Origin of the sequence: Pandoraea sp. NPDC087047 (genome assembly GCF_044745225.1) — a bacterium.
Lineage (GTDB): Bacteria > Pseudomonadota > Gammaproteobacteria > Burkholderiales > Burkholderiaceae > Pandoraea.
In genome coordinates, this window is sequence record NZ_JBIUZU010000004.1 from 1 (window position 1) to 57671 (window position 57671).

Below are 57671 nucleotides of genomic sequence, written 5' to 3' on the forward strand. Positions count from 1 at the left end.
GCGGCAGGTTTAGCGCTTGATGGCCGTTACCTCTGTGTTCGATTAGGACGGTTGTGGATCGTGTATCTGCACCGCTGGCTCTTCACGCTCTGGGGTGAAGTTCGGCTCGCTACGCTAGTAGATTGCGGGTCCGAACTGGTTTGATTGGGACGGTTGTGGATTGCGTATCTGCACCATCGGCCTTTCGTACCCTCTGGGTGGACTTGGCGCGTTCGCTGACAGATATGCGTACCTAAATTGATAGCCGTTACCCTCGGCGCATCGCTGAATGCTGGCACCGTGCGCATCTGCATCACTGTTTTTCGTATTCCTGGGAGCAGATTCAGCGCGCTCGCGGAGCAGATGCGTATTTGAGTCGACGGTAGCTCGATCCATGGTATTCGCTCATCTGCCGTTGGTTCAGAAGAAGTGCCTTTAGGGACTCGAAAGCGGGAGCGCAGATCGCAGTGGACGCGATGTGGGGTATCGCTCGTTAATCACTCGGCGTGAATGACTCGCTCGGTGCAAGTTCGCAGTGGGTCGAAAGCGGTAGTGCTGAGGGTTCCAATATCACGCGCTTGGCGATCTGGAGATGCACGATGCTCGATCTAGATGGCGCGACTGTCTGCTTACCTGGCCGGCGTGGGCATAGGCTCACGCAGTTGATGCAGGATAGACGAGACGGTTGCCGGCGACTTTGTATCGCGCAATGTCCTGATCGGGCATACAAGGTGACGGTGACGGGCAGGGAAGAACCGCGGAGGGCCGCTGTGAGCCGACGCACGCCAAATCGGCATCCATCGACTCACAGGGTAATGCGTACAACCTGAACCTAAGACATCATCGGGCTTTCACGCCGCACTTTAGCGCGTCGTGGAGAGCACCCGGCGAACGATAACCACGCAGATGCCTGCGAACACCACCAGGGCGAGCCATTCCGACGTCGGCGCAAAGCTGCTGCCCACAATCGCCAGGGGGGCATCGGAACCGGTGAAGCCGACCATCATCGCCATCGCCACGCCCACCAGACTCTCACCGACGATCAGGCCCGATGCGAGCAACACGCCGCGTCGTTCCGCCGCTTCGGCAAACGGGCCGAAGTCCTTGCCCTGCGCCTTCGCACGCGCCTTGAGTACGCGTTGCGCGATCCACCCTAGCAGTGCACCGATTACCAGCACCGAACCAATCGTCGGCGGCAGGTAGATACCGATACCGACAGCAATCACCGGCACGCGTGCGACACCGCCTCGCTTGGCCAGCGCGGCATCGATAGCGATCAACGCCATACCGAGTACCGCGCCGATGCCGAGCATCGACCAGTCGAGTTTGTGCGTAAAGATGCCCTTGGCAATCGCCGTCATCAGAATTGCCTGTGGCGCCGACAGTGCCTGCGACGGATCCATCCCCGGACGCGGCAACGCATCCGTAAATCCATACGCGTTGTAAAGCAGGTTCAGCACAGGCGGAATCACCGCAGCACCCACGACACACCCGACAAGCAACGCCACCTGCTGACGCCAGGGCGTCGCCCCGACCAGCCAGCCCGTCTTCAGATCCTGAAGGTTGTCGTTCGAGATCGTCGCGATGGCGATGACGGCCGACGTCGTGAAGAGCGCCAACGCAATCGCGAGCTTGCTACCTTCGCTGGTATCGAGCAATCCGCTCGCCTGGCTGACGCTGAGAATCAGCAAGGAGACGAGCACCACGGCAACGATCCCGATGCCCGAGATCGGGCTGGCGGACGAGCCCACCAGTCCCGCCATATAGCCGCAAGCGGCCGCCACCAGAAAGCCGAAGACCACCGCGAACACCACGCTGCAAACCACCAACGTCGCGATGCCGCCGAACGACAACGGTGCGTCCGCAAGGAACACGCCGAACGTCACGACCCACACCGCAACGCACAGGAGCGTGAGACCGATCACCCAGAACGGCGACAGGTCCTGCTCCGTGCGTCCCAACGTCTTGCCGTCCTGGCCGCGCGCGCCACGCGACTTGCCCAATGCGGCGAACGATGTCTTCACGCCGTCGACCATCGGCTTCGCCAGCGTGATCAGCGTCCAGATCGCGGCCACGCCAATGACACCGGCGCCGATAAAGCGAACCTTGTGTTGCCAGAGCCCGTTGGCAAACGCGGCCATCGCCAAGCCATCGGGATTCGGTGTGATGGACGTCAGCACCGGCACGGCGATACCCCACGTGAGCACCACGCCGAGCAGGATCGCCAGACCCGACACAATGCCGATGAGATAGCCGGCACCGATCAACGCGAGCGAGAAACCAGTCGTCAGACGGAAGACGGCGGCGCCCGCGGGAATCCACGCGGTAATGCTCTCGCCGAGCACCTTCAGCCCGGCCGTCGCAAACGCGAACAGGGCGGAGACGATGCCGCCGAAGGCAATCTCGCGCACACCGCTTGCCTCATTGCCGGACGATGCCTTCTCATCCTTCCCATTGGCCGACGATGCCGCATCATCTCCCTCACTGCCGACGCGCAGAATCTCCGCCGCCGCCACGCCTTCGGGATACGGCAGATCGCTGTCGACGACCATCGCGCGCCGCAGCGGAATAGTGAACAGCACGCCGAGAATGCCCCCCGATGCGCAGATCGCGAGCGTCAGGCCGAACGGAAAGCCCTGCCAGTGACCAATCATCAGCAAGCCGGGCAGCACAAAAATGATCGACGAGAGTGTGCCGGCCGCAGACGCCTGCGTCTGCACCATATTGTTCTCGAGGATATTGCCCCCGCGCAGCGCGCGCAGCACCGCCATGGAAATGACGGCGGCCGGGATGGAGGATGAAAACGTCAGTCCGACTTTGAGGCCGAGGTAAACATTGGAGGCGGTGAACACCACAGTGATCAGCGCGCCGAGGATCATGCCGCGCACCGTCAGTTCGGGAAGCGTGACGGCGTCGGGAATTCGGGTCGGATGAGATGCCATGTACGAATCAGGGGGGATTTTTCGCCCAGTGGGAATGTGGCGCAGATTGTATGCGCCCGCGTGGTGCACCGCCAGTCTTGACGGCAGTACTAGAACGACCGTTCGAATCTGACCCTTTGACGCCGTGCAATACCCCAGCGCCTTACTATCCCCGCCCCGCGCACCCAAACCGCGAATGTCCGTCACATCCATCTCGTTACTCGATGGAATCCAACTTTTCTTAATCGATTTACTGATGGGATTATGCGGGTTTTCCCTGAAACAAAGTGAGCGCGCGAACCCGCCAGGGAAACGGGATTCGCGCGCAACAGGAAAGGAGCTTTCCGATGTCCAGTCTGCATACCTCAACACATCCGGTACCTCATGCGAGCAGCGCACGTCGCTGGCTGGTGCTGGCTATCGTGTCGGTGGCGCTGCTGCTCATCGTGATCGACATGACGGTGCTCTATACGGCACTGCCTCGTCTGACCCACGATCTTGCAGCGACGGCCTGCGCCAAGCTGTGGATCGTCAACGCATACGCGCTCGTCGTGTCGGGCCTGCTGCTCGGCATGGGCACGCTCGGCGACCGTCTCGGTCACAAGCAGCTCTTCCTCGCCGGCCTGATGGTCTTCGGTGTGGCGTCGCTTGCCGCAGCGTTCGCGCCGAGCGCCAATGTGCTCATCGTCGCGCGCGGTTTGCTCGGCGTTGGCGCGGCCATGATGATGCCGGCGACGCTCTCGCTGATTCGCCTGACCTTTGCCGACGCCGGCGAGCAGGCGCTCGCGATCGGCATCTGGGCATCGGTCGCGTCGGGCGGTGCGGCGTTCGGGCCGATCGTAGGCGGCGCATTGCTCGAGCATTTCTGGTGGGGATCCGTTTTCCTGATTAACGTGCCGATCGTGCTCGTCGCGCTGCCGATCGCCTGGTGGCTGATTCCGAAGCGTGCTGCGACGTCGACTCAACCCTGGGATTGGCTGGGGTCGCTGCTCTTCATGGTCGGACTGATCGGTGTGACGTATGCGATCAAGAGCGCCGGCAAATCGTCCCCCGACTGGGCGCCGGTCGGCATCGCGATGCTCGTGGGAGGGGTATTCCTGTGGGCGTTCGTGCGACGTCAGCAACGCAGCGCCCATCCGTTGCTCGACTTCGCGCTGTTCCGCAATTCGGTGTTCGCGGGGGCCGTGGCGGCCGCACTGATGGCCGCCGCCGCATTGATCGGCATGCAACTGGTGTTCAGTCAGCGTCTGCAACTGGTGCTGGGCTACTCGCCGCTGGAGGCCGGATTGGCCAGCATGCCGATGTCGCTGGCGGCGTTCGTGGCCGGACCGATCGCCGGGCGCATGTTGCCGCGCATGGGCAGCGCGCGCATGTTGGCGATGGCGTTGACGATGTCGGGGCTCGGCATGGCGGGCTATCTCTTCCTGCGCGACGCGGGGTTCATGGGGTCCGCGCTGGCGCTGGCGACACTCGGCGCTGGCGTCGGTGCGACGATGACCGCCGCATCGAGCACCATCATGCAGAGCGCGCCGCCCGAGCGGGCGGGGATGGCGGCGTCGGTCGAGGAGGTTTCCTATGAACTCGGCGGCGCACTCGGCGTGACGTTCATGGGCAGCTTGCTGACGTTCGTCTACGGCCGCGCGATGGACGTCGCGCAAGTGGCGACGTTGCCGGACGCCGTGCGCGACAGTCTCGACGAAGCGCAACGGGTGGCCGAGCACCTGCCGCCCGCGGCGGCCGACGCGCTCAGGACCTTGTCGAGTGCGGCCTTCAACCACGGCTTCGATGCCGTGATCGGTGCAGGTGCGCTGCTGCTGTTCGCCACGGCGATCTGGGGACGCTGGCACGCGCGTACGCGCTAACCAGCACCCGTTGCTCGCGGCAGCATCGGCGCTGGCCGCCGCGAGTCAGGCGTCGGCGTTGCTCGATCGGATTCGCTGAGGTTCCTGCGCGGGCCCGCATCGTTCTGACGGAGCGGCGCCTGCGGGCATGGCAGGGTGCCTGCCGCGCGCGCCGATACGCCAGTCACTCACTGCAACGAACACGACAGCCAATGCGCGATGCGCACGCCGTCGAGGCGCGAGCCTTCCGGCGTGTCGCTGCCGAGCATCGTCACGATCACGGGACGCTGCTTGTGCACCATCATGCGCATCACCATGTTGTGTCCCGACTCATTGATAAAGCCCGTCTTTTGCACGCTGGCGTCCACTTTGCCGTAGCGCACCAGCCGATTCGTGTTGACGTACTGCAACTGCCCTTTGCCCGTACTCACCAGTTGCTGGCGATCGATGGAGTAGCGGCGAATGAGCGGATAGCGGTTCGATGCGCGCACCAGACGCGCCAGCTCGCGCGCCGTCGACACATTGCGCGGCGAGAGTCCCGTTGCGTTTTCGAAGCGGGTATTGGGCATGTTCAGCAAGCGCGCCTTGGCGTTCATAGCGGAGATGAAAGCCGCGCGTCCTCCCGGATAATCGCGGCTCAACGCCGCCGCGGCGCGATTCTCCGAGGCCATCAGGGAGATGTGCAGCATCTCGGCACTGGAGAGCGTGGAGCCCACGGCCAGACGCGAATGCGTGAACTTGAGCGTATCGAGATCCGCGTTCGTGACGGAGAGCGGCGCCCGCATCGTTGGGGCGCTATCGAGCCAGACGACCGCGGTCATCAGCTTCGAGAGCGACGCGATAGGGCGCACCTGATCCGCGTTGAGCGCGAAGAGCGGCGTGCGGGTTTTCTCGTCGACGATATAGACCGCCTTCGAGAACAGGCGCTTGCGCGACACCGGGGTGAAGCCGCATCGCGCGAGCAATTGGGGCTTGGCGTGCGTGCTGACTTGGCGCGACGTCGCCGCTGGGGCTGTCGCTGCTGCCGCTGCATTCGCGGTAGTCGCGGTTGCGGCCGCAGCCCCGGCGGCGACGCCGGCCTTCGGCACCGCCTTGCGCCTGGCCACCGTCGGGGAACGCTTGGCGGTCGACTTCGCGGCCTTTGCCTGACGCGGTGGCGTCGCCTTATGGCCTGAGCGCGCCGAACGTGCCGGGCGTGCCTTGGTCGCCTGACTCGCCGTTCCTTTGCGCGAACGACTCGCTGCCGTCGACTTGCGCTGCGAGGCCTTCGTCGACGGCTTCGCCACCGGTTTCTTCTTCTTGACGGCGTCGTGACGGCGCTTGCCCGTACTCGCATGATGCGCATTGGCGGCGAGGGCGTCGCTCACCGGCAACCCTGCGATAAGCAGCGTCAGGCCGAAGAGCACCAGACGAGCGAGCGCTATCGCGCGCGGCGACAGGCGGTAGAGACGAGGCAGGGACGGGCTGAGCAGCGGGTACCACAGGGCAGACATCTTCGCGCGGTTCCGTAGTGAGAGGGTTGTGAAAAACCTTGCGGCAGGACGATTCGCCGATTCACGCCAGCGAGTAAAAAACGGCCTCACGCAGCGACAGCGGCTACGCAAGGCACAGGCGCAATACACGGGGAAACCCGTTGGACGGCACGACAGCGAGGAGTTCCTGAGTTTTCGGTGGACGTATTACAAAAAGTTACAAGTGAAGAACCTTCGGTGTGCGAAAGCTCTGCGCCGCACGGCAAATTAGCTTTGCGCAATTGGTTATTGGACGCTGCCGCGCACGGCTTCCTAGACTGTGCGTTCGCCTGAATCGGCGCCACCCATACCAACATCAAGGGGAATTCTTCATGCAACGCCGCCAATTGTTTCGTCTGCTCGGCAGCCTCTCGCTCGCATTGGCCATCGGCTCGCTCGGCACGATGGGGGCGCACGCGGCCGACAAGCCGCTCAAGGTCGGTGTGCGCGGGGGCGTTGACGAAGAGATCTGGGAAGTGGTCACGAAGGTCGCGAAATCGCGCGGCCTGAACGTCGAGCCGGTGGTGGTCAGCGGCACCGCGAGCCCGAACGAGGCGCTTAACAATGGCGACCTCGACGCCAACTCGTTCCAGCACATTCCCTTCCTGCGCGATCAGGTCAAGCAGCGCGGTTACAAGATCGTGCCGGTGGCCGACACGCTGATTTCGCCCATCGCCTTTTACTCGAAGAAATACAAGTCGCTCGAATCGCTGCCGGAAGGCGCGAAGATCGGCTTGCCGAACGATCCGAGCAATCAGACCCGCGCCCTCGTGATTCTGCGCGACCACGGACTGATCAAATTGCGCGACGGCTTCGATCCGTACACGGGCACCGCCACGTTGGCCGATGTGACGGCCAATCCGCGCAAGCTCCAGTTCATCGAGAGCGCTTCGGTCGTGCTGGCGCGCTCGCTGCCGGACGTGGACGCCTCGGCCATCGTCAACAGCTTCGCCTATCAGGCCGGTCTGATCGCCACGCGCGACGGCATTGCCGTGGAGAAGCGCGAGAACAATCCGTACGTCAACATCATCGCCGTGCGTGAGAAGGACAAGAACGCGCCGTGGGTCGCGCCGCTGGTCAAGGCTTATCAGTCCGACGAAGTGCGCAAGTTCATCGAGACGAAGTACCAGGGCTCGGTCGTCCCGGCGTTCTGATCGCGCTCACCTTGCACTTACCCTGCGCCCGCTTCGGCAAGCCACGGCGGGCGCGTCGGCGCAATACGCAACAGGTAATAGGTCATACGCAACACGTCACCAGCGAGGAACCCGCGATGACTATCCGTCACACTTCCACGGCGCCCATCACCCGTTTGCCGACCGCCGCGACGCGCGAAGTCGCGCATATCACGTTCGACGGGCTCGGCAAGATTTACCCCGGGGCATCGAGCGCCGCGCTACAGGACATCTCCTTCGCGGTGCAGCGTGGGGAGAGCTTCGGCATCATCGGCCGCAGCGGCGCGGGCAAGTCCACGCTGCTGCGCACGATCAACGCGCTCGAGTTGCCGAGCACCGGCCATGTGAGGGTGGACGGTGTCGATGTGGCATCGCTCGGCGAAGACGCGCTGGTCGGGCTGCGCCAGCGCGTCGGCATGATCTTCCAGCATTTCAATCTGCTGTCGGCGAAGACCGTCTTCGAGAACGTTGCGCTGCCCCTGCGTGTAGCGGGCGTGCCGAAAGCACAGATCGCGCCGCGCGTGAACGAACTCCTGTCGCTCGTGGGACTGTCGGGCAAGGCCGACGCCTATCCCGCGATGCTCTCGGGTGGTCAGAAGCAGCGCGTGGGCATTGCGCGCGCGCTGGTGCATCGCCCTGAAGTCCTGTTGTGCGACGAAGCCACGTCCGCACTCGATCCCGAGACGACCGATGCCATTCTCGCGCTGCTCGGCGACGTACAACGCGAATTCGGCCTGACGGTCGTGCTCATCACCCACGACATGGGCGTGATTCACCAGGCCTGCGACCGCGTGCTGGTGCTCGATCAGGGACGCATCGCCGAGCTGGGCCCGGTCGACGACGTCTTCGCGAATCCGCAGGCCGAAGCCACGCGCGCGTTGCTGCGGCCGTTGCAACACGCCTGGCAGGGCCGTGTCGAGCAACGCGCATCGCGCAAGCAAGCGCACGCCCATTGAATCCCCCGGACACCCTCAGACACACCTTATGCTCGACAAATATCTGCGCGCGCTCGGCGAAACGTTATTGATGGTCACGAGTGCATGCGCCATCGTCTTCGCGGTGGGCATGCTGCTGGCCGTCGTGCTGGTGATGACCGCGCCGGGCGGCCTGGCCCCGCGACCACGCTTCAACCGGGCACTGTCGATCGTCGTGAACCTGTTTCGCGCCGTGCCGTTCATCATCCTGCTCGTGGCGCTGCTGCCGGTCACGCGCTGGATCGTCGGCACGACGATGGGGACGTGGGCGGCCGTGGTGCCGCTCGCCGTCCATCTGATTCCGTTCTTCGCGCGCGTGACGCAGGTCGGCCTGCGCGAAATCGACCCGGGCCTGATCGAGGCAGCGCGGGCGATGGGCTGCCGCCGCTGGCATATCGTGCGCCATGTGCTGTTGCCTGAAGCGTTGCCCGCGATTCTCGGCGGCGCGACGGTGACGGTGATCGCGATGGTCGGTGCATCGGCCATGGCCGGCGCCGTGGGGGCGGGCGGTCTGGGCGATCTCGCGGTGCGTTATGGGTATGAGCGCTATGAGACGAGCGTCATGTTCAACGTAATCGTGATTCTCGTGGCGCTGGTCACGCTCGTGCAGTTCGGCGGAGAGCGGCTCGCACGCCGTGTCGATCATCGCCGCTGAACCTGCTCGGGAACACGTCACAAAAAAATGGGGCCGCGCGAGCGGCCCCATTTCCTATTCGGACGGACCCGGACATCGTCCGGATCGGATCCTCCGTCAATACCCGAGTGCGAGACCCGTATTGCGACGCGGATCGTTCGCGCCGTAGAAACGGTTCTTGCCGATCGGCTTGCCGCCGAGCGACGGGGCGCCGACGAGAATCGCCGCGATGTGGTTAGCCGGTTGCGGGCCTGCGAACTTCTGGCCCCAGCTTTCCAGGATCTTCTGCGTGTCCGGGCTCAGGGCGAACGGCTCGAGGTTGGTCGCCTCGGGCATCCACTGCTGGTGGAAGCGCGGTGCATCGACAGCTTCCTGCAGGCTCATGCCGTAGTCGATCACATTGAGCATCGTGAGCAGCGTTGCCGTAATGATGCGGCTGCCACCCGGCGTTCCCACGACCATGACCGGCTTGCCATCCTTCGTGACGATGGTCGGGCTCATCGACGACAGCGGACGGCGGCCCGGGCCGATGGCGTTCGCCTCGCCCTGGATCAGACCGTACATGTTCGGCACGCCCACCTTCGCGGTGAAGTCGTCCATTTCGTCGTTGAGCAGCACGCCCGTGCCGTTGGCCATGACCTTCGCGCCGAACCAGTCGTTGAGCGTGTAGGTGACGGATACGGCATTGCCGTCCTTGTCGATGATGGAGTAGTGCGTGGTGTTGCTGCCTTCATGCGGCGGCACCCCCGGCTTGATCTCTTGCGAGATACCGGCCTTTTGCGGGTTGATCGCTGCGCGAATCTTGGCTGCGTAGTTCTTGTCGAGCAACTGGGCGATCGGGTTCTTCACGAAGTCCGGGTCGCCGAGATAGCTGTTGCGGTCGACGTACGCGTGACGCATGGCCTCGATGGTGTAGTGCACGCCCTGTGCCGAGTGATAACCCAGCTCCTTCATCGGGTAGCCTTCGAGGATGTTCATGATCTCGCAGATCACCACGCCGCCCGAGCTCGGGGGCGGGGCCGACACCACGTGATAGCCGCGATAGTCGCACTCGACCGGCGCGAGTTCGCGGGTCTTGTACTGATCGAGGTCGGCCTGCGTGATGATGCCGCCGCCTGCCTTCATCGAGGCCACCAGCTTGTCGGCGACTTCACCCTTATAGAAGCCGTCGGTGCCCTTGGCGCTGATGAGCTTGAGCGTGCGTGCGAGATCCTTCTGCACGAGGCGCTCGCCGGGCTGGAACGGCTGGCCCTTGTTCAGGAAGATGGCGCCCGAGTTGGCGCGATCTTTTTCGAAGTCCTTGGTGGACGTCCACAGCATGTCGACGTCGCCCTGATCGAGCACGAAGCCCTTATCGGCCAGCGTGACGGCCGGGGCGAGCAGTTGCTGACGCGTCTTCGTGCCGTATTTCTCGCGCGCGTACTCCATGCCCGACACGGTGCCCGGCACACCCACGGCCAGATAGCCGGTGGTCGAGGCGCCCTTGATGACGTTGCCGTCCTTGTCGAGATACATGTTGGCCGTGGCGGCGAGCGGGGCCTTTTCGCGGAAGTCGAGGAACGTCTTGCGGCCGTCGGCGAGCTGAATCGTCATGAAGCCGCCGCCGCCGATGTTGCCGGCCGCGGGGTACACAACAGCAAGGGCGTAACCCACGGCAACGGCGGCGTCGATGGCATTACCGCCGGACTTGAGCACGTCGACGCCGACTTTCGACGCGAGATGCTGGGCCGTCACGACCATGCCGTTCTCGGCGCCAACCGGCGCCTGCGATGCCGCGTGAACGTTGAACAGTGCGCAACTCAAGGCGACGGCCAGGAGCGCTTTGGAGGGGGGCAGGTTTTTCATCGTCGATCTGTGGTTCTTGTCGTAAGCGAGATAAAAGGAGGGACTTCAACTGCGCATGACGACGGGCACGCGACGGGCAGCTCGCCCTCGCACGGGTGCCGGCATGGCACCGTTCCGGGGGGATGTCTCCGCTGCTGAATGTCGTTGGGAAAAATCCCGTCGTTGAGCGAACGGTACCGCATAACGGGTAATTGGGGAAAGATGCGCAAAAAGTCCGGCGGACGGGCCACGACACGTGATCGAGTGGCTCTGGACAATTCGCGAAAGTGCTCGCAAGCCTTCGCCGGCGCGCACTTGCTCCTATTTAGGGTCGGATGTGTGGCGAGGTTTGTTCGTCGAAACGAAGGGATCTCGACGCGAAACATCAGGAAAAGTCGAGAATCCGCCGGAGGGTGTTGCGCTGTCACCACGCTGTCATGTGCGCAGTGTTCGGGCGAGCAGGGGGGAGGTCAAACGGAACGCCTCGCGTAAAGCGAGTCATCGCGAAGCGAGTGTTGAGAGAGATTGAACTACGTGTTGAGTATTTTTTCAGCCCCGGCGGGGCCGATGCCGCGACGACACGGCGTCGCTGACGACGCCGTCCAGATCAGACGATCACATCATCAGACAAGCAGGTCTTCGTAGAACGCACCGAACGCGCGCGTGGGGTGCGCGATCTGGATTTCCAGAATCCACAGTCCGCCGCTGGGCGTGTCGGCCAGATCGGCAAGTCTGCCGGCCTTGTAGATGGCGTGCGGGAAGTCGCTCACGCGATGGCCCTTGATGTCCAGGTTGAGCACCCAGCCCAAGGCTTGGGCTTGCGCCTTCGCGAATTCGTACAGCGCCTGACCGCTCACGCCTTCGCGGCGCCAGTGATCCTGAACGATGTCGAACAGACGCTTCGCGTCGTCGGCGCAGCGTTGCATCTCGGGGTCGGCGCCGGTCGTGCGCGTAAAGCCGCAATCGCCTTCGTGCGCACCGAACACCACGCCGATGTCGATGAAGTAGATGTCGTCGTCGCCGAGCACCGGATCGTTCTCGCTGCGTTCGCTGAAGGTGCGCAACGTGTTCTCGCCGAAGCGAATCAGCACCGGGTGCCAGATGCGGTCCATGCCGAGCGTGCCCAGCAGCGCCTTGCTCGCCTCGATGGCTTCGGATTCGCGCATGCCCGGCTTGATGAGGGCGGCGATCTTCTCGGTCGCGTCCCACGTGAGTGCTTGCGCCCGTTGCATGGCCGCGGCGCTGAATTTTGCGCCGACCGCTTCGCGTTGTGCCAACTCCATCGAATCTTCTCCGCTGATTATTTTGACTTTGGGGGGGCGTCTGCCGCGTTCCATCCATTGCAACAGACGTCATGGCGATCGAGTATATGGGCTAACTTGTATAATTCGAAGCGCCATTTGTCGCGGTCGCGATTGGGCCACTTTGCATGGCTCATGTCGTGGCATGCGGTGCAAACGCTCCTCGAAACCTCCTCGCCCAGCCGCCCAATGCGCCGACGTCACCTCAGCCAATCGCTCGAATTGCCGCTTGCGGACCGTCATGAGAAGGAGACGCGTCAGGCGTGGGTCTACCGCTGCGTGCGCGAGCGCATCGTGGCGGGGGAGTTGCAACGCGGCGACCGTCTGCCCTCCACACGCACGCTCGCGGAGCGGTGGGGCGTGTCGCGCGGTATCGTCGAGTTGGCTTTCGAGCAACTGACGCTCGAAGGCTACGTTGTGAGTCGCGTGGGCGCGGGTACGGAAGTGCTCGCGGATCTGTCCGGTACGATGAGCCCGCCCGGCGGGCCTCATCACGTTCTCGCGTCGAACGAACCGCTGCCGGAGAGCGCCGCATCGCTCGCGCTCAAGACCGGTCGCTCGGTCGACGCCGCGCTGTTCTCGCTTCCCGTTTGGCGCAAGCATATGAATCGCGCGCTGCGTGCCGTCACGCCGGAGCTGCTGGCCGACACCGACCCGCGCGGTTATCTGCCGTTGCGAGAGAGCATCGCCCGCTACGTGCGCATGACGCGCGGCATTGCATGCAACGCTGCCGAGATTGTGGTGACGACGGGCATTCGTCACGCGATCGATCTCGTGACGGAAGTGCTGACGCACGAGTCCACCACGTTCTATCTCGAAGATCCCGGCTACAAGAACCTGGCGACGCTGGTGCGCGCGCCGTCCGAGCGCTGTGTGAGCGTGCCGGTCGACGACGAAGGTTTCGACGTGGAAGCGGCCGGGCGCGCCGGGGCGGGACGCGCGGGCATCGCCTACGTCACGCCTGCCCATCAGGCGCCGCTGGGCACCACAATGTCGATCAACCGCCGCATGCAGATGCTGGAGTGGGCGGCGGCGCGCGACGTGTGGATCGTCGAGGACGACTACGACAGCGAGTTCAGCTACGGCAGCGCGCCGTTGCCGGCGCTCAAGGCCATCGACACGCAGGGTCGCGTGATTCATTGCAGCAGCTTCAACAAGTCGCTGTTTCCGTCGTTGCGCATCGGTTATCTGCTGGCGCCCGCCACGTTGCTCGCGCGCATTGCGGGGCAGCGTTCTGCGTCGGGTCGCGCCAATAGCCTCATCGAGCAGATGGCGCTGGCGACCTATATCGACGCGGGCGATTTCGCCCGGCATTTGCGCGCCTCGCGCAGTGTGTATCTGCGACGTCGCAACCTGTTGCTGGAAACGCTGCGCGCCCGGATGACGACGCCATGCCGGATCACCGGCGATCACGCGGGCTTTCACTGCGTGCTCTGGCTGCCCCAACACGTGGACGAGGTGGCGCTCGTCGCAACGCTGCGCGAGCAGGGCGTGTTCGTGGAGGGACTCGGGGAGTTTACCCGGGCGCAGGCGCGGCCCCCCGGGCTGGTGCTCGGCTACGCCGCGCTGGAAGACGCGCGGTTGCCGGAGATCGCGACGCGCATTGCCGCCGCCATCGCCATCGCCATCGCCATCGCCATCGCCATCGCCATCGCCATCGCCGCGGCATAGCTTCGCGTCGGACAGAGCGAAGCTCGGCGGATGCGTCCGAGCGTTGGCGGCGCCTGGTTGTCGCTTGGGCGTCGCTTAATCGTCAGTTAGTCGGAACGCTTGCGCAGTTCGAGCCGGATGACGAACCAGCCGGCCACAGCCGACATGATCGCGAGCGCGTACCACGTCAGCAAGTAGCTCATGTGGTTGTTCGGAAACTGCACCACGGTCAGGCCGCCCACGGGATAGTCGCGATCCTGTGCCTGCGCCTTGCCGGTCACCGCTTCGGCGTCGTTGGTAATCGCATTCGCATTCGCGCTTGCGCCCGGCTTGCCGTCGGCGTCCACGAAATACGGAGCGACATCGGCCTCGTTGAGCCCGCGCGCGGCCGCAATGGCGACAACGTCGCGCGAATACCAGAGGTTCTCCGACGGCACGTTCTTGCGCAGGAAACCGCCGACCGGCTCGGGCATGCGCAGCAGGCCGGTCACCGTGACGTCACCCGCAGGCGCCGGCGGCACCGATTCCTTCCAGCCCGGCGGCACGAAGCCGCGATTGATCAGCACTTCACCGCCGTCTGCCGTGCGTAGCGGCGTGAGCACCCAGTAGCCGCCGCCCAGATCGGTCACGGCTTGCACGAGCGTGTCGCGCTCGAACTGGTACGTGCCGGTAAGCGTTACGTGGCGATACTCGTCACCCTGCGCATTGACGGATGCCCACTGCGCGCGCGTCGGGGCGTCGGACGGCGGTGCATGCACTCGTGAATTCACGCGCTCGATCAGGTCGAGCTTCCACGCGCGGCGATGCAACTGCCACGTGCCGAGAGACGCAAATACGGTAATCAGTACCAGCGTGATGACGCCGAGAATGACCAGCCGGAGGGCGGAAGGGGAGGAAGGGGCGCCGGAAGCGCGCGGGGGACGCTGTGCGTCCCCCGAATCGTGAAGTCGATCGCTACTCAAGGGAGATGCCGTTCAAGGGAGGTTTTTCGTATCCTGCATCATACCCGGCATCATGTTTTGGTTCAGGTGATACATCACCCAGAGCGAGCCCGAGAGCGTGATCACGACCAGTACGATGGTGAAGATCAGCGACAGCATGTTCCAGCCGCCTTCGGACTTCGCGTTCATGTGCAGGAAGTAGATCATGTGCACGACGATCTGAATCGCGGCCAGGAACAGGATCAGGATCGCGGTGGTGCTCGATTTCTCGAACACCCCGCCCATCACGAACCAGAACGGAATCGCGGTGAGAATGACCGACAGGACGAAACCGGTCGCATAGCCGCGGAAGGTGCTGTGCGGGCCTTCGTCGTCATGATCGTGATCGTGGTCATGCCCGTCGGCATCGTGCAGGGTCGAGTCGTGGGTGCTCACGGCAGCACTCCCATCAGGTAGACAAACGTGAAGACGCCGATCCACACCACGTCCAGAAAGTGCCAGAACATCGACAGGCACATCAGACGGCGGCGATTGGGCGCGGTGAGGCCGTGCTTGCCGACCTGCACCATGAGCGTGATGAGCCAGACGATGCCGAACGTGACGTGCAGCCCGTGCGTGCTCACCAGCGTGAAGAACGACGACAGGAACGCGCTGCGCCACGGTCCGGCGCCCTCGTGAATGAGGTTCGCGAATTCGTACAGTTCCAGCGAGAGGAACGCCGCACCGAGCACACCGGTGACGGCAAGCCAACCGAGCACCGCACGCTGGCGGCGCTTCTGCATCTCCAGCATGGCAAAGCCGTAGGTGATCGACGAGAGCAGCAGGAACGTGGTGTTCAGCGCCACGAGCGGCAGCTCGAACAGTTCCGCGCCGGTTGGCCCACCCGCGTAGTTGCGTCCGAGCACGCCATACGCCGCGAAAAGACAGGCGAAGACGAGACAGTCGCTCATCAGATAGATCCAGAAGCCGAGCAACGTCCCATTGGGTGGGTGGTAGTCGCTCGTCATCATGAACTTCAGCTCGCCGTCGCGCGGCGGGGCAGCGCTGTGGGCGCCCGCGCCGAGCGGGGCGCCGCCTGCCGGGAAGGGTGCGGTCGTATCAGACATGCTGGGCGAGCAGTCGCGTGCGCGCTGCCTCCGTGTGTTCGACCTGATCGGCCGGGATGTAGTACTCGCGGTGATAGTTGAACGTGTGGCCGATGGCGACCGCCAGCAGGCTTGCGAACGCCACGATCACCACCAGCCACATATGCCAGATGAGCCCGAAGCCGCACACCATCGCAAGCCCCGCGAGGATGATGCCCGCGCCGGTGTTCTTCGGCATGTGAATCGGGATGAAGCCGTTCTCGGGACGCTGGAAGCCTTCCTGCTTCATTTGCCACCACGCGTCGTTGTCATGGATGAGCGGCGTGAACGCGAAGTTGTAGACCGGCGGCGGCGAGGACGTTGACCATTCCAGCGTGCGGCCGCCCCATGGGTCGCCCGTGTCGTCGCGCAGTTGCTCGCGGCGCATGAAACTCACCACGAGCTGGATGATGAAGCAGCCAATGCCGATGGCGATGAGCAGCGCACCCAAGGCGGCAACCTGGAACCAGATCTGCAGCGACATATCGTCGAAGTGGCTCACGCGCCGCGTCACGCCCATCAGACCGAGCAGATAGAGCGGCATGAAGGCGACGTAGAAGCCGATGAACCAGAACCAGAACGAGCACTTGCCCCAGAACGGATCGAGCTTATAGCCGAAGGCCTTCGGGAACCAGTAGGTGATGGCCGCCATGATCCCGAAGATCACGCCGCCGATAATCACGTTGTGGAAGTGCGCGATCAGGAACAGGCCGTTATGCAGCGAGAAGTCCGCAGGCGGCACGGCGAGCAGCACACCGGTCATGCCGCCGATCACGAACGTCACCATGAAGCCGACCGTCCAGAGCATCGGCACTTCGAAATGGATCCGTCCGCGATACATGGTGAACAGCCAGTTGAACATCTTGGCGCCTGTCGGTATCGAGATGATCATCGTCGTGATACCGAAGAACGAGTTCACACTCGCGCCCGAGCCCATCGTGAAGAAATGATGCAGCCACACGAGGTACGACAGCACCGTGATCACGACCGTGGCGTAGACCATCGACGCATAACCGAACAGCCGCTTGCCGGAGAACGTGGCGACGACTTCCGAGAACACGCCGAACACCGGCAGCACGAGAATGTAGACCTCCGGGTGGCCCCAGATCCAGATCAGGTTCACGTACATCATGGCGTTGCCGCCGAGATCGTTCGTGAAGAAGTTGGTGCCTGCGTAGCGATCCAGCGCCAGCAGGGCGAGCACCGCGGTCAGCACCGGGAAGGCGGCGACGATCAGCACGTTGGTGCAAAGCGACGTCCACGTAAACACCGGCATTCGCATCATCGTCATGCCCGGTGCGCGCATCTTCACGATGGTCACGAGCAGGTTGATCCCCGAGAGCAGTGTGCCCACCCCGGCGATCTGCAGGGCCCAGATGTAGTAATCCACACCCACGTCCGGACTTTGCAGAATGCCCGACAGCGGTGGGTAGGCGAGCCAGCCGGTGCGGGCGAATTCGCCGACGAACAGCGACATCATCACGAGCACGGCGCCGGCGGTGGTCATCCAGAAACTGAAGTTGTTCAGGAACGGAAAGGCCACGTCGCGCGCGCCGATCTGCAACGGCACCACGAAGTTCATAAGGCCGGTCACGAGCGGCATCGCCACGAAGAAGATCATGATCACGCCGTGCGCGGTGAAGATCTGGTCGTAGTGATGTGGCGGCAGATAGCCCATGTTGTCGCCGAACGAGACCGCCTGCTGCATGCGCATCATTGCGGCGTCGGCGAAGCCGCGCAGCAGCATGATGATGCCGAGGATCACATACATGATGCCGATCTTCTTGTGGTCGATGCTCGTGAACCACTCTCGCCAGAGGTAGCCCCACCATTTGAAGTAAGTGATGGCGCCCACCACGACGACGCCGCCGATCGCCACCCCCGCGAAGGTCGCAAGGAGGATCGGTTCGTGGTACGGAATCGCCTCGAGCGTGAGGCGACCGAAGATCAGCTTGACGATGTCCATAAGCTCGAACCTGGGATCATTCGCGCACTAGGCGCATCGTTGTCGAGGGTTGGGCGCAGTGTGCGTCACCGGGGATATCACTGCGCAAGCGCTGTGCCGGGTGCGCGCTGCGCCTCCGATGCGAATTGCACCGTGTTCTTCGCGGTACACATCGCGTCGGAAAGCAGCGCGTCGGTGTTACCCGAGCGCGCCCGGCTGGCATGCGAGTGATTGGGTTGATCCATCATGTCCTTCAGACACGTCTGCCCGGGCTGCACACAGCGGTTCAGAATCGCGTCGTAGAGATCGGGAGGCACGTCGGCGTAGTACTTCACGGGCACCCACTCGCTGGGCTTCGCGAGCGCCTCGTACTTGTCGCGCGAGAGGTTCTCGCCGCGACTCTTGACCTGCTTCACCCACGCGTCGAATTCGTCTGCCGTCATGCCGTGGAATTTGAAGCGCATGCCGGAGAAGCCCGCGCCGCTGTAGTTCGCGGAGAAGCCGTCATACACGCCGGGCTTGTTGATGACCGCGTGCAGCTTCGTCTCCATGCCCGGCATGGCGTAGATCTGTCCGGCGAGCGCGGGGACGAAGAACGAATTCATCATCGTCGTCGATGTGATTTCGAAGCGGATCGGCCTGTCGACAGGCGCGGCCAGTTCGTTGACCGTTGCGATACCCTGGTCGGGGTAGAAGAACAGCCACTTCCAGTCCATGGCGACGACCTGCACCGTGAGCGGACGGGTGTCGGGCGGTATCTCGCGTTTGGCGTCGATACGTTCGAGCGGCCGGTACGGATCGAGCTTGTGGGTGCTCACCCAGGTGAGGGCGCCCAGCGCGATGATGATCAGCAGGGGCGCTGCCCAGATCAACAGTTCGAGCAGCGTCGAATGATCCCATTCGGGGGTGTAGACGGCGTTCTTGTTCGATGCCCGGTATCGCCAGGCGAACAGCAATGTCAGCACGATCACCGGCACGATGATCAGCAACATCAGAACGGTGGAAACGATGATGATGTCCCGCTGCCTTACCGCGAGATCCCCCGAAGGCGACATCAAGACGGTATTGCAGCCGGACAGCAGCGCGAAGGCGGGGAGTAAAAGTACCCCGTGGCGGAACTTGGGGGAAGTCATGCTGCGATCGATGGAACCGTAGCCGTAGACCGGGTCCATCATGGACCGCACTCTCTGATGCATCAATTTAGGGTAAACCCTATGGCGGCAACTCGCGATACCTGCGATGCTTTTCTGGCACGAGTGTCATCGTCATCCCGATCCGCGAGGGGGTCCGATAATGTCAAGCAGTGCTCATCAATCGCCGACGCCACCCGGCGTGCCCGCCGCGCCGACAGCGCACGATCACGGGAGTAAGTCCCGCATCGCGCCCGAGGAAATCGCGGTCGGCGTGGTCGTCGGACGCGCCTCCGAGTACTTCGACTTCTTTGTGTTCGGCATCGCTGCGGTTCTCGTTTTTCCCCACGTCTTTTTCCCATTTGCAGATGGCCTGCATGGGTTGCTGTACTCGTTCACGATTTTCTCGTTCGCCTTCATCTCGCGTCCGTTCGGCACCACGTTGTTCATGAGCGTGCAGCGCCGCTGGGGGCGCAGCGTGAAGCTCACGGCGGCGCTGTTCGTGCTTGGCACGGCAACTGCCGGCATGGCGTTCCTGCCGGGTTACGCGGTGCTGGGCGATCGCGCCATCTGGCTGCTCGCCTTCTTCCGTCTGGTGCAGGGGATCGGCTTTGGCGGCTCGTGGGACGGCCTGCCTTCGCTGCTCGCCATGAACGCGCCACCGCAGCGACGCGGCTGGTATTCGATGATGGGGCAGTTGGGCGCACCGATCGGGTTCATCATCGCGGCGTCGCTGTTCCTGTTCCTGCACTGGAGCCTTGAGTCGGACGACTTCCTCACGTGGGGCTGGCGGTATCCGTTCTATGTCGCGTTCGCGGTGAACGTGGTGGCGCTGTTCGCGCGGCTGCGTCTGGTCGTGACGCACGAATACACGGCCATGCTCGAAGAGGGCCAACTGGAGCCGATCAGCACGCGAGAGATGGTGCGCTCGCAGGGTTACAACATCTTTCTCGGCGCGTTCGCGGCGCTCGCAAGCTACGCGCTCTTTCACCTGGTGACGGTGTTCCCGCTGTCATGGATTTCTCTGCAAAACACGCAGGATCTGGATAGTGTGTTGATCGTGCAACTGTGCGGTGCTGTGATCGCGATCATTTGCACGATCATCTCGGGACGCATTGCCGACCGGATCGGCCGACGGACCAGTTTGGGACTTTTCGCGATCTTCATCGGCATTTTTGCCCTGTTTGCCCCCTTCCTGATGGGCGGCGGTTCGACGCGGCAGGACATCTTCATTCTGGTCGGCTTCGGGCTGCTCGGTCTGTCGTATGGGCAAGCGGCGGGCACCGTGACGTCGAACTTCGAGCAGCGCTTTCGCTACACCGGGGCGGCGCTCACGACCGACTTCGCATGGCTGTTCGGCGCGGCATTCGCACCGCTCGTCGCGCTCGGCCTGTCGGCAGAGTTCGGGCTGATTGCGGTGAGCGGCTACCTGCTCTCGGGCACCGTCTGCACGCTGGTGGCCCTGCGCATCAACAAGGCACTCGAGACACGCGACTGACACCCCCGACGAACACGCGCGATTGACCGCATCCGATTTTTCATCCGATCGCACGCATCATGTTGTTTCCTCCCAACGGCGCGACACAGTTTGCGCCGTTGTCATTTCCGTGACGCGCATCGCGGCATGACCTCACGCGTGTCAAACCTCATGCAGCATGTCGACGATGGCGGCCGTGATGTTGTGTGTGCGCGAATCGTGTTCGCGATGAATCATTCCCACCGTGCGCAGCAAGGGCGGCTGTGCGATCGGCACGATGCGCAGGAGCGGGTCCGACTGCCAGTCGCCACGATGCAGCAGCGGCAAGACCGACACGCCGACGTTCTTGCGCACGAGCGCGACAATCGTCTCGATGGAGTTCAACTCCAGATACTCGGTCACGCTCAGCTTGGCTGCGCGCAACGCCTGCTCCACCACGAGGCCGGTGCGAACACGCCGGTCGAAGCGCAAGAACGCGTGCGCTTCGAGAATGCGCTGTGGGTCCGCCTCGGTGATGTCGCGGTTCACGACCATGACCATCGGCTCGGTGTAGAGCGGTGTCCACACCAGACCGTCTACCCGGGCGTCGTCGGCGCGCGCGACCACGGCGGCGATGTCGACTTCGCCCTGTTCGACGAGCTCGGTGAGCTCGTCCGAGCGGGCCGACGTGAGGCGCACATCGAGCCGGGGATGTGCCGTTTTCAGCTCCGCGACCACGAGCGACAGGGCGCCGATGACCGATACCACGGCGCCGATGGTCACGGGGCCCTGCATGGCGTCGACGGACGTGGCGCTCAGCTCCACGGTCAGCGCCAATATCTGTTCGACGCGGGGAATCAGCTCGCGACCCTGCCGCGTGAGCGTGACCTGCCGCCCGCGCCGGTCGAACAGGCGTTGACCGACGGCGTCTTCGAGTCCCCGCATCTGAAGGCTGACCGCCGCCTGCGTGAGCGCCGCGCGTTCGGCGGCCGCCGCAAACGAGCCGGTCTGTGCCACGAGCCGGAAGGTCTTCAACATGCGCAAGGTGAGCATCTGGAAGTTAAAAATAAATTAAGCATGAAAAAGAAATATTAATATTTCCTTTGCATCCGTGGGAGACATAATCGTGTCATGCAACGCCCTCATGACCGGTTCGCCGGGCGCGAGGGCACGACGATCGAGAAGTACCGACCCACACAACGCGCCCCATGACCATGCCCGCAGACGCTGGGCCGGTGCTTGCTGTCACCGGACTGTCGCTGAAATTCTCCAAGGCGCCCGATGCGCCCAACCTGATCGACGGCATCTCGTTTGCCGTGCATCCCGGCAAGACGCTGTGCATCGTCGGGGAATCGGGATGCGGCAAGAGCGTCACGTCGCTGGCCCTCATGGGGCTGTTGCCCAGCCCGCCGGCCAATATCGTGGCCGGCCGCGCCATGTTCGAAGGGCGGGATCTGCTGGCGCTCGATGAGCGCGACTTCGCCGACTTGCGCGGCAATCGTCTCGCGATGATCTTTCAGGAGCCGATGACGTCGCTGAACCCGTCGTTTACCGTCGGGCATCAGATCGAGGAGGGCATTCGGCGTCATCGCGGTCTGGACCGACGTGCCGCGCGCGCCGAGGCGCTCGCCATGCTCAAGCTCGTGCGTATTCCTGCGCCCGAAACCCGGCTGGACAACTATCCGCACGAACTGTCCGGCGGCATGCGTCAGCGCGTCATGATCGCCATGGCGCTCGCCAACCGGCCGGCGCTGCTGATTGCCGACGAACCGACCACCGCGCTCGACGTCACGATCCAGGCGCAGGTGCTCACCCTCATTCAGACGTTGCAACGCGAAACCGGCACTGCCGTCGTGCTCATCACGCACGATCTGGGCGTGGTGGCCGAAGTGGCGGACGACGTCGCCGTGATGTACGCGGGCCGAATCGTCGAATACGGCACGGTCAGCGAGATTTTCGACGACCCGCAACACCCCTACACCATCGGGCTGATGGGCGCGATTCCGTCCATCGGCAAACGCGAGGGCACGCTGGCGACGATTCGCGGCTCGGTGCCGTCGCCGGAGCGCATGCCTGGCGGTTGCCGCTTTGCGCCGCGCTGCCCGTTTGCCGAAGCGCGCTGCACGCGTGACGTCCCGCCGGAGCGCACGTTGTCCGGTGCGCATCGGGTTGCCTGCTGGCTCGCCCCGGTCGAAGCGCTGACGCCGCCGCCCGCGCCCGCGCGTGAAGAGGTCCCCGCATGAACGCTCAATCTTCGCTGTCTCCCCTGCTGGAGGCGCGCGACCTCACCAAGCACTTCGGCGGGCATCGCGTGGGCTTCTCGCGCGCGCCCACGGTCTATGCCGTGAACGGTGTGTCGTTCTCCGTGCAGGCGGGGGAGACGTTCGCCATCGTGGGCGAATCCGGTTGCGGCAAGTCCACGCTGGGCCGGCTGCTGCTGCGGCTGCTCGACGCGACGCGCGGCGAAGTGCGCTATCAGGGCCAGGACATCATGACGCTGGGGGCTACGGCGATGCGGCGTCTTCGGCGCGAGCTCCAGATCATCTTTCAAGACCCGTTTGCGTCGCTCAACCCGAGCATGACCGTGGGCGGACTGATCGGCGAGCCCATTGCGCTGCATGGCCTCGCGCACGGACGCGCCCGCGACGAGCGCGTGGCCGAACTGCTGCGCACCGTTGGCCTGCAACCCGATTACGCGCAACGCTATGCACACGAGTTTTCCGGCGGACAGCGTCAACGCATCGGCATTGCGCGTGCGCTGGCCGGCGAGCCGCGCGTGATCGTCGGCGACGAACCGGTCTCGGCACTCGACGTCTCCGTGCAGGCGCAGGTCATCAATCTGCTGGAGCAGCTCAAGCATGACTTCGGCCTCACGCTCATCATGGTCGCGCACGATCTGGCGGTGATTCGCCACATGAGCGACCGCGTGGCCGTGATGTATCTCGGAGAGATCGTCGAACTGGCGAGCGTCGACGCGCTCTTCGACAACCCGCTGCATCCGTACACGCAGGCGCTGCTGCAAGCGATTCCGGCGAGCCGTCCGGACCTGCGCCGCGAGCGCGCACCGCTTGGCGGCGAACTGCCGAGCCCGACTGCGCCGCCGCCCGGCTGTCGTTTTCATCCGCGGTGTCCGCATGCTCGCGCGACGTGTCGTGAACAGGAGCCTGTCCACGAAGTGCTGCCGGATGGCCGGCAGGTCGCTTGCCATTTCTGGCGAGAGATTCAGAGCGCCGGGGCCAGTCCTGCGCGGGCCGCGGCGCCGAGCGACAAGCTGGGCGAACGTCTCGCGCTGTATCGCGCGCGACAAGCACAGGCCGACGCAGCCGTCGGCACCGCCGCCGCATGACCACACCTTCATCACACACCCTCACACACAAGGGATCACACGCATGCGCAACGTTCTGCTCGATCTTGTACTGGCGACGGCTCTCGCGACCGGCGCGGCCTCGGCCATGGCGCAGTCGACCATTCGCATTGGGTTGCAGGAAGACATCGGTTCGCTCGATCCTGCGCGCAGTTCGCAGGTCGTCGACCGCATGGTGCTGCGCTCGCTGTGCAGCTCGCTGGTGGATATCGGCACGGATCTGAAGTTCGTGCCGATGCTCGCGACCTCGTGGAGTGTGAGCGCCGACGGCAAGACCTGGACGTTCAAGCTGCGCCGCGGGGTGAAATTCCACGACGACGAGCCGTTCAACGCGAGCGCCGTGAAGGCCAACCTCGACCGCGCGCGCAGCCTGCCGGCGAGCAACCGCAAGAGCGAGCTGTCTTCCATCGATCATGTCGACGTCGTGGACGACTCGAGCGTCAATATCGTGCTCAAGGCGCCTGACTCGGCGCTGCTCGCCACGCTCTCCGACCGTGCGGGCATGATGCTCGCGCCCAAGACACTGACGGATGACGCCGGCGTGCAGTCGCACCCCGTATGTTCCGGCCCGTACAAGTTCGTGCAGCGCGTGCAGAACGATCGCGTGGTGCTGGAGAAATTCCCGGGCTTCTGGGACGCCGACAAGTATCCGATCCAGAAAGTCATCTTCCTGCCGATTCCTGACACCACCGTGCGTCTGGCCAATGTGCGCTCGGGCTCGCTCGACATGCTGGAGCGTTTGTCGCCGTCGGATGTGAAGTCGGTCAAGCGCGACGCCAACCTCAACTTCGTCTCCATCGACGGGCTGGGCTACTACGGCCTGACCTTCAACGTCGCGCCCAATGCGAACAAGGCGCTGCGCGACAAGCGCGTGCGTCAGGCCTTCGATCTGGCGATCGATCGCGACGCCATCAATCAGGTGATCGGTGGCGGCATCTTCACTCCGGCCAATCAGGCGCTGCCGCACTCGGGACAGTATTTCGACGCATCGATCAAGACGACCAGGCGCGACGTTGCCAAAGCGAAGGCGCTGCTGAAATCGGCGGGTTTCGAGAAGGTCGATGTGACGCTGAGCTTCGGCAACAACACGGTCTCGAATCAGATGGCGCAGATGTTGCAGGCAATGCTCTCGGAGGCGGGCATACAGTTGAAGCTGCGTCCGATGGACTATGCGGCGGCGCTCGACGCGGCGCATCGCGGTGACTTCGATGTGCTCTACAACGGCTGGTCGGGACGTGTGGACCCCGACGGCAACCTGCACCAGTTCGTCTCCTGCAAGGGCAATCTGAATTACGGCCAGTACTGTAATGCCGAAGTCGACAAGCTGCTTAACGAAGCGCGCGTGAAGTCCAGCGTGGCCGAGCGCAAGCCGCTCTACGACGCCGCGAACAAGATCCTGGCCGACGAAGATCCGATCCTCTATCTGTACGTGCAGCCGTGGCCGTACGTGCTCACGAAGAAGGTGCAGGGCTTTGTCGCGTATCCGGACGGCCTGATCCGTCTGCGCGGCGTGAGCCTCAAGGGCTAAGGGGACTGACGCCATGCTGCGCCTCGTCGTTCATCGTGCGCTGGTTGCGATTCCCACGCTCATCATCGTCTCGATGATGATCTTCGGGCTTCAGAAGATGCTGCCCGGCGATCCCGTGCTTGCGATGGCCGGCGAGGACCAGAACCCGCAGGTCATTGCCGCGCTGCGCGAGAAGTATCACCTGGACAAGCCGCTGCCCACGCAGTACGCGCTGTGGATCGGCAACGTGCTGCGCGGCGACCTCGGCAATTCGCTGCGCACCGGCGAGCCGGTGACCACACTCATCGCGCAGAAGTTGCCCGTCACACTGCAACTGGCGATGTTTGGGCTGGTGATCGCGATCGGCATCGGGATTCCGCTGGGCATTCTGTCGGCGGCCAATCGCGGTAAAGCCATCGATTACGGCTCGAACGTGCTGGCGCTCTCGGGCATGTCCATTCCGAACTTCTGGCTCGGCATTCTGCTGATCTTTCTCGTCTCGGTGCGCTGGCAGTTGCTGCCGTCGTCGGGCTACGTGCCGCCGGGCGAAGACCTGTGGATGAGCCTCAAGACAATGGTGATGCCGGCGTTCGTGCTCGGGGCGGCGCTCGGTGCGCAACTGATGCGTCACACGCGCAGTGCGATGCTCGGGGTGTTGCGCACCGATTACATCCGCACGGCGCGCGCCAAGGGGCTGCTGCGCGGCACGGTGGTGCTCAAGCATGCGTTTCGCAATGCCCTGATTCCCATCGTGACGGTATTGGCGCTGCTGTTCGGCGAACTGCTCGCCGGGGCGGTGCTGACGGAACAGGTCTTCACGATTCCGGGCTTCGGCAAGCTGGTCGTCGACGCCGTGTTCAACCGCGATTACGCAGTGGTGCAGGGCGTGGTGCTGGTAACTGCCGTGAGCTTCATCGTGCTCAACCTTCTGGCCGACGTGCTTTACGTCTTGCTCAACCCGCGCCTGCGTCGCGCCTGAGACTTCTTCGAACATGGCTGCCTTGCAAACGTCATCGACTTCATCCACTGCGTCGCAGGCTTCCGAAGGGAGCCCTGCCGGCGCAACGGCCGCGCCTGCTGTGAGTGTCACGAGTGCGGAGCGTCTACCGCGTCGCCGCCATCGCGGGCTGCGCAAATTCGCGCGCAACAAAGCGGCCGTCGCCGGCGCGATCATTGTGACGTTTGCGGTACTCGTGGCGCTTCTCGCGCCGTGGTTGTCGCCGTACGATCCGATTGCCACGAGTTTCATGACGGTGCGTCAGGCGCCGAGCGCACTGCACTGGTTCGGCACCGACGAGTTGGGCCGCGACATCCTCGCCCGCATGATCTTCGGCGCACGCGCGTCGCTGGCGGCGGGCGTGGTGTCGGTCGGTATCGCGGTCATCGTGGGTGTGCCGCTCGGCTTGCTCGCGGGATACTTCGGCCGCTGGGTCGACGCCATCGTGTCGCGACTGGCCGACGCGCTGCTCTCCATCCCGTTCCTGATTCTTGCGATTGCGATGGCAGCGTTTCTGGGCGCGAGCCTCACCAACGCGATGATCGCCATCGGGGTGTCGGCCATGCCGCGTTTCGTGCGGCTCGCGCGTGCGCAGGCGCTCACCGTCAAGGCGGAGGAGTATGTCGAAGGCGCGCGCGCCATCGGCCTCACGGATTCGCGCATCATCGTGCGCTACATTCTGCCGAACGTGCTGCCGCCGATCATCGTGCAGGCGAGCCTGACGGTCGCGACCGCGATCATTGCGGAGGCGAGTCTGTCGTTTCTCGGGCTGGGGCAATTGCCGCCGTTGCCGTCGTGGGGCTCGATGCTCAACACGGCCAAGGACTTCGTCGAACAAGCGCCCTGGATGTCCATTTTCCCCGGTATCGCCATCTTTCTGACGGTACTCGGCTTCAACCTGCTGGGTGACGGGCTGCGCGACGCGCTCGATCCTCGCGAGCAATAATCGTCACTATCCGGCAACCTTATTCCAACCATTCGAGACAGAGGTCGAAAGCGATTCCCATGACGCAATTCAACTGGCAAAACCCGTACCCGACGCCGCGCCTGCCGGTGTTCGCCCGCAACATCGTATCGACGTCGCATCCGCTCGCCGCGCAAGCCGGCTTGCGCATTCTGTGGCAGGGCGGCAATGCGGTGGACGCCGCGATTGCCGCCGCCGCGTGCATGACCATTGTCGAGCCGGTATCCAACGGTTTGGGCGGAGATTGCTTCGCGCTGGTGTGGGACGGCAAGCAGGTGCACGGCCTGAACGCCTCGGGCACCGCCCCCGCCGCCTGGAGCGTCGACTATTTCCGCAAGAAGTACGGCGAGCAGAACGGCATCGCCAGGCAACCGGTGCGCGGTCTCGACACCGTGACCGTGCCCGGCGTGATCGCCGGCTGGGAGGCACTGCACGCCAAGTTCGGCAAGCTGCCGTTCGCGGACCTGATGGCCCCGGCCATCGAGATCGCCGAGCGCGGGCATGCCGTGGCGCATATCGTCTCGCGCAAGTGGGCGGCGGCGGTGCCCGAGCTGAAGGACCAGCCCGGCTACGCGCAGACGTTCATGCCGAACGGGCGCGCGCCGACCACCAGCGAGATGATGCGCATGCCGGGCCACGCGCGCACGCTGCGCCTGCTGGCCAAGGAAGGCCCGCGCGCGTACTACGAAGGCGAGATTGCCGAGCGCATCGCCGCGTGGTCGGCCGAGCATGGCGGCGCGATGACGACGGACGATCTGCGCAACTACCGCGCCGATTGGGTCAAACCTATCGAGAAGGACTATCGCGGCTACACCGTGCATGAGATTCCGCCGAACGGGCAGGGCATTGCCGCGCTGATCGCGCTGGGCATTCTCGACAAGTTCGACGTCTCCAGCCTCGCCGTCGACCGCGTGCATTCGCAACACTTGCAGATCGAAGCGATGAAGCTCGCTTTCGCCGATCTGTACAAGTACGTCGCCGATCCGCGTTCGATGGAAGTCACGCCGGAGCAGATGCTCGACGACGCTTACCTCACCGAGCGCGCCAAGCTGATCGATCAGGACAAGGCCACGCACTTCGACTTCGGCATGCCGAAGTCCGGCGGCACCATCTATCTGACGGCCGCCGACGAGCAGGGCATGATGGTGAGCTTCATTCAGTCGAACTACATGGGCTTCGGTTCCGGTGTCGTGGTGCCGGACTTCGGCATCGCGCTGCAAAACCGTGGCTGCGGTTTCTCGATGGATCCGAAGTCGGTCAACGTGGTCGAGGGCGGCAAGCGTCCGTTCCACACGATCATTCCGGCATTCCTCACGCAGAAGGTCGACGGCAAGCACGAAGCCGTGATGAGCTTCGGCGTGATGGGTGGCGACATGCAGCCGCAAGGCCATTTGCAATCGGTCGTGCGCATGCTCGACTACGGTCAGCAGCCGCAGGCGGCATGCGATGCGCCGCGCTGGAAGGTCAACCGCGACTTTACCGTCGATATCGAGTCGACGATGGACCGCGAAACGGTCGCCGGGCTGGTGGCGCTGGGCCACAAGCTGAAGTCCATCGACGATCCGTATATGGATTTCGGCTCGGGCCAGTACATCTGGCGTCTGGATCGCAACGATCCGGAGCGCGGCTACGTGGCCGCGAGCGACAGCCGTCGTGACGGCCTCGCCGCCGGCTACTGATCTACGGAGCGGAGACTGCCTCGCCGGTAGTCTCCGGCAGGACGACTATGGACTGCACACGCAGTCCATGGCTGGTATGCGCTCACTCATCTCGGATTCCTACACGGCGGTACGGCATCGAGATAACGTGAAGCTTCTGTGGATTCATCGAATCGTCACAGTTCACCCGCAATAATCACGTCGCACGAGGAATCTACAAACTAATTCGGCGGCCGATCTACTGCGTCAAATCACGCGTGGCACCGGGCGCCGGTGCGACCCGGGGAAACGACGCAATGACCATCCGTCATCGAATTACGCTATTGGTGATCCTGACGTTTGTCGCGCTCTCGCTCATTGGCGGCTACGCGGTCTATCAGACACGCGCCAGCGCTCACAAAGTGCGCCAGGTAACGGAAGGTGTGGTGCCCAGCGCGCTTGCCTCCGCCGATCTCGTCTCGCAAGTCAAGGCGGTACAGATCGCTACGATGACGCTGGTCTACGCACCGGACGACACCGTCGTCGACCAGGCGCTCGACAATCTCAGGAAGTTGCGCGGCGAGATCGACCAGTCGCTTGAGCGGCAGGCCGAAGGCGCCGCCAGCGACGCCCAGAAGGGCCTCGTGGCGCAAGCCCGCGAGAGCGTCGACAACTACTTCAACGCCATCAACGACACCGCCAAACTCAAGCAGGCCGGCAAGACCGAGATGGCGCAGGCGTTCCTCTTCGCGATGGTCGCCCAGTACCGCGACGAACTCGAAGGCGTGGTCAACACGCTGCGCGTCGAGAAGAACCGTCAGAAAGACTCGGCCATCGCCACGCTCAACGACACGCTCTCGACCACCACGACGGCCATCGCCATCGTGACCGGCCTGGCTATCGTGCTGCTCGCGGCCATCGGTGCGTTGTTGTATCGCCAGATCACGCGTCCGCTCTCACGCATGCAGGCGATGATGAGCGAGATCGCGAGCAGTCAGGATTTCACCCGCCGCGTGCCGGTGGGCCGCATGGACGAAATCGGGCACTCCATCGTGGCGTTCAACGGCATGATCGAGAAGATTCAGGAGCGCTCCGCACAACTCAAGCAGAAGACGGCCGACATTCAGGCGATGTTGCAGAACATGCAGCAGGGCATTCTGACCGTCGTCGATGGCTCGAAGGTGCACGGCGAGTACTCGGCCTATCTCGAAGCGATCTTCGAGACGCAGGAGATCGCCGGGCGTGGCGTCATGGATCTGGTGTTCGGCGACAGCGATCTGGGCTCGGATGCGACCTCGCAAGTCGAAGCCGCCATCGACGCGTGCATCGGCCAGGACGCCATCAACTTCGCCTTCAACGAGCACCTGCTGGTCGGTGAGATCGGCAAGCGCATGCCGGACGGCCGCATCAAGCAACTCGATCTGACGTGGTCGGCGATCACCGACGAGAGCGACACGATCCTGCGTTTGATGCTGTGTGTGCGCGACGTGACGGAACTGCGCGAGCTCGCCGCCGAAGCCAACGAGCAGAAGCAGCGTCTGGAGATGATCGGGGAGATTCTGGCGGTGAGCCAGGAGAAGTTCCATCACTTCATCGAAAGCTCGTCGGATTTCATTCGCGAGAACGAGCGCATCATTCGCAAGCATTCGCAAGCCGACAGCGCGGCCATTGCCGAGTTGTTCCGCAACATGCACACGATCAAGGGCAACGCGCGCACGTACAACCTTCAGTACCTGACGAACGTCGTGCACGAGACCGAGCAGCGTTATCACGATCTGCGCCAGCCGGACGTTGCGCGTCTGTGGGATCAGGACGGTCTGATGCGCGAACTCGAACGCGTGCGCGAGGCGGTCGACACCTACGCGCACATCAACGAAATGAGCCTCGGCCGCAAGGGCCCGGGCCGCACCGCCGACGAACAGTCGATGGTGGTCGACCGTGCGCACATTCGCGCCAGCCTGCGCATGCTCGAAGCGGCCGATCCGAACGATCCGCATCAACTGGTCGCCATGCGCGACGCCGTGCACCAGACGCTGCGTCTGCTGGGCACCGAAGGCGTGGGCGAAGCGCTGGGCGGCGTACTTGACTCGCTGCCGTCGCTCGCGGGCGAACTCGGCAAGCCGTCGCCGGCGGTGCGTATCGACGACAACGGCTATCGCCTGCGCTCGCCGGCCGTGCGAATTCTGCGCGACGTGTTCATGCATTTGCTGCGCAACTCGATGGATCACGGTCTGGAGGGCGCGGCCGAGCGTCGCGCCAAGGGCAAGCCGGCGGCGGGCACGATCGACATCGAAGTCGGCCTCGATCACAACATGCTGCAAGTCACGCTGACCGACGACGGCCGCGGACTCGCCCTGCACCGGATTCGAAACATCGCCGTGCAGCGCGGCTGGATCACGGCCGAGACGTATGTGACCGACGAGCAGATCGCGCAATTCATCTTCCGTCCCGGCTTCTCGACGGCCTCGCAAGTCACGGAAGTCTCGGGACGTGGCGTCGGCATGGACGCCGTGCAGGACTTCGTGCGCCGCGAACACGGCCGCATTGAGTTGCGCTTCACGGACGATCGCAAGGGTGCGGAGTTCCGTCAGTTCCAGACGGTCGTGTGCCTGCCCGACAACCTCGTGGTCGACGGCTTCGATCTGAACAGTGTCGCAGCCGACGCCATCGACCTGCCCGCATTGGACGCTGCAACGCCGCAGATGAGCGCTGACGCCGACCTCGGCACCTCGCGCGACGACCTGTCCCAAACCGGCAAGGTCTGAAAGGTTTGAGCACGGATGCCTGTCGACTGACGCGGGCCACCTGTGCGGCAATGGGCAACACGATGGGCGAGGCGGCGCAGATCTGACCGGTCTGCGGCCGCCGCGCCGCTTTCGGAGACGAATCGAGTATGGAAGCAGTTCAATGGCTATTGGCAGGCGCGCTTGCCGGTGTCATCGGCATGGGCGTGGTGGGGTTTGTCGCGCATCGCTGGCGTATGGCGCAGGCCACGGCCCACTGGCGCGCTCTGACGAAAACGCACGACGATGCGCTGGCGCAGGCGCTCGAGCGCGAACGTCTGGCCATCCGGGATAAAGACGAATCCGCGCAGTCGCAGGACGCGGCAGTCGCTGCGCTGCAAGCGAGTCTCGCGCAGGCCGGGCAGGACTTGCAGGCTGCGCGCAAGTCGGAAGCGTCGGTGCTCGAAGCCAAAACCATGTGGCAGAGCGAGGCGCAGCGCATTGCCGGCGAAGCTGCGCGTCTGCGCGGGCTGGCGGCTACGTTCGAGCGCTGGCACGAGCAGATGATCTCGCTGATGACGCAGAACCAGGACATGCACGCGAAGAATCAGGAGCTCTCGTCGATTGTTCGTCACGTGCTGATCGTGTCGCTCAATGCGTCGATCGAAGCCGCGCGTGCGGGCGCCGCCGGACGCGGTTTCGGTATCGTCGCCAGCGAAGTGCGTGCGCTCGCCACGCGCTCGGAAGCGTTGTCGAAGAGCTATCGCGACAGCCTGCATCGCAACGATGTGACGACCACGGCGACGTTCCAGGACATTCAGGCGGGCGGCAAGATGATCGCGGCGTCGCTCTCCAGCGTGGAAGCGCTGGCGCAGCAGTTGCACTCCCGTCTTCACTAAGCGTCACTATCAAGCAGGCAGGTTTCGTTGTGATCAGCGCTCATGCACGCGACAGTTTCGAACGCATTCTCCACAAGGCTGCACGCACTCGCCTGGCCCGCTCGGCCGATGCGCCGTGCGAGATCGCACCGCTCAGAGGGCGTCAGGCCGATGCAACGTCGCCCGCGAACGGCATTGACCTGACGGTGCGTCACGCCAATGTGGCGGTGCTCACCATCTCGGGCATCGACTTTCGCATGCTGCTCCTGCTGCATTTCGACGAGGACGACGTCACCCGAACGTATTTCGTGGGAGACGATCAGGACAAGTCGTTTCGCGAAGCCTTCCTCGAAATCAGCAATCTGTGCTGCGGGGCGATCAATCAGGCGTTGCTGAACTACTTCCCCGATCTCGGCATGTCGACGCCCTACGTGCTGAGCGCGCACTGCGTGCCCCATCTCACGCAACTCAAACCGAATCATCTGGCGTCGTGGGACATCACGCTCGATGGTTCGGTCAGTCTGGCGGCCACGCTGTGCGTCTGTGCGCATGCGCCGCTGGACTTCAATGCCGAAGTCAGCGAGACGCAGGATAGCGGTGGCGAACTCGAATTGTTTTGAATCGGCCCTACGTTTTACGTAATAGGAAACTATGACAATGAACCGAAGCACCCCCCGCGAGTCGGTCAGCCAGTTTTTGATCCTCGAAGACAGCGTCGAGCACGAGTACCCCGACGCGCTTGTGCGCGGCATGATCGACATCACCGACGGCGTGTTCCGTGGCCTGTTCGGTGACATCGAAATCCGTTGCGAATCGCCCAGCGTGGTGCGCGATCGCATCATCTTCGGCGAAGTGTTCAGCCTGATTCAGCTCGAAAGCGCCTGGTGCCGCGGCTACATGATGATGCAGGCCGAGCAGGTGCCTTTCATGCAGTTTCTGGAGCACACCGGCCGTTGCGAAGGTCAGGCCGGTTTTCGCGAACTCAACGGCATGCTCGGCGAGTTGACGAACCTCGTGTGGGGGGCGTTCAAGACCCGCTACATGGGCGATCCGCTGAATGCCGACCGCACGCAAGTGCAAGTGCCGCTGCTCATCAACCACAAGCAGAAGTACGTCACGTTCGGCACCGATAACCCGCAGCTGTGTTTCGTCTACCGTCTGACGGACCCCGTCAACGGACAGATCGTCACGCTGCATCAGCATTTCGTCTTCAGTCTGAACTGGTCGCCCGAAGCGTTTCGCGAAGTCGCGCCGGGCGAGGCTGAGCCTGTCGAGACCGGGGCACTGGAACTGTTCTGAGATCCCGGCTCGTCAACCCACTCTCTCTTACACACAAGGACAACACCATGCCTAAGATTCTCGTGGTCGATGATTCGAGCACTGTGCGCGACGAAGTCGCGGGTTTTCTGCGCAAGAACGGCCTGGACGTGGACACGGCCGTCGACGGCAAGGACGGCCTGGCCAAGATCAAGGCCAGCCCGGGCGTGCGTCTCGTCATCAGCGACGTGAACATGCCGAATATGGATGGCCTGACGATGGTCGAGAAGATTCGCGGCGAGCTCGCGAACGCGTCCGTCAACGTGGTGATGCTCACCACCGAAAGCAGCCCGGCCATGAAGGAACGCGGCAAGGCCGCAGGCGTGAAGGGCTGGATCGTCAAGCCGTTCAAGGGCGACGCCGTGCTCGAGACGTTCCGCAAGCTCGCCAGCTAAGGCGGCTAAGGCAGCTTGGCAGGCGGCTGGCGCTGCCCCGGCGCCGAGGAGATCGGGGCCAGCCGGTAGCGCCGCTCATCGTCGGGATGAATCGCCGGCAGACCGTCGCCGCCGTGCGGCGGCGGCGTTACACTGCTCACTTTCCCGCATTACGCGAAAATCTGCGCATTCTCGCTTTCTCACCATGAGCGCCGTCCCCCAGAAAAAGAAGTCTGCCGCTGTGGCGTGCGTCAGTGCGGCGGCTTCGCACGACAATGTCGCGCAGGCGTTCGATGCCGACACGCCGCAGGGGGCGCCGACCGACGCGGCGGGCACGCTCGACGCGCGTCCGCGACGCTCGAAGCCGCGCCTGACCTACGTCATCGCCAGTCTCGACCGCCTGCTGCGTCGCCACATGTCGGAAGCGCTCGCGCCGCTGGGGCTCACGCTCGCACAGTTCACGGCACTCTCGGTGCTCGACGCTCGCGGCCAGCTCTCCAACGCGCAGCTCGCACAACGCTCGTTCATCACCCCACAGTCCGCCAACGAGGTCGTGAGCATCATGGCGTCGCGCCAATGGATCACGCGCCAGCCCGATCCCAATCATGGCCGCATCGTATTGCTGCAATTGACCGACGAAGGCCGCCGGGTACTCGCGCAATGTGAGGCCGTCGCCAAGGAAATCGACACGCGCATGCGTGTCGGTGTGGCCCGCGAAGACGCAGCGGCCGTGCAACGCCATCTCGAAACGTTCGTGCGCAATCTACGCGACTGACTCCCCGTTTGTCCCGACCTGCCGCCCTCAACGCAGCCCCGGCATGCCGTAACGCACGCGTGCGGCCTCGCGCATGGCGCTGATGAGCGTTTGTTCGGGCGGCGTGGGCACCGTGTCGTTGCGCCACAGAATGCCGATGGATTCCTCGGTGCCTTTCGTCGCGAAGGGCAGGGCGCACAGCACGCCCTCGGCGAGGTCGTTCTGCACGGTGATCTCGGAGGCGATCCATACGACGTCGTCGCGCAGGGTCATGGCGCGCGCGAGCGACATCGACAGCAGTTCCGAGTAGTCGTCGAGCGTGCCCACGCCGTGCGTGCGCAGGAAGCTGTCTGCCGTGTGACGCAGGATCGTGCCGTGCGGCGGCAACACGACATGATGGTTCGCAATGTCGGCCATCGATACGCTGCGCTCGCGCACGAGCGGATGCTCGGGACGCACGACCACGCACAGCGGTGTGGCGCACAGATGCTCGAAGGTGAGCCCGGCCATGCCCTCGGGGTCGGACATCCGGCCCAGCGCCACCTTGACCTGCCCGGATTTCAACTGGGTGAGTAACTGCTGATTCGCGCCGGTGTGTACCTGCACGACGATGCCGGGCCACTCGCGCCGGAACGCTTCGAGCACGGCGGGCATCATCGCGGCGGCGAGCGTGGGCAGCACCGCGATCTCGATCACCCCACCGGTCTGCCCGACGGCGCGCGAAAGCACGTCGATACCCTGACGCAACGCACTTACGCTCGCGCCCGCATGCCGCAGGAACAATTCGGCCTGCGCGGTGGGGCGGGCGCCATTGCGTCCGCGGTCGAACAGGCGCACTCCCAGCAGGCCTTCGAGCTCGGCAATCGTCTTGCTGACGGCCGGCTGCGTGATGGACAGCGCTTCGGCCGCGCGCTGCAAGCTGCCGTGCTGTGCGACAGCCAGCAGGCATTGCAGATGGCGCAGCTTGATGCGCCCGTCGAGTAGGTGTCTTTCCATGCCAAAAAGTTATGAAAAACCTAAGAAAATGTCAATAAATATATCCGTTGATTATGGATATAGTGTTGAAAAGAAGCTGGCGACCGGCCAATGTGCCTGCCACATCAGTCAACACAAAATGGAGTGAGACCATGTCGAAAACGACAACCGTCCTGCGCCCGCGCGACTGGGATTCGCATCCCAAGCTCATCGACAGCGGGTACAAGTCCACGTCGCTGCGCGGCCCCAAACAATGGCTCGTGCCCGTGAAGCAGAACCTCGCGGATCTGCGCTCGCCGGTGTATGGCAACGGCATCGTCGGGGCGCTCGACGGCGATCTCACGCGCAACGCCGTTCGCAACGGCGAGCCGCTGGGCGAACGCATGATCGTCACGGGCCGGGTGCTCGACGAAGGCGGACGTCCGGTGCCGAACACGCTCGTGGAGCTGTGGCAAGCCAACGCCTGCGGGCGCTACGTTCACAAGGTCGATCAGCACGATGCGCCGCTCGACCCGAATTTCCTCGGCGCAGGCCGCGCGCTGACCGACGCGCAGGGCCGCTACAAATTCCTGACGATCAAGCCCGGCGCCTATCCGTGGAAGAACCACCACAACGCGTGGCGTCCCCAGCATTTGCACCTCTCGGTGTTCGGCCAGTATTTCGCGACCCGCCTGGTCACGCAGATGTACTTCCCCGGCGATCCGTTGCTCGCTTACGACCCGATCTTTCAGGCGACGCCCGCGCAGGCCCGCGACCGTCTGATCGCGCGCTTCTCGATGGACATCACCGAGCCCGAATACGCGCTGGGTTACGAATTCGACATCGTGTTGCGCGGTGCCGACCAAACGCCGATGGAGTCCTGAGCCATGTCCACCACGTCTGACCTCAAGCAAACGCCGTCGCAGACCGTCGGCCCGTACTTCGCTTATGGCCTGTCGCCGGAGCAGTACCTTTACGACTTCAAGAGCGCATTCACGCCCGTGGTCGCCACTGATCGGGCTGAAGGCGAGCGCATTCGCCTGATCGGGCAAGTGATCGACGGCGCAGGCAATCCGATCAACGACGCCCTGATCGAAGTCGTGCAGGCCGATGCCAACGGCCGGTATGTGCAGACGGCGGAAGATATCGAGCGCACCGGTTTCGCAGGTGCGGGCCGCTGCGGCACCGGCACCGACGCCGAGAACCGTTTCGTCATCGAGACGATCAAGCCGGGCGCGGCCGCGCAGGGCGATGCGCCGCGCATCGACGTCATTCTGACGATGCGGGGCTTGCTCAATCATCTGTTTACGCGTATCTATTTCGACGACGAGGCAGCGGCCAACGCGCTGGACCCCGTGCTGCAACAAGTGCCGGCCGAGCGCCGTCACACGCTGATTGCGCGCCGTGAGGCTAGCGGCGGGCGTGTGTCGTACCGGTTCGACATCCGGATGCAGGGTGACGAGGAGACAGTGTTCCTCGACCTCTGACGTCGCCAGCAGTATCGACGCGGCAACACTGAAACTGGCGCGGCTTCGGGCTGCCGGCATGAAAGTGCCGGTGGCCCGTGGCCGTATCCGCATTTTTGCAACGCACCAAACATCGATCCCCCGATGATGGAACTGCTTGACTCTTTGCTGCGCGGCGGCGCCGTGACGGCGCGTTTTTCTCGCGACGCCACGCTCCAGGGCATGCTCGACTTCGAGGTGGCGCTGGCCGCCGCACAAGCCGAGGCCGGTCTGATTCCGGCCGCTGCCGTCTCTCCGATTACCGCCGCCGCCCGCGCGAGCGAACTCGACTGGCCTGCGCTGCGCGACGACGCGGCCTGTGCGGGCAACCTCGCCATTCCTCTGGTCAAACAACTGACGGCCCGCGTGAAGACGCTCGACGCCGACGCCGCCCGCTTCGTGCATTGGGGCGCCACGAGTCAGGACGCCATCGACACCGGCCTCATCCTGCAAGTGCGTGGCGCGCTCGACGACCTCGGGGCGGATCTCGACGGACTGATCGCCCAACTCACCGAACAGGTCCGGCAGCATCGCGCGAGCGTCATGATCGGCCGCACGTGGCTTCAGCACGCGCTGCCGATCACCTTCGGCCTCAAGCTCGCAGGCACGCTCGACGCGTTGCTGCACGCTCGCACCGATCTCGCGCACGTTCGCGAGCAAGTGCTCTATGTGCAGTTCGGCGGTGCGGCGGGCACCCTGGCGTCGCTCGGCACGCAAGGGCCGGCGGTCGCGGCGGGACTCGCGCGTCACCTCGGTCTGTCGGATGCGGCAACGCCGTGGCACGGCCAGCGCGAGCGTATCGTGCGCGTGGGAAGCTGGGCCGCGTCGCTCACCGGCTCACTTGGTAAGTTCGCGCGCGATACGGCGCTGCTCACGCAGACGGAAGTCGGCGAGATTGCCGAGGCGTCCGGTCCGGGGCGCGGCGGTTCGTCCACGATGCCGCACAAGCGCAATCCCGTCGGCTGCGCGGCGGTGCTTGCCGCCGCGGCACGCACGCCGCAGCTCGTCGCCACGTTGTTCGCTGCCATGCAGCAGGACCACGAGCGCGGGCTGGGCACCTGGCACGCGGAGTGGGAAACGCTGCCCGAACTGCTCATGCTGTGCGGCGGTGCACTGGCGACGGCGCGCAAGCTCGTGTCCGACTGGACCGTCGACACGCAGCGCATGCGCGCCAATCTCGACGTCACGCACGGGCTCATCATGGCCGAAGCCGTAACGATGGCGCTGGGCGAATCGATGGGACGTCTCGAAGCGCATCGCCGCGTCGAAGCACGGTGCCGCGATGCGCTTGCCCAGCAGCGTCATCTGCTCGACGTGCTGCGCGAGGACGCCGACATTACCCGCGTGCTTTGCGCCGAGGCGCTCGAACGCCTCATGAATCCCCAGCATTACCTTGGCGCTGCCGAAACGTTCGTGAGCCGTGTGCTCGCGCTTGCCGATGCGGCAATAACGGCAGTGCCGCCCTCCCAACCCGGCAGGAAATCCAAATGAACGATCAGGAACGCTACGACAACGGCATGCAGGTGCGCCGCAGCGTGCTCGGCGACGCGCACGTGGACCGCACGCTCACCCGCCGCAACGACTTCAACGACGACTTTCAGGACTTCATCACGCGCTTCGCCTGGGGCGATATCTGGACACGTCCGGGCCTCACGCGCCACATGCGCAGCATGATTACGCTCTCGCTGCTCATCGCGCTCAACCGCGGCGACGAGTTTCGCATGCACGTGCGCGCCGCGTTCAACAATGGCGTGACACGCGACGAGATGAAAGAATTGTTCATGCACGCGGCGTTATACGCGGGTCTGCCCGCGGCCAATCAGGCGATTCACGACGCCGAAAAGGTCTTCGCGGAGATGGAAGCCGCCGATCCCGGTTCGACCACGCGCGTGCGTGGCGACGCGCAAGGTTGAGGAGGTCAGGCCAATGACTGTGGAATGTCTTATTGACGTTGGCGACGCCCAACTGCGTGTGGCCCTCGACGGCGACGAACGCGCGCCCGCGCTTGTGTTGTCCAATTCACTGGGCACGACGCTCGACATGTGGGGGCCGCAAGTGAGCGCGCTCGCGCGTGAGTTTCGCGTGATTCGTTACGACACGCGCGGGCATGGCGGCTCGTCCGTCACGCCGGGGCCGTACGTCATCGACCAGCTTGGGCGCGATGTCGTCGCGTTGCTCGACGCGCTGGATATCGAGTGCGCGAGTCTCGCGGGTGTGTCGATGGGCGCGATGACGGGCATGTGGTTGGGCATTCACGTGCCGCAGCGTCTGAATCGTCTCGCCATCGTTTGCTCGTCGGCGCATATCGGCGCGCAGGACGTCTGGAACGCGCGCATTCGCGCCGTGCAGGCCGAGGGCATGAACGCCGTGACCGATGCTGTCGTGTCGCGCTGGTTCACGCCCGAGTTCGCCGAGCGGGAGCCCGTGACGATCGAGCGTATGAAGGCGATGTTTCGCTCGCTCTGCCCGACGGGTTATGCGGCCGCATGCGCTGCCGTGCGCGATATGAATCAGTTGGACGAGATCGCGGCGATCAGGGCGCCGACGCTGGTCGTTACCGGCTCGGGCGATCTGGCGACGCCGCCCGTCATGTCGACGGCGATGGTCGAACGCATTCCCGGGGCGAAGCAGGTCGTCGTGCCGGGCGCGCATCTGTCGAACATCGAGTGCGCGCCTGCCGTGACCGAGGCGCTGCTGACTTTTCTACGCGCCTGATCCGGCGCGCAGCGCGAGTCAGGACTCGTCGCCCAGATGGGCGTGTTGCGCCGTTCGCCGGAAGGCTGACGGCGTGACGCCCACGTGCTGCTTGAAGACGCGGCAGAAGTACGCCGGGTCCTGAAAACCGAGTTCGTAGGCGACGTGAGACACCGGCGCGGGAATGTAGATGAGCTTGCGTCGCGCTTCGAGCATCAGTCGATCCTGCACCAGATCGAAGGCCGATTTCCCCGCGATGCGGCGGCACAGGCGATTGAGCTTGCTCTGCGTCACGTGCAGACGTCCCGCATACGCCGGGACGGCCCACGCTTCGGTGTAGTGCGTCTCGACCAGCGCGCGAAATCGTGCGAACAGGTCCAGTTCCGTGCGCCCGGTGCGCGTGGCCGAATCGTGATGCGCGTGCAGTCGCGCGAGCAACAGCAGCACGCTGCGCGTGAGCCATCCGACCATTTCCGAATGCCCCAGTTGCGGGCGCGAAAACTCGTCCATGATGAGGCCGAGCAGCGTGTAGAGACGGTCGCGCGTTTGCGGTACTTCGGCCAGCGGGAACAGCCAAGGTTTGCGCAGCAGCGACGCCATGTCGGCATCCGCGCCGATGGCCGCATCGAACGGCACGCTCTGTGCCATCGTGAGCACGAAGCCGTGCGCACCGCACGAGAAACGGAAGTTGTGCACCGCGGACGGATGCACCGTGATGACGGCCGGCCCTTCGACTTCCCACGTCGCGTCGTCGACGTTCGCTTCGACCTTTCCCTCGAAAATCGCGAGCACCTGAAACAGTCCCAGATGCCGGTGGGTATCGATATGCCAGTCGTAAAGGCGGCTGCGCGTCTCGATCCATTCGATATGGACGAAATCGCCGCTGTCGGTTTGCGTCAACTCGCCGTACAACGAGAATTCCGGAATCGTCTCGCGCGCCGCGCGCAGCCGGGGTGACGCGCCTGACATACTGGTTTTCCCTTGATCGAAGTTGTCGGAAAAGTACAAGAAAGTCGTCAATTCATCCATTCAACGCGACGCGCGCGCTCCATAAGATATGACGCATTCGCCCTTCGTGACAAGGCGTCGGAACGGCTTTCGACATGCTCGTTTACACGCAGTCCTAAGTTGGTGCAGCGCGCGTGAAGCCGCCAAGAAATGCAATCCGCGCGCATGCCGTTTCGCTGTCGCGAAATGTCCGGTACGGGTGTGCCGGACGAGGGGGCAATGACAGGAGACAACCTATGCGCACGCATTACCCCGTTGTTATCGTCGGCGCCGGTCCCGCCGGCCTGCTGCTCTCCCATCTGCTGCATTTGCAAGGCATCGAATCGATCGTGCTCGAATCGCGCTCGCGCGCGGCAGTCGAATCGACCATTCGTGCCGGTGTGCTGGAGCAGGGCACGATGGATATCCTCAACGATACGGGCGTGGGCGAGCGCATGCGTCGCGAAGGCGCAGTGCACCACGGGATCGAGCTGGCATTCGGCGGCCAGCGTCATCGCATCGCGCTCACCGAATTGACGGGCCGCGCCATTACCGTCTACGCGCAGCACGAAGTCATCAAGGATCTGATTGCGGCGCGCGAGGCGGCACAGGGCGAAATTCTGTTCGACGTGTCGAACGTCTCGGTGCACGACATCGATAGCGCGCAACCGAGCGTGCAATTCACGGTGGGTGGCGAGGCGCGGCGTTTGACGTGCGATTTCATTGCGGGCTGCGACGGCTTTCACGGCGTGTGCCGTTCGGCCATGCCCGCATCGGTGCGCAAGGAATACCAGCGTGTCTATCCGTTCGGCTGGTTCGGCGTGCTGGTGGAGGCGCCGCCGTCGTCGGACGAACTGATCTACGCGGCGCACGAGCGCGGCTTCGCATTGATCAGCACACGCTCGCCCACGGTGCAGCGCATGTACTTCCAGTGCGATCCGAACGAGCGCGCCGAGCCATGGAGCGACGAACGTATTTGGGAAGAGCTGCATACGCGCACGCAAAGCGATGACGGCTGGCGTCTCAAGGAAGGGCCGATCTTCCAGAAGAACGTGGTCGCCATGCGCAGCTTCGTGGCCACGCCGATGCAGTACGACCGTCTGTTCCTCGCAGGCGACGCTGCACACATCGTGCCGCCGACCGGTGCCAAGGGGATGAATCTCGCGGTGGCCGACGTGTGGCGTCTGGCACGTGCGCTCGACGAGTACTTCCATCGCGACAGTGAAGCCGGGCTGCAAGGCTACTCGGAGGCGGCGCTCAAGCGCATCTGGCGTGCGGAGCACTTCTCGTACTGGATGACGCGCATGTTGCATCGTCTGGACGACGCTACGCCGTTCGAGCAGCAGATGCAGCGCTCGGAGCTGGAGTATGTGGTGAGCTCGCGCGCGGCGTCGCTCATGCTGGCGGAGAATTACGTCGGTTTGCCGCTGGCCTGAGCGGCACACCTGAACGACGTCTATGGCCGGTCATCAGGAGGCCGCCACCGGTGTGCTATAACCGCCACCGGTGGCCTCACGCATAACCGTCCGTTATGGAAGGCCTCACGAAAGATCATTTCGGCAGGCGAGTGAAAGACGTACAGTAGCGGCAGAAATCGATGCCGCTGCACCGCAATAACGTCTCACCCAAGCCGCAGCAAGACGGCCATGACGGACAGCCCGCGCGCCGCCCCCGATATACGGCCGCGCGCCGGCGGCGAGGATTCCAAAAAAATAATGGGATGACCAATGGGACTGGGGGGCACCCCCGCCCGAGGAGACAGCTTCATGAATCAGCCACGCACGGTGGACGTGCCCGCCTATATCAACGCACAACGGTTTTCCGGCTATCAATGGCTGGTGCTGATCCTGTGTTTCTTCATCGTGGCCATCGACGGTTTCGATACTGCGGCCATCGGTTACATTGCGCCGGCGCTCGTGCAGCAGTGGCACATCGACAAGGGCTCGCTCGGTCCGGTGCTCTCGGCGGCGTTGTTCGGTCTGGCGGGCGGGGCGATTTTCGCCGGGCCGCTTGCTGACAAAGCCGGTCGCAAGATGGTGCTGGTGCTCTCCGTCGTGTTCTTCGGCGTGGCGAGCCTCGCGACGGCTTTCGCACAAGATCTTCAGACACTGACCGTGCTGCGCTTCCTGACGGGGCTGGGACTGGGCGCGGCGATGCCCAACGCGGTGACGCTGATCTCCGAGTACGCTCCCGAAGCGCGTCGCGCGGTGATCGTCAACACGATGTTCTGCGGTTTTCCGCTCGGCGCATCGCTCGGCGGTTTCGTGGCCTCGTGGCTGATTCCGCACTTCGGCTGGCATAGCGTGCTGGTGCTCGGCGGCGTGCTGCCGCTCGTGCTGTCGGTGCTGCTGATCGCCTGCCTGCCGGAGTCGGTGAAGTTCCTCGTCGTGCAGAAGAAGCCGGTGGAGCGCGTGCGGCGCATTCTGTCGCGTATCTCGGGCGAATCGCTCGACGACGTGGGTGCGTTCACCGTCAATGAAGCAGTACCGAAGCGCGCCGGCTCGGCCATCGGTGTGGTGCTCTCGAAGCAATACGGCTTCGGTTCGCTGATGCTGTGGGTGACGTACTTCATGGGGCTCGTGATCTTCTATCTGCTCACGAGCTGGATGCCGATTCTGTTCAAGGACGCGGGCTTCACCATCGAGCGGGCGGCCCTCATCACGGCACTGTTCCCGCTCGGCGGCGGCATCGGCACGATTCTGTCGGGCTGGCTGATGGACAAATTCAACGCGCAGAAAGTGGTCGCCGCGGGCTACGCGCTCACCGCGGCGCTGGTGTACGCCGTTGGTCAGGCGATCGGCAACATCGGCATGCTGGTCACGTTGATTTTCCTCGCAGGCACGGCGATGAACGGTGCGCAGTCGTCGATGCCGTCGCTCGCGGCGATGTTCTACCCGACGACCGGCCGCGCCACAGGCGTGGCATGGATGCTCGGTATCGGACGTTTCGGCGGTATCGCCGGTGCGCTGCTCGGAGCCGAGCTGGTGCGCCGGCACCTGGGCTTCTCCGCGACGTTCTCGCTGCTGGCGATTCCGGCGGTGGTTGCGACCGCAGCGCTGCTTGCCAAGAACGCGTGGGAGCGCGCCAGCGGCAATCTTTCGGCGCAAAACGCCAGCGAGGCGCGCAATTCGGCCGCCACGCACTGACAGGCAGTCAATCGATTGACCGTAGCAGTCGTTGTACCTGACGCGGCGCCTTGTGCGCCGCTTTTTTTGGCGCGCGCGATATCGGCCGCGTTGTTCAGCGCTTCGCGAGCGCGTCGATCATCGCCATCGCGGCGGCCGGATTGCGCTCCTTGAAGCCGCTGATGACATAGAGAAACACATCGCGATGTTTCGCCTTGGGCGGCGCTTTGGCGATCGTGTCGAGATCGCCCGGCACGCCGCCATGCGCAAAGGTCTGCGCGCGTGCCAGCCACTGCGTCATGACTTTGGGCGCGTAGCCGAGCTTGTAGCGTGCTTCCGTGCCCATGAGACGCGCATAAACGAATGGCGCGGTGACGTCGGCGATGCAAGGGAATTTGGCGTCTCCGGCAAGCACGATCGCCATCTTGTACTTGCGCGCGAGCGCGACGAATTCGGGCACCGCAAAGCTCTCATGCCGGACTTCGAGCGCGTGACGAATGGCATGCCCGCCTGCGGTACTCGGCAGCAGTGTCAGGAAGTGCTCGAAGTCCTCGGCATCGAAGACTTTCGTCGGTGCGAATTGCCAGTTCACGGGGCCGAGCTTCTTGCCCAGTTCCAACACACCGCTGTCGAAGAAGCGCGCGACGGACTCACCCGCGTCGCCCAGCACGCGCCGGTTCGTGGCGTAGCGCGACGCCTTGACCGAGAACACGAAGTCGTCAGGCGTCTCCTCGAACCAGTGGCGAAACGTTGCAGGCTTTTGCGAGCCGTAGAACGTGCTGTTGATTTCGATGGACGTGAGGTGCCGGCTGGCGTACTCGAGTTCGCGGCGCTTGGGCCACTTCTCGGGATAGAAGGTGCCTTGCCAAGGGGCGAAATTCCAGCCGCCGACGCCAATGCGAATGCGCTTGTCGGACGCTGCGACGGCTGAGCCGGAGGCTTTGGGGGAGCGGGTCGTCGCCATCGGGGAGTCGCGCACGCGGCGGTGCGCTTTCGGTGGGATGAAGTCCCCGATGGTGGATCAACGAGGTCGCGCGCGTCAATGGTGCCGACGGCGCACCCGTGTCTGTCAGCGTTGCTGCGACGCTTCAGGACCGCTTGCGTCCCAGGTGCAGCATGCGCTCGCGCACCTCTTCTTCCGAGCGCCAATGCTCCGCCGGTTTGACCAGATCGCTGCGACTGATGATGCCGATGAGCTTGCGCGAGGCGGCGTCGCTTACCACGGGCAGACGCTCCAGGTGATGGGCCGCGAAGCGCGCCGAGACGACGCGTCCCGTCTCCGACGCCAGCGCGACGAGCGGCGGATTGACGCCATACAACTGCCCCAGGGTTTGCAGCCCTTGTTCATGCGCGCGGGTAAGCGCATGACGATCCACCATGCCGAGCACCGCACGCGAGGCATCGACGACGGGATAAGCGCGATGACGCTGCCCTGCGCCGAAAGCCTGTTGCGCCGCGTCGTCGATCGACATATCGGCGGCAAGCGCCTGCGCGTCGCGCGTCATCAATTCGCCTACGTGCAGGCGCTCGAGCGGATCGACGCCGTATTCGCGATGGATGTGACGCCCGCGACGCGCGATCTTCTCCGTCATGATCGAGCGCGGCATGATCCAGATCGTGATGCCGTACGAGATGCCGCAGGTGAGCAGCAGCGGCAGCAGCGCATTCACGTCGTGGGTGAGACCAAGCGCGAAGACGATGGCGGTGAGCGGCGCGCCGAGCACACCGGCGAGCGTGGCGGCCATGCACACGAGCGCCCACAGCGTGATGTCGCCACCCGGCAGCACCGGCGCAAGCAGCGTGCCAAGTCCCGCACCGATCATGAGCAGCGGCGCGAGTACGCCGCCGGACGTGCACGAACCCAATGCAATCGCCCAGATGAGCGCCTTGACGACCAGGAGGGCGAGCGCGGCGTGCAGCGTGAAGTGTCCCGCGAGCAGATCGGCGATCACGTCGTAGCCGACACCGAGGGCGCGGGGCTGGAGATAACCGCCAATGCCGACCGCGAGGCCGCCAATGGCGGGCCACCACATCCAGTGCACCGGCAGCTTGTGAAAGGCGTCTTCGATGGCATACAGCGCGCGCGACATCCCGGCGCAAAGCAGCCCGGCGCACACGCCGGCGATCAGGCACGACACCAGCGCAATCGGCGCGACGGCGGGTGTCGCCATGGGGAAAAGCGGACCGGCTTCGAGCAGCAGCGGTCGAGCAAATCCGGCGACGGCACACGCCACGATCACCGGCAGCAGGCTGCGCGGCCGCCATTCGAACAGCAGCAATTCGACCGCGAGCAGCACGGCGGCGACCGGCGTGCCGAACACGGCCGTCATGCCTGCGGTGGCGCCAGCGACGAGCAGCGTCTTGCGCTCCGCCGAACTCAAATGAAAATACTGCGCGATGAGCGAGCCAATGGCCCCGCCCGTCATGATGATCGGACCTTCCGCGCCGAAAGGGCCGCCGCTGCCGATCACAACGCCCGACGAGAGCGGCTTGAGCACCGCCACGCGCGGCGACATCTTGCTCTTGCCGAACAGGATCGCCTCGATGGCCTCGGGAATGCCGTGGCCGCGAATCTTGTCGCTGCCGAAGCGCGCCATCGCCCCGACGATCAGACCGCCGATGACCGGTAACGCGATGACTGCCGCGCCGAGCGTGTTGCCGGCGGGAGAGCGGGGCGCGAACGAGAGTGTCTGATAGAAGAAGAGGTTGGTGAAGCCCTGAATCAGGTTGAGCAGCAGCCACGCCGCGGGCACGCCGCAAAAGCCGATGACGGCGGCCAGCACAAGGAGACGCGGTAGCCCCGGCGCGCGTGCAAAGTCGCGCGTATGAGCGGGCGCGGCCATCGGGGGCTGTGTCGACGGCGTCGGTGTGTGGTGAGGAACGGAAGCCATGACAGTCCCGGGATTACAGATGAACGCCACGAATGTGGAAGATATCCGCGAAGGTGCTCAGCTCGTTGCGGTGTTGCGCGGCGAGACTGGCGAGACACGCTTCGCCCGCCGGGGAGAGATGCACCTCGACCACGCGCCGGTCGCTCTCGTTCTGACTTCGGGTCACGAGGCCGGCCTTCTCACAACGCGCCACGAGCGCCACCACGCTGTGATGCACGGCTTGCAGGCGCTCCGCCAATTCACTGATGGACGCCCAATCGCGACCGGGGATACCTTTCACATGCAGCAGCAACAGATATTGCTGCGGCGTGATGCCTCCCTCGCGCGCCGCGGTCTCGCTGAAATTAAGGAAGCGGCGCAGGCGGTAGCGGAATTCCGAGAGCGCTTCGAAATCGCTCTTTGTCAGCGCGCCACCGGTGATCGGCTTGTCCGATGCGGGGGACGGAGGCGCAGAGGATTGGGGCGTTGACGGCGTTGAGGCAGACATAAATCGGCGGCCAAAGAAATGGGAAAGGTCTGAAAGCGAAAAAATATATCACATCACGATATATTTGGACGGGCTTAGGGATAGTCGGGGTGACAAATCGGGGCTGGCGCGTGCAGAATCCCGAAAAAACGAGACTCAGTAGAGACTGGAACTCGATCCCCGCCGAGACGTAGCGATACGGTGTGCCGGTTGACGCATGCCGGCGCCAAGCGTCCCCCGAGCGGGCCGACCTCTGACAGGGAGGAGACATGGCTTCCACGGTCCGACGCCGTTGGCGTACGGGAACGTTGTTGTTGCTGTCGGTGGCACTCGGTTCTACCGTTGCCGCCTATCACTACGCCACGGGCTTCGAAATCGGTGGCGGCGTCTTTCAGCAGATCGGATTCGGACGTCAGGCCACGTCGTCCGGCCCGGCCGCGCGTGCGCGCGGTGCGCCGTCTCCCTGTTCGGGGAGCGATTGTCCCGACGAAGACGAGTCTCCACCACGCTGAACGATAGCCGCACCCCATTGCCGGGTGCGGCATTTCCACATTCCCGCTTGAAACACCTCACGCAGACCGACGCTCATGCGTGATGGGTCACGTCGCCTGCCGCATGATTCATTGTGGTTCGACCTTACCTGAACACCATGAGATGGCGCCCTCGAAATCAGACTCGTCCAATTGAAAAAAAACCGGGATCGAATCAGGATGCATGCTCTGAATTCCGCGGAACATTCCATGAATCGGAAGGGGAGTTGAGTCATGAGGGTTTCGAGCGCACATGGATAAATTTTCATGTGCATGAGAAATTCCTCTGCTATGAAGCGGGGGATTTAAAAGATGTCATTGGGCGGAATATTTTAATCTTGAAGAAGTAAATCAACCTCCAGGTCGGAATTTGATCGACTTCGGCGACATTTGCCGTATTGCGTGAGAGCGAAGACGCCTATCGCACATCAAGGCGATTTTACGCGCAATACGCGACCAGCCCTGCGACCCCCCGCGCAGGGCCCCCCATGGCAGGAAAGCGCGCATTTCGCGAAAGGGACTCCCATTCGCGGTCATGGGGCATCGATAGAGAGATGAATCGGCTTCGTTAGCTGACAGACGTCATTTTGCCGTCTGTTCGGTGGCGCGTGGCGTATTCGCCGATGGCGTGATTTTTACGTACGAATAAGTTAATCGAAAATTCCATATAGTCAGGGCACACAGCATGACCACTATTCAATCCTCCGGAAATTCTGCTTACTATCCTCAGTATGACGATCAGGGTGGCGACGCCGCCAGCTCATCGAATAATCCGCAGCAAAATCCGGCTGGCGCCAACAACCCTGCTTCCGAGCATACGAATGCGGCCTCGTCGGCCCCGGCAGCTCCCGCGGCGCCGACGGAAAGCGGCAGCCCGCTCGCAACACAGGACACCCCCGGAGCACCTTCGGCACCCCCAGCACCTTCGGCGCCTCCCGCGCCCTCGACCGCATCGACTCCCTCGACGTTGTCGCGCCTCATCAATGGCGATTCGAATTCGAACGGAACAACGGAGCAGCCTTCGAAAGAGGGGGCGGCATCCGATAATTTTTCCGTAAGCGACGCGCAGGTCGACTGGGACAATAAAGGTCGAATGCTGAAGGAATTGGGAAAGGCCGACGGGCAGCCCACCTTCAATATCTTTTCATCGAGAGTGACGCCGCATCCGGAATCTGAACTCGGCCGTGATCTGAATCGTGGCATTGCGGATTTCAAAGAGGCAGAGAGCGACTTATTTGCCAATAAAGATTTCGTGAGCCAGGCGAAAAAGAAGAATGCAGACATTGTTAATTTCAGGACAAATGCCACGGCTGGCTCAATAGATGGCCTGGATAGTCGCGGAATCCCTGTTGCGACCGTGTATCGCAAGGGGATGCCGGGAGAACAATCCAGCGAATGGAAACCGAAGGTCGATAGCATTTTCAATAAGTATTCCCAGCTCGAAGAAAAGTTCAGTTGGAATGGAAAGGATGATTCCGTCTCGCTCACCAAGATGCTGACGCATTATGGCAATGAGAAAAAGTTCGTGAAAAGAGGCGAGCATGCCGGCGCCTATAACTATTCGTCGGCCATGACGCCGGATCAAATCAAAAGAATCGAACACGGTATCAGGCAAGATCAGAAGGAAATCGGTAACAAGCTGTTTGACCACTATCAGAACAACGCGCAGGTCAATGGCCTTCTGAACGATGACGACAGAAGCGTATTGAACGAGTCGGTTTCCAGGCTCGAAGACAATCTCGGGAAGCCGGTACTCGATCACTTGCAGGAGAAACATCCCTTCAATGCTGGCGAAAGCGCGAAGGAATGGCTGACGCGCGCGCTGGCGTCACCCGAAATGAAGGAGTTCGGAACCTCGCTGCTATCCGATCTCAATTGGGTGGGTGGCGCACCGGGAGAGGAAACCGCACCGGGAACTCGCGAGAGTCTGGTGCTGAATGCACTGGCAGAAAAGCTCGATCCGTCAGCCGAGCACAAGGATGGTCATGTCGGTGGTTATCACATCGATCAACCGGACAATCTGGGACGCAGCTACAAAGACATCAAGTCGGACTTCGTCAAGCACTTCGATGCATCCCCCTCCCGAACACCGTCGCAATCCGCACAGGTGAAGGCGGAAATATTGAGCCCGCGTTTGCCGCCCGATTTTGCCGTCAAGGACACCCCGGCAGGTCTCCGATATGGAAGTTCGATGGAGTGGGTGAATTTCAAGCATGGTGTCAGTCTTGCCGAAGCCGCAGAACCGGGGGCATCAAAAGAGATGTCCGCGGCGGATCTGATTGCGCTTCCGGCCAAGGTGGCCTCGGAAATCGATCTGGCGCCGGAGGCAGACAAGAAGTCATTGAGCGACGTGCTGACCGAAACGCGAATGTATCCGGCGGCGCAATGGGCGGCGACGCACGGGATTCTGCCGCAAAAGGAGGTCTCGGAATACACGGACGCCGAACTTCAAACGGCAGCCGAGGCGCTGGATGCGCACGTAGACGAACACGTCAAAGCACTCGACACCATGGTTTCGCCTCCGACGCGCGCGAGCATCGCGGACGCAGAGTTCAAGCAATGGAAGGCAAACTACCCGAAGCTGACCGGCGACCTCGATCCCAAGACATTCATGATGCAGCGCATGCACACGAATGGCGATATCGGTGGCAATGGCCTGAAGTACTCGCTCTACGATCTCGCCATGTCCGGCGCGTTGAAAAAGCCTCTCAACGGTGCAACGTGGCAGCCCGTCAAGGAGAAGGGCGAAAGCCTTTCCCAAAAGATGACGCGGCAATCCATGGCAAAGGCCATTGAACATCTGGGCAACATCAACGACAAGTTCAACAGCGCCTTTGAGAAGCACATCGAAAAGGAAAAGAGTGCTTACGCGTTCCAGGTCAACAGCCTGATATCGACGCTTCCGGAGAAAGACCGTCAGATCATCGAGCGTGGCGAAGTGAGTCTGTATTCGGTACGCGACGGAAGAGCCTTCGAAGTGGGCCAGCCGGGCAAATCGTTCCTGGAAGAAAACAAATACCGTGACGGGTTCATTCTGCGTTCGAACCACGAGGGCACGGTCGACTATTACCAGATCTTCCCCGGGAAGAATTCCGTGCAAAAGGTCGAGCACGGCGCATGGCCCGACGAACTGCCCTGGCGCGAGGCGAAGCCGACAGGATTCAAGGAAGGCGCAACGCATACCCCGACACGCGTCTATTACCAGAGCGGCGAGCGCCGTGACCCGGCGACGATTCCGCTCACCGAGAGCGATTATGGGAATGCGCCAGAGGGAAAAAGCCAGGATGCCCGCGTCTATTTCAATAAGATGGGGGCCGTTTATCCGAAACACGAGGCTTCCGGAGCCGACGACACTGCGCAACCCTCAACGCGGATAAGCGACATCTCCAACTTCATCGGTCAGGAGCATTTCCTTAGCAGCGACAAGCAGCGCAAAGCGGGCTTGGCCGATGTCACGAAGAATGAGGCGGACACCAAGGCGGGGAACGAGAAGTGGGAAGCGATCACCAAAGCGGTCGTTCCGCTCTGGGGACCCATTACCGATCTTGCCTCCGGAGATCCGCGCAAGCGCGCTAATGCCGGATTGGAACTGGCCACCACTGCGGCTTCCCTTGCGGTGCCCGGGGCGAAATTTGCGGCCGGTAGTTTCAAGGTCGCAAGTACGGTCGGACAGGTTGGAATTAAGTCGGCTCTCCCGAAATTCGGTGAGTTGACGGCCAAATTGATTGCCTCGACCGCCGCCACATTGAATCCGATCGACGGTATTCCGCAGTTGATTTCCGGTGGCGTGAAGAAGCTCGGGAAAATTACCGGATCCTTGGCGTCGGAAGGGAGCGGAAACGGCGAAGTGGCGTCGCAACTCGTACGCAATGCAGGATCGAAAGAATCACCCGAGTATTTCAATTTTGACGCCGCATCGGGAAAGCCGGTAGGGCCAAAGCTGGATGTATTGCCCGCCCGGAGCGTGAATCTTCAGGGGTATCCGGCACTGGACAAGCTGCCGGACGGTGCGACACGCAAGCCCGGTAACAGTGGCATTTACGACCACCAGGGCAAAGAGTATGTGCGCACGGACGACGGGAAATGGCGGGAAACGAATTTCGCGCAGGGTGAAAGGTATATCAAGCACGCCTCGAGAATCGGCGAGAAATATCAGGTCGTCCCGTCGACTGAAGGAAGCTGGAAAGTTCTGGATCGCCCCGGCTTGAATGGTGGCGGCAAGCTTGGCGGCCGCTCAAGTGCCAGCGCAGCAAGCGGGATTGAAAAATATCATGTTGAAAAGCCGGGCAGCCTGGCAGCTTCCGCAGACCCGTACGGTGTGTACGGTTCAAATGGCCGCTCGTACGTCAACATGAAAAACGACAAATGGGTCGAGGTGCAAAAGCTTGAAGATAATCCGCCCATGTTCCAGGCCGTACGCGGCGACGGAAAGGCCGAGCACGGCCCGGTGCTGGTGAACGACGGGAAGGACAAGTTCAAGGTGATGGACAGGGACGGTGGCGTGACGTATCACAAAGCCACAGCGGAAGACTTTGGCACCTATCGTGTCGCGCAGAATCAGGTCAGCCAGATGGACGTGCCGCCATTGCACAATCCGAATGACCCGAATGCAAAGTTCTTCCTGGCTTCTTTCGACGGCACCGGAAACGATGGCGATGCGATTACCGCCGGGCGTACCAATGTCGCGGAACTTACCGAGCAGTATGGCTATGCGGCGATGAAGGATAAAAACATTCACGCCGCCTATGTTGAGGGGCCAGGCACGCAAAAGAGCAAACTGGCCGCCGGCGTCGATGCGCTGACAGGGCGCACATTCTCCGATCGCCTCGATCAGATGTATGGGCAATTGAAGACACAGGCGCAGAAATGGTATGCAGAGAATCCGAATATCAAGCTGAGCGTGATGAACGTCGGTTTCAGTCGCGGTGCTGAAGAAGCCGCCGGATTTTCTCGTCTGCTGCACGACCGCGGCCTGACGGTGACGGGGAGCGACGGCAAGGTGATCGATCTGCTCAAGAGCGATCGCCTCGATCAGGGGGTCATGCTGTTCGATCCGGTCGGCACGGGGGCGCCGTATGTTCACGACCGGAGTCTGCCGAGTTCCGTGAAAACCGGTCTTCAGATTAACGCGATCGATGAAAAGCGAGATCAATTCAGAAACACGCAGATCATCGTCAACAAGGAGCCGGCGAAGCCATTTCTGGCGGTTTCCGTCAGTGGCAGCCATTCGGATATCGGGGGCAGCTACCATTTGAACGGACTGTCTCGCATGAACGGCGGCATGGCTGTGGATTATATGAGCAAGGCCACGGGCGTGGAGTTGAAGAAGCTGTCTGTCCCGCCGCAGGGAAGTCCTCTCTATACGATTCACCATTCCGAAGAGATGGGGCCGGCTTTCCTGAAGAAAATGATCACGCGCAAATTCGATGAGGGGGGCTTCCGGGTCGGTGTGCCGAACGATGTCATTTCGCACCGCAGGTCAGCGCTGTATTACGGATACCTGCGCAAGTAAGCCGTTGGGGCGGGGCGGACGATCTCTTGGGGGATGTCGGTGGCGCGGTAATATCGCGCGATGGACTCCCTCATCGCCGCTTCCGCCCGCGCGTTGGCCGCCGGCGATCCGCTCGGGGCGCTGCGCCGCGTCGCCCTTCGTGACGATCCGCCAGCGCTTGCGGTGCGTGGTATCGCGATGGCGCAGCTTGGCGATTTTCCGCGCGCGCGCGATTTGCTCAAGCGGGCCGCTCGCGGGTTCGGCGCACACGAGGCGCTGGCGCGCGCAAGGTGTGTCGTCGCAGACGCCGAGGTCGCCCTCGCCATGCGCGATCTGGGCGGCTCTCCGCGCTCGCTGCAAGCGGCCGCTGCGTTGCTCGCGGGGCATGGCGACACCTCCAACGCCATGCTCGCGCGGCTGATTGCCGCTCGGCGTCTGTTGCTGCTGGGCAAGCTCGACGCCGCGGCGCAAGCGCTTCACGAAGCCGCGCTGCCGGACGTGCCGGCACGTCATGTCGCGGTGCATGCCCTGAGCGTGGCGGAGCTCGCGTTGCGCACCCTGCGCATTGCCGACGCCCGCAACGCGATTGCGCGTGCGCAAACCGCCGCCGCCGCTGCCGATGTGCCCGCGCTCAGTGCCGAGATCGACACGCTTCGCGAGGCGTTGGCGCGTCCCGCGGCGAGGCTGCGGCAACACGGCCGTGAGCACACGCTGTGTCTGGAGGACGTGGCGGTGCTGCTGCATTCGGACACGCTGGTCGTCGACGCCTGTCGTCGCGGTGTCGGCACGGGCAACATCTGGCGTCCGCTGGCCCGGCGGCCCGTGTTGTTCGCGCTCGCGTTGCAATTGGCGAGCGCGTGGCCGGGCGACGTGGACCGGGAGACGCTGATCGCCGACGCGTTCCGACTGCATCGCCCCGACGAGACGCACCGCGCACGTCTGCGTGTCGAACTCGGCCGCCTGCGCGCCGTGCTCAAGGGTGTGGCCGAGATCAATGCGACGCCGCGCGGCTTCGCGCTGCGAAATACCGGCACGAATGCCGTCGCCATGCTTCTGCCGCCCATCGACGGGGAACGCGCATCGCTGCTCGCCTTGCTTGCCGATGGCGCCGCGTGGTCGACGTCTGCCCTCGCGCTCGCGCTGGGCGCCAGTCAACGCACCGTCCAGCGCGCCCTCGGGGAACTGGAAGCGCAGGGCCGCGTGCGCGCCATCGGACGCGCGCGTGCACGACGCTGGATGGCGCCGCCGCTCACCGAATTCACGACGATTTTGTTACTCCCTGCTGGATGGTCGTTTGGCTAGAGTGGACTTGCGCGCCGAACGCGGCGTAACAACCGGAGCCTGATATGACGAGCAAACCGCAACGAAACTTCCGCACCGCCGCCGTGAGCGCGGCCGACATCACGGGCGAATACGGCCCCTTCCCGGGGGCCGAGCGTATTCACGGCGTGACCTTCGACGCACAGCTGGTCTGGGCCGCCACCGGCGAAAAACTTGTGGCCTTCGACCCGGCCAGCGGCGAAGTGCGCCAGACCATCGAGGCATTCAGCGATGCCGGGACCGCGTTCGACGGCAAGCATCTCTATCAGGTCGCGGAAACGCGCATCGACAAGATCGAACCGTCGACCGGTCGCGTCGTGCATTCGATTCCGGCACCGACGAACGGCAGCAACTCGGGGCTGACGTGGGCCGAAGGCAGTCTGTGGGTGGGGCAGTATCGCGACCGTCGCATTCTGCAAATCGATCCGGCCGACGGGCGCGTGCTGCGCAGTATCGAGTCCGACCGGTTCGTCACCGGCGTGACCTGGGTGAACGACGAGCTGTGGCACGGCACATGGGAAAACGACGAGAGCGAACTGCGTCAGGTCGACCCGGCCGACGGCGAGGTCCTCCAGCGGGTGCAGATGCCTGACGGCGTGGGCGTGAGCGGTCTGGAATATGACGGCAAGGGCCTTTTCTATTGCGGTGGCGGCGCCAGCGGCAAGGTGCGCGCCGTGCGCTATCCCAAGGGCTGATCGCCCCCGTCTCCCGATGGCCGCCGCCGCGCGGTCGTCGCCATAGCCGCCAGGCTATCGGTCTCGATAGTCTGGTTCAATTGCATAGATTTCAATAATCAATTTCTATATATCGATAGCATTCGGCATACTGGCAACACTTTCCACCCCGTCCAAGAGACTACGACATGCCGATCATCAACACCCAGATCAAGCCGTTCAAAGCCAACGCCTACCAAAACGGCGATTTCATCACCGTGACCGACGAAACCCTGAAGGGCAAGTGGTCGGTGGTGGTGTTCTACCCGGCCGACTTCACCTTCGTGTGCCCGACCGAGCTGGGCGATCTGGCCGACCATTACGAAGAATTCAAGAAGCTGGGCGTTGAGATCTACAGCGTCTCGACCGACACCCACTTCACGCACAAGGCCTGGCACGACACGTCGGACACGATCCAGAAGATCCAGTACCCGATGGTTGCCGACCCGACGCTGGCGATCTCGCGCAACTTCGACGTGCTGATCGAAGAAGAGGGTCTGGCACTGCGCGGCACGTTCGTGATCAACCCGGAAGGCGAGATCAAGCTGTGCGAAATCCATGACAACGGCATTGGCCGTGACGCCAAGGAACTGCTGCGCAAGGTGCAGGCGGCTCAGTACATCGCCGCACACCCGGGCGAAGTTTGCCCCGCCAAATGGACGCCGGGCGCTCAAACGCTGAGCCCGTCGCTCGACCTGATCGGCAAGATCTAAGCTTCACCCGTATCACTGCAGCAAGCGCCGCTCTTGTCATGGAGCGGCGTCTCCTGCCGGCGCGCGGGTCCCCCCCTGAACCCTGCTGCGCCGGCACCCAACCCCGAATTCCCGACGCTTACCTGCGCCTGCCCCCGGCCGACGCGGTGGACCTCGCTCACCCTATCGAGACGGAAAAAAGCCATGTTGGACGCGAACCTCAAAGCCCAGTTGCAAACGTACCTCCAGAAAGTCACGCGCCCCATCGAGATCGCCGTGTGGCTCGACGATAGCCCCAAATCGGCCGAAATGAAGGCGCTGGTCGACGAGATCGCGCCGCTGTCGGCAAAGATTGCCGTCGTGGCGCGCGACGATGCCGGTGAGCGCCGTCCGTCGTTCGCGATCGGTACGCCGGGCGAGGCACCGCGTATCCGTTTCGCCGGTCTGCCGATGGGGCACGAATTCACGTCGCTGGTGCTCGCGCTGCTGCAAGTCGGCGGCCATCCGCTCAAGCTCGACGACGACACCATCGCGCAGGTTCGCGAGCTCGACGGCGACTTCCGTTTCGAGACGTATATCTCGCTGTCGTGCCAGAACTGCCCGGAGGTCGTGCAGGCGCTCAATGTCATGGCGCTCATCAACCCGCGCATTCAGCAAGTCACGATCGACGGCGCGCTGTTCCAGGGTGAAGTCGAAGCGCGTCAGGTGATGGCCGTGCCGACGGTGTTCCTCAACGGTGAATCGTTCACGCAAGGCCGCACCAGCGTGAAGGAACTGCTCGCGAAGCTCGACACAGGCGCCACGGCGCGTGCGGCGAAGGCGCTCGAGAACAAGCCGGTCTACGACATGCTGATCGTGGGCGGTGGCCCTGCCGGTGCCGCCGCAGCGATCTATGCGGCGCGCAAGGGTATCGCGACGGGCGTAGTTGCGGAGCGCTTCGGCGGTCAGGTGCTCGACACCATGGCCATCGAGAATTTCATCTCGGTCACGCACACCGAAGGCCCGAAGTTCGCCATGGCGCTGGAGCAGCACGTGAAGGCGTATGACGTCGACGTGATCGACACCCAGCGTGCCGAAGCGTTGATCCCGGGCAAGATTCACGAGGTGCATCTGGCCAGCGGTGCGGTGCTCAAGGCCCGCGCCGTGGTGCTGGCGACCGGTGCGCGCTGGCGTGAAATCGGCGCGCCGGGCGAGCGCGAATACCGTAACCGTGGTGTGGCGTACTGCCCGCACTGCGACGGCCCGCTCTTCAAGGGCAAGCGTGTGGCAGTCGTGGGCGGCGGCAACTCGGGCGTGGAAGCGGCTATCGATCTCGCCGGCATCGTCAAGGAAGTCACGCTCATCGAATACGGCACGCAACTGCGCGCGGACGAAGTGCTTCAGCG

Annotated in this window: 45 protein-coding genes and 1 pseudogene (1 of these 46 running past the window's edge); 31 read left to right on the forward strand and 15 right to left on the reverse strand. The window is 63.5% G+C overall.

Annotation, left to right across the window (positions count from 1 at the left end; all coding sequences use genetic code 11):
• Nucleotides 1-842 precede the first annotated feature (842 nt).
• On the reverse strand, nt 843-2921 hold the full coding sequence (locus ACIPHM_RS08005) for an OPT family oligopeptide transporter (RefSeq protein WP_400326599.1): 2079 nt from the start codon (nt 2919-2921) through the stop codon (nt 843-845).
• 326 nt (nt 2922-3247) lie between these two features.
• Here ACIPHM_RS08005 and ACIPHM_RS08010 point away from each other — a divergent pair, with 326 nt between their 5' ends.
• Complete coding sequence (locus tag ACIPHM_RS08010; protein ID WP_400326601.1) at nt 3248-4762, forward strand: MFS transporter; 1515 nt, start codon at nt 3248-3250, stop codon at nt 4760-4762.
• 167 nt (nt 4763-4929) lie between these two features.
• Here ACIPHM_RS08010 and ACIPHM_RS08015 read toward each other — a convergent pair whose 3' ends face one another.
• Nucleotides 4930-6234 carry a serine hydrolase gene (locus tag ACIPHM_RS08015; RefSeq protein WP_400326604.1) on the reverse strand — a complete coding sequence of 435 codons (1305 nt, stop codon included), beginning with the start codon at nt 6232-6234 and terminating at the stop codon, nt 4930-4932.
• Nucleotides 6235-6584: 350 nt separating this feature from the next.
• On the opposite strand from ACIPHM_RS08015, the gene ACIPHM_RS08020 reads away from it, so the two are divergent.
• From ACIPHM_RS08020 to ACIPHM_RS08030, 3 genes and pseudogenes are all read left to right on the forward strand, one after another.
• Entirely contained in the window at nt 6585-7406 is an 822-nt protein-coding gene (locus ACIPHM_RS08020; RefSeq protein ID WP_400326607.1) for a MetQ/NlpA family ABC transporter substrate-binding protein, read from the forward strand.
• 116 nt (nt 7407-7522) lie between these two features.
• A pseudogene (locus tag ACIPHM_RS08025) lies at nt 7523-8323 on the forward strand (methionine ABC transporter ATP-binding protein); the annotation flags it as partial.
• 85 nt (nt 8324-8408) lie between these two features.
• On the forward strand, nt 8409-9053 hold the full coding sequence (locus ACIPHM_RS08030) for a methionine ABC transporter permease (RefSeq protein ID WP_400326610.1): 645 nt from the start codon (nt 8409-8411) through the stop codon (nt 9051-9053).
• Nucleotides 9054-9149: 96 nt separating this feature from the next.
• On the opposite strand, the gene ggt is transcribed toward ACIPHM_RS08030, so the two are convergent.
• Nucleotides 9150-10772, reverse strand: a complete 1623-nt coding sequence (ggt, locus tag ACIPHM_RS08035; protein ID WP_400327472.1) for a gamma-glutamyltransferase — start codon at nt 10770-10772, stop codon at nt 9150-9152.
• Between the two features lie 707 nt (nt 10773-11479).
• Complete coding sequence (locus ACIPHM_RS08040; protein WP_400326613.1) at nt 11480-12139, reverse strand: M24 family metallopeptidase; 660 nt, start codon at nt 12137-12139, stop codon at nt 11480-11482.
• 207 nt (nt 12140-12346) lie between these two features.
• Between ACIPHM_RS08040 and ACIPHM_RS08045 the strand changes: the two genes are divergently transcribed.
• Nucleotides 12347-13828 (forward strand): PLP-dependent aminotransferase family protein, encoded by a 1482-nt coding sequence (locus ACIPHM_RS08045; protein WP_400326616.1) that lies wholly within the window; start codon nt 12347-12349, stop codon nt 13826-13828.
• An 86-nt stretch (nt 13829-13914) separates the two neighbouring features.
• Here ACIPHM_RS08045 and ACIPHM_RS08050 read toward each other — a convergent pair whose 3' ends face one another.
• From ACIPHM_RS08050 to cyoA, 5 genes are all read right to left on the reverse strand, one after another.
• Entirely contained in the window at nt 13915-14769 is an 855-nt protein-coding gene (locus ACIPHM_RS08050) for an SURF1 family protein (protein ID WP_400326619.1), read from the reverse strand.
• Between the two features lie 12 nt (nt 14770-14781).
• Entirely contained in the window at nt 14782-15183 is a 402-nt protein-coding gene (cyoD, locus tag ACIPHM_RS08055; RefSeq protein WP_400326622.1) for a cytochrome o ubiquinol oxidase subunit IV, read from the reverse strand.
• Nucleotides 15180-15854, reverse strand: a complete 675-nt coding sequence (gene cyoC / locus ACIPHM_RS08060; protein WP_400326625.1) for a cytochrome o ubiquinol oxidase subunit III — start codon at nt 15852-15854, stop codon at nt 15180-15182. Before cyoC ends, cyoD begins: the two co-directional genes overlap by 4 nt.
• A complete protein-coding gene (gene cyoB, locus ACIPHM_RS08065; protein ID WP_400326627.1) occupies nt 15847-17838 on the reverse strand; it encodes a cytochrome o ubiquinol oxidase subunit I in 1992 nt (663 codons plus the stop codon). Before cyoB ends, cyoC begins: the two co-directional genes overlap by 8 nt.
• A 77-nt stretch (nt 17839-17915) precedes the next feature.
• Entirely contained in the window at nt 17916-18950 is a 1035-nt protein-coding gene (cyoA, locus tag ACIPHM_RS08070; RefSeq protein ID WP_400327474.1) for a ubiquinol oxidase subunit II, read from the reverse strand.
• Between the two features lie 160 nt (nt 18951-19110).
• On the opposite strand from cyoA, the gene ACIPHM_RS08075 reads away from it, so the two are divergent.
• Nucleotides 19111-20445: an MFS transporter gene (locus ACIPHM_RS08075; protein WP_400326630.1), complete on the forward strand. Its 1335-nt coding sequence runs from the start codon at nt 19111-19113 to the stop codon at nt 20443-20445.
• A 141-nt stretch (nt 20446-20586) separates the two neighbouring features.
• Here the strand turns inward: ACIPHM_RS08075 and ACIPHM_RS08080 are convergent, their stop codons facing one another.
• Nucleotides 20587-21456, reverse strand: coding sequence for a LysR substrate-binding domain-containing protein (locus ACIPHM_RS08080; RefSeq protein ID WP_400326632.1), 870 nt, complete (start codon nt 21454-21456; stop codon nt 20587-20589).
• 161 nt (nt 21457-21617) lie between these two features.
• Between ACIPHM_RS08080 and ACIPHM_RS08085 the strand changes: the two genes are divergently transcribed.
• The 12 genes from ACIPHM_RS08085 to ACIPHM_RS08140 all read left to right on the forward strand — a co-directional run bounded on the left by ACIPHM_RS08085 (nt 21618) and on the right by ACIPHM_RS08140 (nt 34939).
• Nucleotides 21618-22646: an ABC transporter ATP-binding protein gene (locus ACIPHM_RS08085; protein ID WP_400326635.1), complete on the forward strand. Its 1029-nt coding sequence runs from the start codon at nt 21618-21620 to the stop codon at nt 22644-22646.
• Complete coding sequence (locus ACIPHM_RS08090; RefSeq protein ID WP_400326638.1) at nt 22643-23749, forward strand: ABC transporter ATP-binding protein; 1107 nt, start codon at nt 22643-22645, stop codon at nt 23747-23749. Before ACIPHM_RS08085 ends, ACIPHM_RS08090 begins: the two co-directional genes overlap by 4 nt.
• 43 nt (nt 23750-23792) lie before the next feature.
• Nucleotides 23793-25295, forward strand: a complete 1503-nt coding sequence (locus ACIPHM_RS08095; protein WP_400326641.1) for an ABC transporter substrate-binding protein — start codon at nt 23793-23795, stop codon at nt 25293-25295.
• A gap of 13 nt (nt 25296-25308) precedes the next feature.
• Nucleotides 25309-26253 carry an ABC transporter permease gene (locus ACIPHM_RS08100; RefSeq protein ID WP_400326644.1) on the forward strand — a complete coding sequence of 315 codons (945 nt, stop codon included), beginning with the start codon at nt 25309-25311 and terminating at the stop codon, nt 26251-26253.
• A gap of 13 nt (nt 26254-26266) precedes the next feature.
• On the forward strand, nt 26267-27217 hold the full coding sequence (locus ACIPHM_RS08105; protein ID WP_400326647.1) for an ABC transporter permease: 951 nt from the start codon (nt 26267-26269) through the stop codon (nt 27215-27217).
• A 59-nt stretch (nt 27218-27276) separates the two neighbouring features.
• Nucleotides 27277-28914 carry a gamma-glutamyltransferase family protein gene (locus ACIPHM_RS08110; RefSeq protein WP_400326649.1) on the forward strand — a complete coding sequence of 546 codons (1638 nt, stop codon included), beginning with the start codon at nt 27277-27279 and terminating at the stop codon, nt 28912-28914.
• Between the two features lie 275 nt (nt 28915-29189).
• Nucleotides 29190-31637, forward strand: a complete 2448-nt coding sequence (locus tag ACIPHM_RS08115; protein WP_400326652.1) for an MCP four helix bundle domain-containing protein — start codon at nt 29190-29192, stop codon at nt 31635-31637.
• A gap of 128 nt (nt 31638-31765) precedes the next feature.
• Nucleotides 31766-32494 (forward strand): methyl-accepting chemotaxis protein, encoded by a 729-nt coding sequence (locus ACIPHM_RS08120; RefSeq protein ID WP_400326655.1) that lies wholly within the window; start codon nt 31766-31768, stop codon nt 32492-32494.
• Between the two features lie 29 nt (nt 32495-32523).
• Nucleotides 32524-33093 carry a hypothetical protein gene (locus ACIPHM_RS08125; RefSeq protein WP_400326658.1) on the forward strand — a complete coding sequence of 190 codons (570 nt, stop codon included), beginning with the start codon at nt 32524-32526 and terminating at the stop codon, nt 33091-33093.
• 37 nt (nt 33094-33130) lie between these two features.
• Nucleotides 33131-33772 (forward strand): chemotaxis protein CheX, encoded by a 642-nt coding sequence (locus ACIPHM_RS08130; protein WP_400326661.1) that lies wholly within the window; start codon nt 33131-33133, stop codon nt 33770-33772.
• Between the two features lie 47 nt (nt 33773-33819).
• The gene (locus ACIPHM_RS08135) at nt 33820-34185 is read left to right on the forward strand and encodes a response regulator (RefSeq protein WP_400326664.1); all 366 of its coding nucleotides are present in this window, start codon (nt 33820-33822) and stop codon (nt 34183-34185) included.
• A 184-nt stretch (nt 34186-34369) separates the two neighbouring features.
• Complete coding sequence (locus ACIPHM_RS08140) at nt 34370-34939, forward strand: MarR family winged helix-turn-helix transcriptional regulator (RefSeq protein WP_400326667.1); 570 nt, start codon at nt 34370-34372, stop codon at nt 34937-34939.
• A gap of 27 nt (nt 34940-34966) precedes the next feature.
• On the opposite strand, the gene pcaQ is transcribed toward ACIPHM_RS08140, so the two are convergent.
• Nucleotides 34967-35914: a pca operon transcription factor PcaQ gene (gene pcaQ, locus ACIPHM_RS08145; RefSeq protein WP_400326670.1), complete on the reverse strand. Its 948-nt coding sequence runs from the start codon at nt 35912-35914 to the stop codon at nt 34967-34969.
• Between the two features lie 131 nt (nt 35915-36045).
• Between pcaQ and pcaH the strand changes: the two genes are divergently transcribed.
• The 5 genes from pcaH to pcaD all read left to right on the forward strand — a co-directional run bounded on the left by pcaH (nt 36046) and on the right by pcaD (nt 40092).
• A complete protein-coding gene (gene pcaH, locus ACIPHM_RS08150; RefSeq protein ID WP_400326673.1) occupies nt 36046-36756 on the forward strand; it encodes a protocatechuate 3,4-dioxygenase subunit beta in 711 nt (236 codons plus the stop codon).
• A 3-nt stretch (nt 36757-36759) separates the two neighbouring features.
• Nucleotides 36760-37359 carry a protocatechuate 3,4-dioxygenase subunit alpha gene (gene pcaG, locus ACIPHM_RS08155; protein WP_400326676.1) on the forward strand — a complete coding sequence of 200 codons (600 nt, stop codon included), beginning with the start codon at nt 36760-36762 and terminating at the stop codon, nt 37357-37359.
• 123 nt (nt 37360-37482) lie between these two features.
• On the forward strand, nt 37483-38868 hold the full coding sequence (locus ACIPHM_RS08160) for a 3-carboxy-cis,cis-muconate cycloisomerase (RefSeq protein WP_400326679.1): 1386 nt from the start codon (nt 37483-37485) through the stop codon (nt 38866-38868).
• Entirely contained in the window at nt 38865-39290 is a 426-nt protein-coding gene (gene pcaC / locus ACIPHM_RS08165) for a 4-carboxymuconolactone decarboxylase (RefSeq protein WP_400326681.1), read from the forward strand. Before ACIPHM_RS08160 ends, pcaC begins: the two co-directional genes overlap by 4 nt.
• Nucleotides 39291-39303: 13 nt before the next feature.
• Nucleotides 39304-40092 (forward strand): 3-oxoadipate enol-lactonase, encoded by a 789-nt coding sequence (gene pcaD, locus ACIPHM_RS08170; protein WP_400326683.1) that lies wholly within the window; start codon nt 39304-39306, stop codon nt 40090-40092.
• Nucleotides 40093-40110: 18 nt separating this feature from the next.
• Here pcaD and ACIPHM_RS08175 read toward each other — a convergent pair whose 3' ends face one another.
• Nucleotides 40111-41040: a helix-turn-helix domain-containing protein gene (locus tag ACIPHM_RS08175; RefSeq protein ID WP_400326685.1), complete on the reverse strand. Its 930-nt coding sequence runs from the start codon at nt 41038-41040 to the stop codon at nt 40111-40113.
• Between the two features lie 275 nt (nt 41041-41315).
• Between ACIPHM_RS08175 and ACIPHM_RS08180 the strand changes: the two genes are divergently transcribed.
• Nucleotides 41316-42494 (forward strand): 4-hydroxybenzoate 3-monooxygenase, encoded by a 1179-nt coding sequence (locus ACIPHM_RS08180; protein ID WP_400326687.1) that lies wholly within the window; start codon nt 41316-41318, stop codon nt 42492-42494.
• 330 nt (nt 42495-42824) lie between these two features.
• On the forward strand, nt 42825-44204 hold the full coding sequence (locus ACIPHM_RS08185; RefSeq protein WP_400326689.1) for an MFS transporter: 1380 nt from the start codon (nt 42825-42827) through the stop codon (nt 44202-44204).
• Nucleotides 44205-44298: 94 nt separating this feature from the next.
• Here ACIPHM_RS08185 and ACIPHM_RS08190 read toward each other — a convergent pair whose 3' ends face one another.
• From ACIPHM_RS08190 to ACIPHM_RS08200, 3 genes are all read right to left on the reverse strand, one after another.
• On the reverse strand, nt 44299-45147 hold the full coding sequence (locus tag ACIPHM_RS08190) for a DUF72 domain-containing protein (RefSeq protein WP_400326691.1): 849 nt from the start codon (nt 45145-45147) through the stop codon (nt 44299-44301).
• Nucleotides 45148-45271: 124 nt separating this feature from the next.
• On the reverse strand, nt 45272-47026 hold the full coding sequence (locus ACIPHM_RS08195) for a chloride channel protein (protein WP_400327476.1): 1755 nt from the start codon (nt 47024-47026) through the stop codon (nt 45272-45274).
• Between the two features lie 61 nt (nt 47027-47087).
• On the reverse strand, nt 47088-47561 hold the full coding sequence (locus ACIPHM_RS08200) for a MarR family winged helix-turn-helix transcriptional regulator (RefSeq protein WP_400326693.1): 474 nt from the start codon (nt 47559-47561) through the stop codon (nt 47088-47090).
• A 248-nt stretch (nt 47562-47809) separates the two neighbouring features.
• Between ACIPHM_RS08200 and ACIPHM_RS08205 the strand changes: the two genes are divergently transcribed.
• From ACIPHM_RS08205 to ahpF, 6 genes are all read left to right on the forward strand, one after another.
• Nucleotides 47810-48052, forward strand: a complete 243-nt coding sequence (locus ACIPHM_RS08205) for a hypothetical protein (RefSeq protein ID WP_400326696.1) — start codon at nt 47810-47812, stop codon at nt 48050-48052.
• 703 nt (nt 48053-48755) lie between these two features.
• Nucleotides 48756-53582: a phospholipase effector Tle1 domain-containing protein gene (locus tag ACIPHM_RS08210; protein WP_400326699.1), complete on the forward strand. Its 4827-nt coding sequence runs from the start codon at nt 48756-48758 to the stop codon at nt 53580-53582.
• Between the two features lie 60 nt (nt 53583-53642).
• On the forward strand, nt 53643-54863 hold the full coding sequence (locus tag ACIPHM_RS08215) for a helix-turn-helix domain-containing protein (protein WP_400326702.1): 1221 nt from the start codon (nt 53643-53645) through the stop codon (nt 54861-54863).
• Between the two features lie 44 nt (nt 54864-54907).
• Nucleotides 54908-55576 carry a glutaminyl-peptide cyclotransferase gene (locus tag ACIPHM_RS08220; RefSeq protein ID WP_400326704.1) on the forward strand — a complete coding sequence of 223 codons (669 nt, stop codon included), beginning with the start codon at nt 54908-54910 and terminating at the stop codon, nt 55574-55576.
• Between the two features lie 167 nt (nt 55577-55743).
• On the forward strand, nt 55744-56307 hold the full coding sequence (gene ahpC / locus ACIPHM_RS08225; RefSeq protein WP_400326706.1) for an alkyl hydroperoxide reductase subunit C: 564 nt from the start codon (nt 55744-55746) through the stop codon (nt 56305-56307).
• A gap of 183 nt (nt 56308-56490) precedes the next feature.
• On the forward strand, nt 56491-57671 hold the 5' portion of the coding sequence (gene ahpF, locus ACIPHM_RS08230; RefSeq protein ID WP_400326708.1) for an alkyl hydroperoxide reductase subunit F. The gene runs 406 nt beyond the window's last position; 1181 of the gene's 1587 nt are visible here — the first part of the coding sequence; it begins with the start codon at nt 56491-56493; its stop codon lies beyond the right edge, outside the window.

Coding starts and splice junctions, on each gene's coding strand:
- ACIPHM_RS08005 (WP_400326599.1), bottom strand. CDS start 2,921: ATGGCATCTCATCCGACCCGAATTCCCGACGCCGTCACGCTTCCCGAA.
- ACIPHM_RS08010 (WP_400326601.1), top strand. CDS start 3,248: ATGTCCAGTCTGCATACCTCAACACATCCGGTACCTCATGCGAGCAGC.
- ACIPHM_RS08015 (WP_400326604.1), bottom strand. CDS start 6,234: ATGTCTGCCCTGTGGTACCCGCTGCTCAGCCCGTCCCTGCCTCGTCTC.
- ACIPHM_RS08020 (WP_400326607.1), top strand. CDS start 6,585: ATGCAACGCCGCCAATTGTTTCGTCTGCTCGGCAGCCTCTCGCTCGCA.
- ACIPHM_RS08030 (WP_400326610.1), top strand. CDS start 8,409: ATGCTCGACAAATATCTGCGCGCGCTCGGCGAAACGTTATTGATGGTC.
- ggt (WP_400327472.1), bottom strand. CDS start 10,772: ATGGTCGTGACGGCCCAGCATCTCGCGTCGAAAGTCGGCGTCGACGTG.
- ACIPHM_RS08040 (WP_400326613.1), bottom strand. CDS start 12,139: ATGGAGTTGGCACAACGCGAAGCGGTCGGCGCAAAATTCAGCGCCGCG.
- ACIPHM_RS08045 (WP_400326616.1), top strand. CDS start 12,347: ATGCGCCGACGTCACCTCAGCCAATCGCTCGAATTGCCGCTTGCGGAC.
- cyoC (WP_400326625.1), bottom strand. CDS start 15,854: ATGTCTGATACGACCGCACCCTTCCCGGCAGGCGGCGCCCCGCTCGGC.
- cyoB (WP_400326627.1), bottom strand. CDS start 17,838: ATGGACATCGTCAAGCTGATCTTCGGTCGCCTCACGCTCGAGGCGATT.
- cyoA (WP_400327474.1), bottom strand. CDS start 18,950: ATGACTTCCCCCAAGTTCCGCCACGGGGTACTTTTACTCCCCGCCTTC.
- ACIPHM_RS08075 (WP_400326630.1), top strand. CDS start 19,111: ATGTCAAGCAGTGCTCATCAATCGCCGACGCCACCCGGCGTGCCCGCC.
- ACIPHM_RS08080 (WP_400326632.1), bottom strand. CDS start 21,456: ATGCTCACCTTGCGCATGTTGAAGACCTTCCGGCTCGTGGCACAGACC.
- ACIPHM_RS08085 (WP_400326635.1), top strand. CDS start 21,618: ATGCCCGCAGACGCTGGGCCGGTGCTTGCTGTCACCGGACTGTCGCTG.
- ACIPHM_RS08090 (WP_400326638.1), top strand. CDS start 22,643: ATGAACGCTCAATCTTCGCTGTCTCCCCTGCTGGAGGCGCGCGACCTC.
- ACIPHM_RS08095 (WP_400326641.1), top strand. CDS start 23,793: ATGCGCAACGTTCTGCTCGATCTTGTACTGGCGACGGCTCTCGCGACC.
- ACIPHM_RS08100 (WP_400326644.1), top strand. CDS start 25,309: ATGCTGCGCCTCGTCGTTCATCGTGCGCTGGTTGCGATTCCCACGCTC.
- ACIPHM_RS08105 (WP_400326647.1), top strand. CDS start 26,267: ATGGCTGCCTTGCAAACGTCATCGACTTCATCCACTGCGTCGCAGGCT.
- ACIPHM_RS08110 (WP_400326649.1), top strand. CDS start 27,277: ATGACGCAATTCAACTGGCAAAACCCGTACCCGACGCCGCGCCTGCCG.
- ACIPHM_RS08115 (WP_400326652.1), top strand. CDS start 29,190: ATGACCATCCGTCATCGAATTACGCTATTGGTGATCCTGACGTTTGTC.
- ACIPHM_RS08120 (WP_400326655.1), top strand. CDS start 31,766: ATGGAAGCAGTTCAATGGCTATTGGCAGGCGCGCTTGCCGGTGTCATC.
- ACIPHM_RS08130 (WP_400326661.1), top strand. CDS start 33,131: ATGAACCGAAGCACCCCCCGCGAGTCGGTCAGCCAGTTTTTGATCCTC.
- ACIPHM_RS08135 (WP_400326664.1), top strand. CDS start 33,820: ATGCCTAAGATTCTCGTGGTCGATGATTCGAGCACTGTGCGCGACGAA.
- ACIPHM_RS08140 (WP_400326667.1), top strand. CDS start 34,370: ATGAGCGCCGTCCCCCAGAAAAAGAAGTCTGCCGCTGTGGCGTGCGTC.
- pcaQ (WP_400326670.1), bottom strand. CDS start 35,914: ATGGAAAGACACCTACTCGACGGGCGCATCAAGCTGCGCCATCTGCAA.
- pcaH (WP_400326673.1), top strand. CDS start 36,046: ATGTCGAAAACGACAACCGTCCTGCGCCCGCGCGACTGGGATTCGCAT.
- pcaG (WP_400326676.1), top strand. CDS start 36,760: ATGTCCACCACGTCTGACCTCAAGCAAACGCCGTCGCAGACCGTCGGC.
- ACIPHM_RS08160 (WP_400326679.1), top strand. CDS start 37,483: ATGATGGAACTGCTTGACTCTTTGCTGCGCGGCGGCGCCGTGACGGCG.
- pcaC (WP_400326681.1), top strand. CDS start 38,865: ATGAACGATCAGGAACGCTACGACAACGGCATGCAGGTGCGCCGCAGC.
- pcaD (WP_400326683.1), top strand. CDS start 39,304: ATGACTGTGGAATGTCTTATTGACGTTGGCGACGCCCAACTGCGTGTG.
- ACIPHM_RS08175 (WP_400326685.1), bottom strand. CDS start 41,040: ATGTCAGGCGCGTCACCCCGGCTGCGCGCGGCGCGCGAGACGATTCCG.
- ACIPHM_RS08180 (WP_400326687.1), top strand. CDS start 41,316: ATGCGCACGCATTACCCCGTTGTTATCGTCGGCGCCGGTCCCGCCGGC.
- ACIPHM_RS08185 (WP_400326689.1), top strand. CDS start 42,825: ATGAATCAGCCACGCACGGTGGACGTGCCCGCCTATATCAACGCACAA.
- ACIPHM_RS08190 (WP_400326691.1), bottom strand. CDS start 45,147: ATGGCGACGACCCGCTCCCCCAAAGCCTCCGGCTCAGCCGTCGCAGCG.
- ACIPHM_RS08195 (WP_400327476.1), bottom strand. CDS start 47,026: ATGGCCGCGCCCGCTCATACGCGCGACTTTGCACGCGCGCCGGGGCTA.
- ACIPHM_RS08200 (WP_400326693.1), bottom strand. CDS start 47,561: ATGTCTGCCTCAACGCCGTCAACGCCCCAATCCTCTGCGCCTCCGTCC.
- ACIPHM_RS08205 (WP_400326696.1), top strand. CDS start 47,810: ATGGCTTCCACGGTCCGACGCCGTTGGCGTACGGGAACGTTGTTGTTG.
- ACIPHM_RS08210 (WP_400326699.1), top strand. CDS start 48,756: ATGACCACTATTCAATCCTCCGGAAATTCTGCTTACTATCCTCAGTAT.
- ACIPHM_RS08215 (WP_400326702.1), top strand. CDS start 53,643: ATGGACTCCCTCATCGCCGCTTCCGCCCGCGCGTTGGCCGCCGGCGAT.
- ACIPHM_RS08220 (WP_400326704.1), top strand. CDS start 54,908: ATGACGAGCAAACCGCAACGAAACTTCCGCACCGCCGCCGTGAGCGCG.
- ahpC (WP_400326706.1), top strand. CDS start 55,744: ATGCCGATCATCAACACCCAGATCAAGCCGTTCAAAGCCAACGCCTAC.